The sequence below is a fragment of the Streptomyces sp. SA15 genome (assembly GCF_002291145.1).
Taxonomy (GTDB): Bacteria; Actinomycetota; Actinomycetes; order Streptomycetales; family Streptomycetaceae; genus Streptomyces.
The window spans coordinates 1-41,876 of sequence record NZ_NTGE01000172.1 but is presented as its reverse complement, the minus strand read 5'-3'; the positions used below and the strand labels follow the sequence as shown (position 1 = coordinate 41,876).

Genomic DNA, 41,876 nt, shown 5'->3' with positions numbered 1-41,876 from the left:
CCCCGGCCTCGTCGCCGGTGAGGCGCAGCCCGGCGGCCGTGTCGGCGACCGCGCGGAGCGCGAGGGCGGCCAGCCGGACCGTGACGTCCGCAGGCGTGCCCGCGTCGTCGGTGAGTGCCGCGACCGTGGACCGCATCCGCCGTACGGCCTCCTCCGAATCGCCCCGCAGTGCCGCCGCGTCGGTGAGCACGATGCCCGCGACGAGCGTGCCCATCCAGTCGAACGGCCCCTCCAGCAACGCCTGAGCACGGTCCGCGGCATCGAGGTCGCCCCGTGCGAGCGCCACGTACAACGCGGGGCCGGCCGTGTACGCCCCGGCCGCGGGCAGCACCTCGGCATCCGAGGCCGCCGCACGCACGCACTCGTCCCAGCGACCCAGCGTGTACAGCACCAGCAGCCGGAGGTAGCGCATCTCCAGCGGATACGGCGAGGACAGCAGCCCCGCACGGCGGGCACGGTCCAGCCCCTCGGTCAGCCACGGCAGGCACGCGTCCAGGTCACCGGACTCGAAGCAGCCGATGGCGAGGTTGAACAGCGCGCGCAGCTCCACGGGCGCGTTACCCGAACGCCGCGCGAGCTCCCGGGCCTCCCGCAGCCGCTCCTGCCCCTCCGCGGTACGGCGGCCGTCCCCTTCGAGGGTGGCCAGCGAGATCAGCAGATCCGCCCGTGCGTCGGTGACGTCCAGCTCTTCGGCGACGCTCAGGGCCTGCCGGGCGACTTTGAGCGCGGTCTCGCTCTCCCCGACCTGACGTGCCGCCAGGACGTGCGTGGCCGCCGCCCACACCCAGGTGCGCGACGGGGGTTGGGCGGGGATCATGGCGAGCGCCTCGCTGCTGTAGGCGAACGCGGCCGTCAGGCTGTCGACGCTCAGCAGGTTCCCGGCGAGTGTGTACCGCACCCGGGCGGCGAGTTCGGAGTCCGCGTCCTGGCCGACGCCCGCGAGAGCGGCACGGGTGAGGGAGACCGCCCGGTGCGCCTGTCCGGCGTGCGCGGCGGCCGCCGAGGCGCGCAGCGTGAGCGTCACCCGGTCGACGCCCTCTCCCGCGGGCCGGGCGGACGGCTCGACCGCCGACCACAGGTCCAGTACAGCTTCGAGATGCCGCAGCTCCTCGGCGGGCGCGCCGACGCGCTGGGCGTGGTCCGCGGCCTCCAGCGAGGCGGCGAGCGCCTCGGGCAGGTCATGGCTCTCCCGGGAGTGGTGGGCCCGCTCCGCCGCGCTCCCGGGCCGACGGCCCCGCCCGGCGAGCAGGCGGGCCAACGCGCCGTGCAGCCGGGCCCGTTCACCGGGCAGCAGGTCGGCGTACACCGCCTCGCGGGCCAGGGCGTGCCGGAAGGCGTAGGTGTCCCCGTCGCCGGGGACGAGGAGCTGCCGTCCCACGGCCTCGCGCAGCGCCGACTCCAACTCGTCCTCCGGGAGCCCTACGGCGTCCCGCAGCAGGTCGTGCTCGACGCGGCGCCCGGCGACCGCGGCCGTACGCAGCACCTGCTGGGCGGTGTCGGACAGCTGCTCGAAGCGGATGAGCAGGACGTCCGCGAGGCCGCTGGGCACGCCCCCGGCGTCCGTCTCCGTGGCCGCGACCAACTCCTCCGCGTAGAAGGCGTTGCCCTCGGCGCGCTCGACGATCCGCCGGACGGTGGTGTCCGGCAGCGGACGGTCTCCCAGGGTTGGCAGAGCCCGCACCAGCCGGGCGACCTCGGCGTCGGCCATGGGCCGCAGCTCCAGCCGCTCCACGGCCGGCAGCCGCACCAGCTCGGCCAGCAGCGGACGCAAGGGGTGCCGGCGGTGCAGGTCGTCCGCGCGGTAGGAGGCGAGCACCGCCAGCCGGTGCGTGGGCGCACCGCCCGCCGGCCGTTGGAGGACGCCGCGGCTGAGCAGGAACCGCAGCAGGTCCCGGGACGACTGGTCGGCCCAGTGCAGGTCCTCCAGGACGAGCAGCAGGGGAGCGACGTCCGCGAGGTCGGCCAGCAGCCCGGCCATGCCCTCGAACAGCCGCAGCCGCCCGCCCGAGTCTCGCACGGCGTCCGTGCCGCCGCCCAGCAGCCGGTCCACCACCGGATGCGCGGCGAGGGCGTGCGCGAACCGCCCGTCGGAGGAGAGCACGCCCAGGACTTCCGTGAACGGCAGATACGGCAGCCCGACGTCACCGAGATCGACGCAGTGCCCGGTGAGCACCGTCATCCCGGCCTCGGAGGCCCGCCCGGCGACCTCGTCCAGCATCCGCGTCTTGCCGACACCGGCGTCCCCGGCGACCAGCACGGCCCGCGCCTCACCCCTGCGGGCACGCTCCAGCACACCGGCGAGGCGGGCGAGTTCGTCCTCCCGGCCGATGAGCGGAGTGGTGTTCGAGATCGGCGGCACGGAATCCATCCTGGCAGGGGACACTGACAGCGCCCGGAAAGTCCCGAGCTCTTGGGTCCTCAGGACCGCAACACCCGAGCCCAATCAGCCGGCACCCGCCCCGCAGGCCCCGGCGCCGGCTGCTCCGCCGGATGGCTCACCGGCGGCGCCATGTCCGGCCCCGACTCGTACAGCTCATCCGTCTCGTAGTTCCAGAACCAGTTCTCGCCGGGCTCGTAACTCTGTACGAAGGGATGCCCGGTGTCCCGGTAATGCCCCGTCGCATGCTTCGCAGGAGAACTGTCACAACAGCCGACGTGCCCGCACTGCGCGCACCGCCGCAGATGGAACCACCACCCGCCGGCCGCGTCGCACCCCACACAGCCGTCCCCGCTCGGCGGAACACCCGGATCGATTCCCCTGATGCCGGTCATACGGACTCCTCGGAAGATATGTCGGACTCCGCGGCCGTGAGCGGAAGGAGGACCTGGAACCGCGTGTCGCCCGGTTCGGACTCGACCTGCAGGGTGCCGTGATGCTTGTTGACGACGATCCGCCAGGAGATGTCCAGGCCCAGACCCGTGCCCTCGCCCACCGGCTTGGTGGTGAAGAACGGGTCGAAGATGCGGCCGCGGATCTCCTTCGGGACGCCGGGACCGGTGTCCCGGAACTCCACCAGCAGCCGGTCGTGGTCCAGGGCCGTCCGCACGGTCAACGTCCCTTCACCGCCTGCGCCGTTGATGGCATGCACCGCGTTGTCGATCAGGTTGGTCCACACCTGGTTGAGCTCCGCCGGGTACGCCGGGATCTTCGGGACCGTACGGTCGTACTCCTTGACGACCTTGATCCGCTGACCGATCTTGCCCGAGAGCATCAGCAGGGTGCTGTCGAGGAGTTCATGGACGTCGGCGACCTGGTAGGGCGCGCGGTCGAGCTGCGAGTACTGCTTGGCGGCGTCGACCAGATGGGAGATCCGGGTGGTGGAATCATCGATCTCGTCCATCAACAGTTCCGTCTCGACCGTGTAGTTGAGCCACCCGATCGCGCTCGGCAGGAGATCCTCGTCCACGGCGGCGGCGACGTGGTCCAGCCAGTCGATGTCGAGCCCGGCCTGTACGAAGGTGGGGGCGATCCGCCAGCCCTCGGGAATGTCATGGTCGTCGAGCCAGTCGGTGAGCGCGTCCTCGCGGTCCGAGGCTTCCAGGGGGCTCAACACGGGTGCCTTGGCGGCGCGTTCGGCGGTGCGTTCCTGGATGTCGATGAGGTTCGCCAGGGTCTCCGGCGAGAACGAGCTCGTGGAGATCACCCGCAGCTTGTGCCGCATCTTGCCCACGCGTTCGCGCAAGCTGGCGGTGGCTCGCACGGCAGCCGCCGCTGGGTTGTTGAGCTCGTGCGTGAGACCGGCCGACAACGAGCCCAGCGCCAGCAGCCGTTCCCGCTGCCCGATGGCCCGCTGCGTGCTCTTCGTACCGAAGAACAGCCCCTCCAGCAGATGCACCGCCATCGGGAACCACTCCTGCATGAAGCCGGCGAAGGTGTCCGCGGGCAGCACGAAGAAGCGCGTCGGTTCCGTGACGCGCATCGAGTTGTTGTACACCTGGGGCACCCGGTCCCCCAGATACGCCTGCATGGACCCCGAGTACACCCCGCGCTGGGAAGTCCGGCTGACCTCCACGTCGTCGCCGCCGACCCGGCGCGACAGCACGACCGTGCCCTCGATCATGACGTAGAAGCAGGTGGCGGGCTCACCCTCGGTGTAGACGGGACCGGGCTCGAACTTCTCCACCCGCCCCTCGCCGCACAGCCGCCCCAGCTGCTCGGGGGACAGCTTCTCGAACAGGAACAGCGACCCGATCTCCTGCGGGCTGCAGGGCATGAGCCGCCCGCTCACGACTGCTCCAGATACCGGTGGACGAGCATCACGGCCATGGCTCCCTCTCCGACGGCGGACGCGACCCGCTTCGCGGACTCGGCGCGCGCGTCGCCCGCGACGAACACGCCCGGAATGTTGGTCTCCAGGTGGTACGGCGGCCGGTCCAGCTCCCAGTCCGCCGGCGGCCGCCCGTCGGGGGTCAGGTCGGGCCCGGCCAGGATGAAACCGCGCTCGTCGCGCAGCACCGTGCCGTCCAGCCAGTCGGTGAGCGGGGCCGCGCCGATGAACACGAACATCCACTGTGCGTCGACGAGTTCGCTCTTCCCGCTCTCCACGTCGCGCAGCGTCAGCTGTTCCAGACGGTCAAAGCCGTGTACGGCGTCGACGAGCGTGCCGCAGCGCACCGAGATGTTCGGCGTCTGATCGATCTGCTGGATCAGGTAGTGCGACATCGACGCCGACAGGGACGGCCCGCGCACCAGCAGCGTCACCGACTTGGCGCCCCTGGCCAGGTACATCGCCGCCTGCCCGGCGGAGTTGGCGCCGCCCACGATGTACACGTCGTGGCCCTGGCAGGAGGCCGCCTCGGTCAGCGCCGAGCCGTAGAAGACCCCGCAGCCGGTCAGGTCGGTCGTCCCCGGCGCGTCGAGCTGCCGGTACGACACGCCGGTCGCCAGGATCACGCTGTGCGCGGCGATGGCCGAACCGTCCGAGAACCTTACGACCCGCGCGGCCCCGTTGATCTCCAGTCCCGACACCTCGCGCGCGGTGAGGATCTCGGCGCCGAACTTCGTCGCCTGGCGCCGGGCCCGGTCGGTGAGCTGGGCCCCCGACACGCCGTCGGGGAACCCGAGGTAGTTCTCGATGCGGGAGCTCTGCCCGGCCTGCCCGCCGGTCGCCGACCGTTCCACGAGCACGGTCCGCAGCCCCTCGGAGGCCCCGTACACGGCCGCGCCGAGCCCGGCGGGGCCGCCGCCGATGACGACGAGGTCGTAGAAGTCGGCCGCGGGCGTCGTGGCCAGCCCCACGTGCGCGGCCAGCTCGGGCGCCTCCGGCTCGACCAGCGGCGTGCCGTCCGGCGTGATGACCAGCGGCAGCCGCTGTGCATCCTGCCCGGCCGCCGCCAGCAGCCGCTGCCCCTCGGGTTCGTCCGCCGAGTACCAGCGGTACGGGACCTGGTTGCGGGCCAGGAACTCCCGTACGTCCGACGAACGTGCCGACCAGCGGTGTCCGACCACCTTGGTGGCGGGCACCGGCCGGTAGTCGCTGCACCGCCATGCCTGAAGCAGGTCGTCCAGGACCGGGTAGAGCTTCTCCTCGGGCGGATCCCACGGTTTGAGGAGGTAGTGGTCGAGGTCGACGACGTTGATCGCGTCTATCGCAGCGTTGGTGTCCGCGTACGCGGTCAGCAGCACCCGCCGTGCCCCCGGATACACGTCCAGGGCCTGTTCCAGGAACTCGATGCCGTTCATCTGCGGCATCCGGTAGTCCGCCAGGATCACGGCCACGAGATCACCGCGCAGCTTCAGCTCGCGCAGCGCCTCGAGGGCCGACTCGCCGGACTCCGCGCGCACGATCCGGTACGACTCGCCGTAGCGCCGCCGCAGGTCCCGGGCGACGGCGCGGGAGACTCCCGGGTCGTCGTCCACCGTCAAGATGACGGTCCGCGTCGCGTCCGCGGCCTGTGCCATACGTCTCCCACCCCGAGGTCGGACTCACGACACGGCGTACCCCGTAGCCACTGCCACCGAGCCGCCGCGCCGGTTCCCGCCCATCGTATGTTCGATCGTCCCGCTGTGCTCAGGCATGCCGCGACCGGTACATGGGAGCCCGCCCGCCGTCAGCCGAGGCGCTCGCCCAGCACGCAGAACTCGTTGCCCTCGGGATCCGCCAGCGTCACCCACCGCTGCTCGCCCTGGCCGACGTCCGCGTGCCGGGCGCCGAGGGCGAGGAGGCGGGCCACCTCCGCCGCCTGGTCGTCGGGCCGGAAGTCGAGGTGGAGACGGTTCTTGACGGTCTTCCCCTCCGGCACCGGCACGAAGAGCAGGCCGGGCATCCGGTCCTTCTCGGGCCGGATCTCGTACTCCTCGGCGGAGTCGTTGAGCACCACCCACCCCAGCGCCTCGGCCCACCAGCGCCCCAGGGTCACCGGATCGGCCGCGTCCACGACAACCTGCTCCCATTCCAAAGCCATGCCGGCAGCGTAGTGAAGACTGGGGAAGACTGAGTCCGAGTCACATGACCGCGACACAGGGAGGCCGGCAGCATGACGCGCCCGATCACGGCAGGGATCGACGGAACCGAGGAGAGCCTGGCCGCGCTGGCCTGGGCGGCCCGGGAGGCGGTCCGGCGGGGGCTGGCGTTGCGGGTGGTGCACGCCTGGCGGTTCCAGCCGCACGAGGCGATCGAGGCGGCCGGCCCGGACGTCCAGGCCGGGTGGGCGCGGGAGGTGCTGGCCTCGGCCGCGGGGACCGTGACCGAGCGGCATCCGGAGCTGGAGGTGTCCACCGACGTGGTGGAGGGCGGCAGCGTGGACGCGCTGGTCGCCGCGGCGGCGGACGCCGAGATGCTGGTCCTCGGCTCGCGCGGGCACGGCCGGGTCGTCGGTTTTCTGCTCGGCTCCGTCGGCCAGCAGGTGATCGTCGAGGCGACGCGCCCGGTCGTCCTGGTGCGCGCCGGTGATGAACCCTCCGGTGAGGCGGCCGGGCGGGAGATCGTCGTGGGCCAGCAGGGCGACCCGGAGGACAGCGCCGGGGCACTGCGGTTCGCGTTCGAGACGGCGGCGGCGCGCGGTGCCATGGTGCGCGCGGTACGGGCCTGGACCCTGCCGCCGGTCTTCGCCTACAGCCCCGGCTCGCTCAGGCTGCTCGATGAGGCCGGCGGTCTTGAGCCGTACGAGAAGAAGGCGCTGACGGCGGCGCTGCAGCCGTGGCGGGACCGCTTCCCCGACGTGCCGGTCGTCGAGCACGTGGAGATGGGCAGCGCCGGGCAGGTGCTGCTGTCGGTGGCCTCGGGTGCCCAGCTGATGGTCGTCGGCCGCCGCGCCCACCGTACGGCCGTCGGCGCCCGCATCGGCTCGGTCGCCCATGGCGTCCTGCACCACGCGGGCTGCCCGGTGGCCGTGGTGCCGCACGCCTGAGTCAGTCGGCGGCGGGGCTGGGCTGGAGCGTCTCGCGTGCCTTGGGGAGGATGTTCTTGATGTAGTCCTCCACCGCCGTGTCCAGCCCTATGTCGTGCTGCGCGCGCTCCGACAGGTACCAGCGGTGTTCCAGCAGCTCGTGGTAGATCTCCGCCGGGTCCATCGAGCCGCGCATCTCGATGGGCACGGCCCGCACCGTGGGCCGGAAGACGTCCCGCACCCAGCGGTGGGCGAGCACCTCCGGGCGGGCCGCGAGGGGGTCGCCCGGGGCGTAGTCGTCCTGGGTGGCCATCCAGCTCTCCAGGTCGTTCAGCAGCCGCCGCGCCTGGTTCTCCTCGGTGTCCAGACCGGTCAGCCGCAGGAGCTGGCGCTGGTGGTGGCCCGCGTCCACGACCTTGGGCACGAAGGTGACCGTGTCTCCGTTGGAGGAGTGCTCGATCTGCATCTCGGCCACGTCGAAACCGAGCTCGTTCAGGCGGCGGATCCGGCGCTCTATGTAGTGGTACTTGCCCGCCGGGTAGACAGATGTGCGGGTCAACTCCTGCCACAGGCCCCCGTAGCGCGCGCAGATCTCCATGCCGAACTCGATCGGGTCCACGGAGGGGTGCAGCGCCCCGGACGCCTCCAGGTCGAGCAGCTCGCCGCTGATGTTGACCCGGGCGAGGTCGAGGTCGTAGTCGCGCTGCCCGGCGCTGAGCTGCGGGTGCAGGTCGCCGGTTTCCGCGTCCACCAGGTACGCGGCGTACGCGCCCGCGTCCCGGCGGAACAGCGTGTTGGACAGCGAGCAGTCGCCCCAGGCGAACCCGGCGAGATGCAGCCGCACCAGCAGCACGGCCAGCGCGTCCATCAGCCGGTGCATGGTCGCCGGTCTCATCGTCGTCTCGAACATCGACCGGTACGGCATCGAGCCGCCCAGATGCCGGGTGACCAGAACCGACTCCAGCGGGGCGTCGTCGACGTCGGTACGCCCGGTGACCACCGCCAGTGGGTCTACCGCGGGGATGCCGATCCGGTCCAGGTCGCGCAGCAGCTCGTACTCGCGCAGCGCCGGACGCTCGGCGAGCTCCTTGACGGCGATCACCTCGTCGCCGGCGCGGGCGTACCGCACGACGTGCCGGGAGATACCGCGCGGCAGCGGTACCAGGTACTCCTCGGGCCACTCCTCCAGGGGGAGGTGCCACGGCAGTTCGAGCAGGAGCGCGGGATGCTCCGGGTTGGTCGCGCTGATCTGCAGTGCCATGGGTCGCGTGTCCTTCTTCGCCGGTGATCGTCACCTCACCTTAAAGCGCGCGCTCCCGTGCCTGAAGTGCCGCTTCACGGACCGGACCGAGGTGCGCGGGCCCGTGACCGGGGAGAAGGAGATCGCCGTCCAGGGCGGCGAGTATCTCCAGCGAGGCCACGGCACGGGACCGCTCGTGGTGGAACATGTTGGGCAGCAGCTGCGGCCCCTTCGCCCGCGAGGTGGGGTGACCGCTCACCAGGGCGTCGCCGGAGATCACCACGCCCCTGCCCGGGAGGTGGTAGGCGGCGTGCCCGTCGGTGTGGCCGGGCGTCGGCACCGGGACGGGCCGGCCGGGCAGACGAGTGGGCCCGCCGCCGGGAACGGCTGCGGAGAGGCGACCGGGACATGGGCGGTGCCGCCCGAACGGATCGCGTGCACGGCCCACGGCAGCACACCGGGCCGCCAGCCGTTCTTCAGAACCGTTCCGACGCTGACCTGGTGCAGGAACTCCCGTCTGGCGTGGGCCACTTCCTCCTCGTGCAGGTACACCGGCATGCCGTAGGCGCCGCGCAGGTACTCGGCGGAGCCCAGGTGGTCGTTGTGGGCGTGGGTGATGAGCACGGCCGCGACCGCCTCCGGCGAACGCCCACCTCCGTGAGGGAGGCGAGAAGCTGCTCCCGGTCCCCGGGGTAGCCGGTGTCGACCAGGGTCGCGGCGTCCCCCTCCGTGAGGATCACCCAGTTGGTGTTGCTGCCGTGCACCAGATAGGTGCCGTCGGCGACTTGCCGCACATCTGCCCGCATGATCGTCCCCGTGGTGAGGTCCCCAGCCCGACGGACACGGCAAAGAAGATCATGAGGGAGGCGGAGTCGGCGGGTCCGGTCGCATGCCGAACAGGAAGCGGGTGACCCGTGTCCTGCGCACGGCGTACTCGTACACCACGAGGATCACGGCGAGGGAACAGGCCACGATCACCACGTACTTGACCACGATGGGAGCGGCCCAGCCCACGACTCCGTACGCGAAGGCGACCACGACGGGCTGGTGCAGCACGTACAACGGCAGCGCGGCGACCGCGAGATAGGGCAGCACGCGTGCGGTCGCCTCACTTCCGGGCGACCCGCCCGCACGCGACCCGCCCTCACCTGACCCGGCCTCGCGTGGCTCGCCTTCACGCGCCCCGCCGTCGCGCGGCCGGTCCAGCAGCCCGAGGATCGCCACCACCCAGCACCAGCCCGCCGCCCCGAACAGCGCCCGGGTGAACAGTGCGAAGGTGGTCCTCGCGGTGAACGGATCGTCCTGAGACATGAATCCCGGCGCGGTCGCCGAGAACAGGACGACCCCCAGCACGCCGACGGGAAGCGCGAGTCGGCGCATGGCAGCACGGATCCGGTCGTCCCCGGCCAGAGCGTGGCCGAAGAGGAAGAACAGCAGATAGGCCCAGCGGTTCCAGCCCGCGAAGCTCTCCTCCATGCCCAGCAGCGCGTTGATCAGGGCGAGCGGCAGCGCGGGCAGGAGGAGCAGGGCGGGCCGCCGCCCCACCGCGCCGCCCGCGCGGTCGCCGGCGGACGCGAGGGGAGCGGCGACCGGCGCGAGGAGGAGGCTGAAGACGAGCAGAAGGACGACGAACCACAGGTGGCCGGTCTCGAAGTGGTCCCCTTCGAGGACGAAGGGGAAGTCGCCCGGTTCGGGGTGGACGGTGACGAACCGGGGCCAGAAGCGCCAGTAGGACTCGTTGTAGCCGGGGTCGGCGGCACGCAGACGCAGCCACTGGGGCAGGGGACACAGGACGAGCGTCGCGAAGACCAACGGGACGCCGAGGCGCAGCAGCCGTTCGCGGGCGAAACCGCCCGGCCCGCGACGACGCAGCGAGTACCGGGCGCCGAGACCGGCGACGAGGAACAGCAGGGGCATCGCCCAGACCACACCGAGGCCGGCGACGACGGTCACGGCGTCGGTCGTCCGCGCGTTCTTGACGTAGAAGTCGTCGTCCGGGGAGAAGACCAGGGCGGCGTGGAAGAAGACCAGGCCGAGGACGACGAGGGCACGGAGCACGTCCAGTTCGACGCGTCGGCGAACGGCTGGCGGCTGTCCTGACTCCGCACTCATCGCGGCCTCCCCCCGATGCGCGCCAGTGTGGGGGAGGCCGTGCGGGGAGGACAGGGTTCCGTCAGGAACGGGGCTGCCTCCGGCACCGTCCGCCGGAGGCAGCCCCTCGCGCGCAGCTGGGGCGGCCGCCCGTCCGCCTCAGTGCACGCCGTCAGGGCGGAACTGGATGCTGATCCGCGGTCCCGTGGCCCGCGCGGTCTTCGGTATGGAGTGCTCCCAGGTGCGCTGGCAGGAGCCGCCCATCACGATCAGGTCGCCGTGCCCCAGAGGCCGTCGGACCGTGGCGCCGCCGCCGTGCATCGGACGCAGCAGCAGGTCGCGGGGCGTGCCCACGGACAGGATGGCGACCATCGTGTCCTCCCGGGCGCCCCGACCGATCCGGTCCCCGTGCCAGGCCACGCTGTCCCGGCCGTCGCGGTAGTAGCACAGCCCGGCCGTGGTGAAGGGCTCGCCGAGCTCCTCCGCGTAGTGCGCGGACAGCGCCTCGCGCGCCTGTGTCAGCACCGGATGCGGCAGTGCGTCGTCCGCACCGTAGAACGCCAGCAGCCGAGGTACGTCGACCACGTGGTCGTACATCGTGCGGCGCTCCGCGCGCCACGGCACCTCGGCGGCCAGCTGTTCGAACAGCACGTCCGATCCGCTCAGCCATCCCGGCAGTACGTCGATCCAGGCGCCGAGGGCGAGCTCGGTCCGGCGGATCCCGTCGAGGGGGCCGAGGCTCAACTGGTCGGTCTGGTCGAAGAGGGAGCCCTGGAGGTGCCTGCTCATGAATCCAGCGTACTCCTTATTCGAAAACTTGTTCCCACTCTGTTTTCCGCCGATCTTCCGTCGGCCGAGACCTTTCGATACATCGATGCATCGGATACATTCGCGTATCGAACGGAGGCAGGACATGGCGGTGGAGCAGACGACACGGCGCGTGACCAGGCGCCGCGTCCGCACGCGGGCCAACCTCCTGGACGCCGCCTTCGCGGTCTTCGCCGCCAAGGGCTTCGGTCGCGTCTCGATCGAAGAGGTCTGCGAGGCGGCCGGCTACAGCAGGGGCGCCTTCTACTCGAACTTCGACAGCCTGGACGAGCTGTTCTTCGCCCTCTACCGGCAGCGGGCCGACCTGATCGCGGACCAGGTGTCCGGAGCGCTCGCCCTCGACGGGCCGGACCTCGATGTGCCCGCGGCCGTCGACCGCGTCACCGAGGTACTCCTCCTCGACCGGGACTGGCTCCTGGTCAAGACGGACTTCCTGGTGCACGCCGCCCGCGAACCGGACGTGGCGCAGACCCTGCTGGAGCACCGGGCACGCCTGCGGCGGGCGATCGCCGAGCGGCTCGCCCGGGCGCGGGGACACACGGAACTGCCCGCCGTGCTCGGCGACATCGACGGTGCCGCGCACGCCGTGGTCGCCGCGTACGACGGAGTCACCACCCAACTGCTGCTGGACAGGGACGTCGAGCACGCTCGCGCCTGGCTGGGGCAACTGCTCACCGCGCTGCTCACCGACGGCAGCGACACCACCGTATGAGGAAAAGGACGGTCGCCATGGATGCCGACGTCATCGTCGTCGGAGCGGGCCTCGCGGGCCTGGTCGCCGCGCACGAACTGACCAGCAGGGGCCGCAGGGTCGCGCTGGTGGACCAGGAGAACGCCGCCAACCTCGGCGGCCAGGCGTTCTGGTCCTTCGGCGGACTGTTCCTCGTCGACTCGCCGGAACAGCGGCGCCTCGGCATCAAGGACTCCTTCGACCTCGCCTGGAGCGACTGGCAGGGCGGCGCGCGGTTCGACCGTGTGGCCGACGAGGACTCCTGGGCGGTGCGCTGGGCGCGCGCCTACGTCGAGTTCGCGGCGGGGGAGAAGCGGTCCTGGCTCGAGGGCCACGGCATCAAGTTCCTGCCCACCGTCGGCTGGGCCGAGCGCGGCGACCTGACGGCCCACGGCCACGGCAACTCCGTGCCCCGCTTCCACATCGCCTGGGGCACCGGCACCGGGGTGGTGGAGCCGTTCGTCGCGTACGCCAAGCAGGCCGCCCGCGATGGGCTGCTGACCTTCTACCACCGCCACCAGGTGGACGAGCTGGTCATGGAGGAGGGCGCGGCGCGCGGGATACGCGGCACGGTCCTGGCCGAGGACAACTCACCGCGCGGTGTCGCCTCCAACCGCGACCGCGTCGGCGACTTCCACCTCACCGCCCAGGCCGTCGTCGTCACCACCGGAGGCATCGGCGCCAACCACGAGATCGTCCGCCGCTACTGGCCGGAGCGTCTCGGCACCCCGCCGGCCGAGATGGTCACCGGTGTCCCCGCCTACGTCGACGGCCGGATGCTCGACATCAGCGCGGGCGCCGGCGTCCGCCTGGTCAACCGCGACCGCATGTGGCACTACACCGAGGGCCTGCAGAACTGGGACCCGATCTGGCCGGGCCATGGCATCCGCATCCTGCCCGGACCGTCCTCGATGTGGTTCGACGCGCTCGGCCGCCGCCTGCCCGAGCCGTGCCTGCCCGGCTACGACACCCTCAGCACCCTCGAGTATCTGCGCACCACCGAGGACATCGCCGGCTACGACCACTCCTGGTTCATCCTCACCCAGAAGATCATCGAGAAGGAGTTCGCGCTGTCGGGCTCCGAGCAGAATCCCGACATCACGGCCAAGGACCGCGCGGGCTTCCTGAAGGAACGAATCCTCGGCAAGGGCGCGCCGGGACCGGTCGACGCGTTCCTGCGCAAGGGCGCGGACTTCGTGACCGCCCCGAACCTGGAGCAACTCGTCGAGAAGATGAACGGGTTGACGAGCAAGGCGCTCCTCGACGCGGCCGAGATCCGGCGCCAGATCCAGGCTCGCGACCTCCAGATCGCCAATGCCTACAGCAAGGACGCCCAGGTGCAGGGCATCCGCAACGCCCGCCGCTACATCGGCGACCGCCTCGGCCGGGTCGCCACCCCGCACCGCATCCTCGACCCGGCGGCCGGGCCCCTGATCGGCGTCAAGCTGCACACCCTGACCCGCAAGACCCTCGGCGGCATCCAGACCGACCTCGACTCCCGCGCCCTCGGCACCGACGGGCAGCCCCTCGACGGCCTGTACGCGGCCGGCGAGGTCGCCGGTTTCGGCGGCGGAGGCGTGCACGGCTACAACGCGCTGGAGGGCACCTTCCTCGGCGGCTGCCTCTTCTCCGGCCGGGCGGCGGGACGAGCCGCCGCTCACCAGACCGCCTGACTCCGGCTGTCGGCCCGTCTCCTCACGTCCGCAGGAGACGGGCCAGCACCGCCGCGTGACTCTCTTCGGGGTCCTTGGCCGCGGTCAACAGGGTCACGGCACCCTTGCCCATCAACTCGCGTACATGGTCGAGGAGTCCGGCTGCCTCGGGAGCGGCCAGCTCCGCCTCGTAGCGGCGAGTGAACTCCTCGTAGGACCCCTCGCCCGCGTGGTACCAGCGGCGCAACTCGGTCGACGGCGTGAGGGCCTTGGGCCACTCGTCGACCCGCGCCGCGTCCTTCGACAGACCGCGTGGCCACAGGCGGTCGACCAGGACACGTACGCCGTCGTCCGGCTCGGGCGGTTCGTAGACGCGACGAACGCGAACGCTCACGGGCTGGCCTTTCTCGGGAGGGCGGTGCCGGGAGCGTACCCCCGTGGTCCGGGGACGACGGGCGACGCGACGCGGCTTGACCTGATTGGGGGGCGATGTACAGGGCAGGCGGCCGAACAAACCCTGGAACCTGACGAGTTCCTCACAACTGTCGGTCAAGGTCGATCCATGATCACACGCAGCCCCCGTGCCGCGCTGCTGGCCGCGACCCTGCTGCTCACCGGATGCGGCGGCGGCGAGGCGGCGACCCCGGACCACGGCGCCGAGGCCACCCCGGCGACGGTCAGTGCACCCACGCCCTCGTCCGAGATCACCGTCCAGGCCGTGCCGCGGCAACTGCCCGGCCTGGGGCCCAAGACGTGGGCGAAGGTGCCCTCCCGCTCCCGGCAGGCCGTCTTGGTGACCGGCCGGGGCAGGGACTCGCCGCTGTCCACGGTCGTCCTGTACGAGCGCACCGCGGCCGGCTGGCAAGCCGGCGACAGCTGGCCCGCGCACAACGCGCTCAAGGGCTGGACCGACCACCACCGGGCCGGTGACCTCCGCTCACCCATCGGCGTCCACACCCTCACGGACGCCGGCGGGCTGCTCCGCGACCCCGGAACCCGGCTGCCGTACGACCGGTCCACCGGATTCACCGCGCCCGGCACGGGATTCGAGGGGGAGCCGCTGGCCGGCTCCTTCGACTACGTCATCGCCATCAACTACAACCGCGAACCGGGCACTTCACCGCTGGACTGGACCCGCCCCCTCGGTGCGGGGCGCGGCGGCGGCATCTGGCTGCACGTCGACCACGGCGGCCCCACGCAGGGCTGCGTCAGCATCGCCGAGGAGCACATGAAGGAGCTGCTGCTGACCCTCGACCCGGAACGACACCCCGTCGTCGTCATGGGCGACGTCGAGTCCCTGGCCCGTTGAGAGCCTGTGTCACATTCCCGGCCCGACCGGGGATGTGACACAGGCTTTGAGGGCGCTGATGCCCCCGAACCGCTTAGGATCCGCCGCGTGTGCGCACATGTGCTGGTCGCCGAGGACGACGAGATGCAGGCCGAACTCATTCGCCGCTCCCTGCTCGCGGAGGGCCACACGGCCACCGTGGTCCACGACGGCCGGGCCGCCCTCGACGCGGCCCACCGGCTCCGGCCGGACCTCGTCGTACTGGACCTGATGCTTCCGGTGATCGACGGCTTCGGGGTGTGCCGGGTGTTGCGCCGGGACGACGACATCCCCGTCCTGATGCTCACCGCCCGCACGGCCGAGGACGACGTACTGCTGGGCCTGGAACTGGGCGCCGACGACTACATGACCAAGCCCTACAGCCCGCGCGAGCTGATGGCCCGTATCCGCACGGTCCTGCGGCGCAGCGGGCGCGCGGTCGCCGACCGGCGGGACGATGCCGTCGTACGGGCCGGGGGTGTCACGGTCGATCCCGTACGGCACGAGGTGCGGTGTGACTCAGAGCCCGTGGAGTGCACGCCGGCCGAGTTCGAGATTCTCCTCGCCATGGCCGCCGAACCGGAACGGGTGTTCTCCCGGCGGCAGTTGCTGGAGGTCACCCGCGGCACCGACCGGGCCTCCACTGAACGGGCCGTCGACGTCCACGTCATGAACCTGCGCCGGAAGATAGAGGCCGATCCGCGCCGCCCGGCCCGGCTGCTGACCGTCTTCGGTGTCGGCTACAAGCTCAGCGGCGCCGGCGGATGAGCGGCCGCATACCACTGCGCAAGCGCCTGTTGGTCCGGCTGCTGATCGCCTCGGGCCTCATCGCCGTGTGCTCCGTGGCGGCGACGGCCTGGCTGGCAGTGGAGACCACCACCCGCGCCCTGCGCGAGGAGCAGGGTCAGGTGCTCGCCGAGGACATGGACGTCCTCGCCCGGCTCAGCGCCTACGCCGCCACCCACCCCGACTGGCGGGGAGTCCAGGCCATGGTGCGGCAGCTGTCCGCGAAGACCGGCCGGCGCATCGCCCTGACCACCACCGACCGCAGGACGATCGCCGACTCCGCACGGCCCGGCACTTCGTTGCCCCCGCGGGCCGCCGCCACCGTCGACCCGCTGGGCACCGACACCTACAGCGAGCGCGGGGCGCAGCGCGGCGGCATCGACCCGCGGGTGGTGGGGCCGTACCGGCTGACGGCGGGCGAGCGCACCGGGCTGACGAAGCTGGCCGAGGCGCGGCGGGTCTGTTTCGCCCGCTACGGCATCGAGACCACGGTCGTGCGGACGCCCAGCGGTCGCCCGGTGCTCAAGGAGGAGGACGGCACGCTCGCGGGCGGCTATGTGCCGGACGAGTGCGCCGACGGGCTGCTCAACACGCCGACCCCGACCGAGAAGAAGGCGCTGGACGCGCTGTCGGAGCGGGCCCGCGACTGTCTGGACCGGCAGGGCCTGGACTTCCGGTCGCCGTTGTTCGTCATGGTCGACGTCACCGACCAGAGCCTGCGCACCCGATACGTCATGGGCAAGTTCCTGAAGCAGCCGGACGCCGACGCCGGCCGGCGTGCCCAGGCCTGCCTCGACGACGCCCGGCGCGCCCAGCTCGACCCGTATGTGGCACCGGTGGCCCAGCTGTTCCTGGGCGGCGGGGACACCGCCGCCGTGCGGTTCGACATGTCCCCGGCCAACAAGGCGAAGGTCGTCGGCACCGCCGGGCTGGTCCTCGCCGTCACGGTCGCCGTGACCGCCGTGATCGCGACCCGGCTGGTACGGCCCCTGCGCGCGCTGACCGCGGCCGCCCAGCAGCCGCCGGAACGGCATGTGCGCGTGCCCGTGACCACCCGGGACGAGACCGGCATCCTGGCCGCGGCCTTCAACGAACTGACCGAGCGCCGCGAACGCCTGGAGGCCCAGCGCAAGGCGATGGTCAGCGACATCGCCCACGAACTGCGCAGCCCGCTCACCAATATCCGCGGCTGGCTGGAAGTCACCCGCGACGGAGTCGTCGACCCGGATCCCGCCCTGCTCGCCTCGCTGCACGACGAGGCCCTGGTCCTGCAGCGCGTGATCGACGACCTGCGCGACCTCGCCGACGCCGACGCCGGCACCCTCCGCCTGCACCCTGAGCCCGTCCGCTGCGACGAACTCCTCGACCAGGTCGCCGCCGCCCACCGCGTTGCCGCCGACACGGCCCAAGTCGCCCTGCGCACCGCGGTGGAGGGCAAGCCCTGGCTGGACGCCGACCCGGTCCGGCTGCGGCAGGCGCTGGGCAACCTGGTCTCCAACGCGCTGCGCCACACACCCGCCGGCGGCACCGTCACCCTGGCCGCGCGCCACGACGGCCACGACGTCGTCCTGGAGGTCGCCGACACCGGCACAGGGATCGCGCCCGAGGACCTGCCGCACGTCTTCGACCGCTTCTGGCGCGCGGAGAAGTCCCGCAGCCGCCGCACCGGCGGCAGCGGCCTGGGCCTGCCCATCGTCCGGCACCTGATCGCCGCGCACGGCGGTACGGCCGAAGCGACGAGCGAGCCCGGCAAAGGGAGCGTCTTCACGCTGCGACTGCCCGGGGCCCCGGCACGGTAGCGGTCCGTCCGATTCCGCTCGGCTCGTACGGGTACCCCGTCTCGCGCGAGGCGAAGAGGGAGGCGGAGAGGAGGCCGCGACATGAGCGCATCGGACGACCTGCCGGTCGTGGACACACTCGCCGAACTGACCGGCCTGGTCGAACGGCACCAGGGCCTGTACGTCCGCTGGTCGCGTGGCCCCGGCGCCGACCTCGCCGACGTGTCCAGCACCGACGACCTCACGGGCGCCCCGATGCCGGGACTGTCCGCCAACCCGCTCGACCTCGAGGAGTGGTGGCAGGGCCGGCCCGTGCAGGTGTGGGTGGCCCGCCGCCTGTACGACTACTCCCATCTGCCGCACGAGAAAGGGGCAGACGTCCGCCCCTGGGTCCTCAAGGGCCGGGAGACGGGCCGCGGACCGGACAACGAGCCGTTGGTCGCGGACGTCCGCCCCCTGTGCTGGATCGACGCCCGGACGATCGACGAGGCGCGCGCGGAAGTGGACCGGCAGGAGAACGCGTGGGGCCCACTGCGCCGCACCGGCAGCTGAAGCGGGCCCGGCATCGTGCGGCAAGCGGCCCGACGTCACGCGACGCCGGGCCCTCGCCTCATCCCCGCCTCATCCCTCGCCTCACCCCGAGCGCCGCCGGGCGCCCGCGCGCCGCTTCAGCGCACGGCGTTCGTTCTCGCTCGTGCCGCCCCACACGCCGAGGGTCTGCCCGGTGTCGAGCGCCCACTGCAGGCACTCCTCCCGGACGGGACAGCGCCGGCACACGGCCTTGGCCCGCTCCGTCTGCACCAGCGCCGGTCCGGTGGTGCCGATCGGGAAGAAGAGATCGGGGTCCTCGTGGCGGCACGCGGCGTGGTCTCGCCAGTTGTCCATGAAATGTCACCTGCGATCGAAGTCGTACGTGCCCTCGGGGATGCCTTACTCGCTTCCGGGTCACCTGTCGATGCTTGGGTGAAACTGCCGCGTTCCGGGGGCCGGACGGGAATCGGCCAGGGCGCGGTCACTGTTCCTGGACAGCGCGGAGGCCCGACTGGAGGCGGTCAACGAATAGCGCGACGCTTCGAGTCCGACCGGAGGCTGTCGACGGTCAGCGCAAGGCCTCGGAGGCCGCCGTCACGACCGCCTCGGCCACCGCGGCCAGCGCGGGGGAGTCGAGCTTCCACTGCTGCCAGTACAGCGGGACGTCGACCGTGCGGTCCGGTGCCAGGGGAACGAGGCGGCCCTCGCGCAGCAGCCCGTCCGCCTGCACCTCCGGCACCAGGCCCCAGCCCAGCCCCGCCGTCACGGCCTCGACGAAGCCCTCCGAGGTGGGGACGAAGTGCCGTACAGCACTCGCCGCGCCCCGGCCCCCGCGAAGCCGGCGCACGAAGGTGTCCTGGAGGTCGTCGCTCCGGTCGAAGGCCACCACCGGCGCGTTCGCGAGCGCGTCCCGCGGCGGTTCGCCGAGATACCTCTCGGCGAACGCCGGGCTCGCCGCCGCGACGTAGCGCATCCGGCCCAGCGCACGCACGGAACAGCCCGCCACGGGATCCGGCGACGAGGTCACCGCGGCCATCACCAGGCCCTCCCGCAGCAGCGCCGCCGTGCGGGTCTCGTCCTCGCGGCGCAGCTCGAAACAGAGCCGCGGTTCCTCGGGAACGCGCATGAGCGCCTCCAGGAACCAGGTCGACAGGGAGTCCGCGTTCACCGCGATCGACACCCGGGTCGGCTCCCCTCCGCCGCTCATGCCGAGCTCGACGCGCGCGTCCCGCTCCAGCCGGGCCAGCTGCCGGGCGAACCGCACGACGACCTCGCCGGATGCGGTCGGCCGCACCGGCTTCGTACGCACCAGCAACACGCGTCCCGTGCGCTGCTCCAGGGCCTTCACCCGCTGACTGACCGCGGACGGCGTGACATGCAGGGCGGCGGCCGCCGCGTCGAACGTGCCCTCGTCCACCACCGCGAGCAGCGTCCGCACCTGGTCGAGCGGGAGCTCCGTCATCATCACGTCACCGTCACAGCGGCTAATGCTACGTAAGAATCTTTAGCTGTACTACCTGTGATCGTTTCCCTACCGTCGACGTCATGTCCGCCTCCCTGACCGCCGCTGCCGCCGGATTCGGCACCGGCCTCTCGCTCATCGTCGCCATCGGCGCCCAGAACGCCTTCGTCCTGCGCCAGGGCATCCGCCGCCACGCGGTCCTCGCCGTGGTCGGCATCTGCGCGCTGTCCGACGCCCTGCTCATCACCCTCGGCGTCGCCGGTGTCGGCGCCGTGGTGGTCGCGTGGCCGGGGGCGCTGACCGCGATCGGCTGGATCGGCGGGGCGTTCCTGCTCGGCTACGGCGCTCTCGCCGCCCGCCGGGTGATCAGACCGGCCGGCGCCCTGCGCGCCGACGGCGAGGCGGAGGGCTCACGTCGGCGAGCCGTGCTCACCTGCCTGGCGATGACCTGGCTCAACCCGCACGTCTACCTCGACACCGTGTTCCTGCTCGGCACCGTCGCCGCCGACCGCGGCCCGCTGCGCTGGACGTTCGGCCTCGGCGCCGTCCTGGCCAGCCTGTGCTGGTTCGCCGCGCTGGGCTTCGGCGCCCGGCTGCTCAGCCGCTTCCTCGCCAGGCCGGCCGCCTGGCGGGTCCTGGACGGACTGGTCGCCGCGATGATGATCGCCCTCGGGGGCATGCTGATCGCCGGAACCTGAGGATGCGGATCCCGAACGCTCGGCCGGTGCTGCGATAGTGATCCCCGGTCCGAAAGATGTAACGAGCAACCAGGAAGCCCGTGGACACCAGCGAGAGCGGCACCGAACCACAGCCGGCCGCGGCGGACGAGGCGAAGCAGACCCGGCGCGGATGGCGCCGTTGGGCCATGGACACCCGCCCCCTGCGCATCCCGGCCTATCGCCGACTATGGTCCTCCACGATCGTCACGGCCGTCGGCAGCCAGCTCACCGCCGTCGCCGTGCCCAAGCAGATCTACGACATCACCGGCTCCTCGGCCTGGGTCGGCGCCGCGAGCCTCGCCGGCCTGCTGCCGCTGATCGTGTTCGCGCTGTGGGGCGGGGCGATCGCCGACAGCATGGACCGCCGCAAGCTGCTGCTGATCACCAACAGCGGCATCGCGGTCACCTCCGTCCTGTTCTGGCTCCAGGCCGTCGCCGGGCTCGCCTCGGTCGCGGTGCTGATGGTCCTGCTCGCCGTGCAGCAGGCGTTCTGGGGACTGAACGCCCCGGCCCGCAACGCCTCCATCGCCCGCCTGGTCCCCAAAGAGCAACTGGCCGCCGCGAGCGCCCTCGGCTCGACCGTCCTGCAGACCGGCCAGGTGGTCGGACCGCTGCTGGCCGGCGTCCTCATCCCGGTCATCGGACTGCCCGAGCTGTACCTCATCGACGCCCTCGCGCTGTGCGTCACCGTATGGGCGGTCCACCGGCTGCCCTCGCTGCCGCCCCTCGCGACCACGGGGACGCGACGGGCCGGCTTGCGGGAGATCGCGGAGGGCTTCCGCTACATCGCGGCGCACAAGGTGCTGCTGCTGTCCTTCCTCGCGGACATCATCGCCATGGTCTTCGGCATGCCCCGCGCCCTGTTTCCGCAGCTGGCGTCCCAGACCTACGCCCCGTACGGCGAAGGGCTCGCGCTCGGCCTGCTGTTCGCGGCGATCCCCATCGGCGCGGTGGTCGGCGGGCTGTTCTCCGGCACGTTCTCCCGGGCCCGTCGGCACGGCTGGATGGTCATAGGCGCGGTGGTCGCCTGGGGCGCGGCCATCGCCGGCTTCGGACTGAGCGGCAGCCTGTGGCTCGCGGTGGTGTTCCTGGCCGCGGCCGGGATGGCGGACATGGTCTCGATGGTCTTCCGCGGGGCGATCCTGCTGTCCGCCGCCACCGACGAGATGCGCGGCCGCATGCAGGGCGTCTTCACCGTCGTCGTCGCGGGCGGCCCCCGCCTCGCCGACGTACTGCACGGCACCGCCGGCTCGGTCTTCGGCGCGCGTACGGCGGTCGCGGGCGGCGGACTCCTGGTCGTGGCCGTCATGCTGAGCCTGGCCTTCGCGGTGCCGGCGCTGCGCCGCTACCGCGTCTGAGACCGCCGCCCGGCGCGACTTCTAGAGGGCGCCCCGCCGGTGCATCGTGTACTGCTCCATCAGCTTGCCCCGGGTCGTTTCCAGCCGGTGCGCGAGGATCTCGGCCACGCTGCGGACCAGGATCACCCCGAGCTGTGGATCCTTCTCGCACAGCCGCAGCACCGAGGCCGCGTCGAACTCGTAGGCGCGCACCGGGCTGAAGGCCTCCGCGCCGAAGTCCCATTGGTACGGCGGGAACAGCCACGACCAGCCGAGCAGATCCCCCGAGCCGAGGCTGGCGACGGTGACACGCTGATGGGACGTCACCTGCTGGGTCAGGGAGACCGCTCCCGAGCGGATGACCCAGAAGCGGTCGGCTTTCCCTCCCGCCTCGAAAATGCGGGCGTCCTCGGGGAAGGAGACCTCTCGGGCGAGGTTCATCAGGCTCCGGCGCTGAGGCGGCGGAAGGGCGGTCAGCAGTTTGATCGCTTTGGTCATGACACAGGGCTCCTCGCCGGCGACGGGTTCCGGTGTTATCCCTGTGCCCATTTCAGCGGCTGACGGAGCCCCGGGCACCTCGGCGAACCGACGAATTCAGCGGAGCACCGGCCGGGCATGCCATGCCTCCGGCGCCGAGGGCATTAAAAAGCCCTGGCTGGACGGGGGAGACCAGCCAGGGCCGTTAGCGGTGGCGCGCGGGGGACGGGATGCGGTCGACCCCGTGGCCACGTATGAATGAACCGTAAACCATCTAGGGGGAATGTGCGTAGCCGAATCCAGGTCACGTGACCCGTTTCACTCTATGGCTACTTGATCTTCAATCGGTGGTCACCCGGAGTCCCGCGTGACCACCCTGATCGTCTTCAGTGCGGGGTCACTGGCATCGGGGACGTTCATCCCGGCATCCAGACCGGTGCGCAGGTACCGCAGCACGGGCTCCGTCAGCCGCTCACCGGGGAGGACGGCCGGGATCCCGGGCGGATACGGCGTGATCATCTCCGCCGCGATCCGCCCGGCAGCTTCGGACACCGGCACGCTCTCGGCCGGTCCGAAGAACGCGTCCCGGGGCAGGCGGGCCTGGACCATCCGCAACTCGGACGGCAACGGCACCTCCACCCGCGGCCCCGGGCGCAGTTCCGGCGCTGCCCGGGCCAGGTCCTTGAGCGCGGCGAGCAGTTCCGCGGCCGTCTCGTGGTCGTCGGCGTGGGTGATCTGCGCGCCGATACGGCGATGGTCGGTGAGATGGCAGTCGATGCTTTTGTGCTCCCGCAGCCAGTCGGCCGCCCGGTACCCCGTGATGCCGAGTGCCTCGATGTCGATGACGCCCGGCAGCGGGTCCAGGTCGTCGGCCAGTCCCGGGCCGCAGAAGTCGTCCCGGTCGTCGACATGCATCCCGTCGATCTTCTCGATGGCCGCCCGGACCTCCGCGGCGAGATCCAGCGCGGCGCCCATCAGCTCCTTGCCGTGCAGGGCCATCTGCCGGCGCCAGCCGTCCAGCCCGGCGTACAGCAGCACCGACGGACTCGTGGTGCCCAGCAGATCGGCGCGCATCCCCAGCAGCGCCGGCGTGACCAGATCACCCTGAAGATGGAAGACCGAACCCTGCTCCAGACCGCTGCCCATCTTGTGGATGCTGGTCACGCAGATGTCGGCGCCGGCGTCCATCGCCCAGGACGGCAGATCGGGGTGGAAGGGCAGATGGGCGCCCCAGGCCTCGTCCACGATCAGCGGGACCGAGCGGCGGTGGCACACCTCGGCCACCGCCCGCAGGTCCGCGCAGGCGCCGTACGGCGTGGGGCTGGTGATCAGGGCGCCCTTCGCGTCGGGTTGGGCGTCGAAGGCCTGCTCGAACTCCCCGGCGGACGGCGGATGCGCGAGCCGTCGCTCGGCGTCCCAGCGCGGCTCGATCCAGACGGGCTCGATGCCGGACAGGATCAGCCCCGACACGACGGACTTGTGGGCGTCCCGTCCGATGAGCAGCTTCTCGTGCGGGCTCGCCACGGCCAGCATCGCCGCCTTGACGGACAGGGAACTGCCGCACGTGCTGAAGAAGGTGTGCTCGGCGTGCACGGCATCGGCCATCAGTTCCTGGGCACGCTGCAGTACCCGGCCCCGGGAGAGCCGGTCGTCCAGGCCGCCCGACGCCAGCACGTCTCCGAGGAAGACCGCGTCGCCGAGCACCTCCCGCACCGCGGGGTCGGCACCCCGGGCCTGCTTGTGACCCGGCGGCGCGAACGACAACCGCCCCCGGCGGCGGTAGTCGGCCAGGGCTTCCAGAACCGGTGCTCGGGTGTGATCGACAGCCATGGAACCCGGGTTCCCGGCCCCGACCGCGGCAATCAGGCCGCCGTCGCGGGCCGGACCTCATACGTGATCACTCACGCCTCGTCGTCGTGCTTGCCCGGGGTCAGAATCTCGTCCAGCACCCTCAGCACACTCTCGTAGGCCAGGCTCCGTACGGCCGCGTCCCGCGCCCCGTCCGGGTCGGCCTGTCGCAGGTTGTCGCGGCGCGTCCGCCAGGCCCGCTCCTCCTCTTCCGCGCAGGCCCGGGCGCGCTGGATGCGTCGCAGCAGTTCGTCTGAGTCCACCACATCGGTCATGGAAACCGCGTACCCGCTGAACGCGCCGCGATGGCCCGACTCCTGTCCGGGACATGAGGTTTGGCAGGCCAGGGAGAGGTCAGCCGAAGAGTAGATATCTGCGAAAAGCCCGCGCAGCGGGGGCACGACCGCTGCGGCGGGCGGAACAGCCGCTGTGTCCGCGAGCGCCCGCGCCCGGACATGGCCCGCAGACGCGTCGGCTCCGGCTTCTGTTGTCAGCGATCAGGGAGTTCAGGGATGTGCGAGGAGCACAGGACCGAATCCGCCCTCGAACCGACCCCAGCCCACCGGCGCGGGCAGCCGCGACCACGCAAGCCGGCCGAGGCACGCAGGGTCGTGGAGCGGGCCGTGACGGAACGCTGTCGCGCCACCCACACCCCGTGCGATGCCGAGGCGCTCTCCGACGCCCTGCTCGTCGCCTCGGAGCTCACCACCAACGCGATCCTGCACGGCGGCGGCATCACGGACTTCCGGGTCGACGTCGTGGGGGGCGGGGTGCGCGTGTCGGTCAGCGACCGCAGCGACGAACTGCCGGTGAGCATCGCGCCGGTCGACGAGCACGGGCGGCGCCGGGTCGGCGGGCGCGGCTGGCCCATCGTCTGCCGGCTGGCCCACGACGTACGCGTGACCGGCCTGCCCGCGGGCGGGAAGTGCATCACCGCCGTGGTGCCCCTGTCCGTGCCCGTGTCCTGAAAATTCGATCCGCACACATCCTCGATCCGCAAACATTTGAGAACCGCAGTTTGTACAAACGGGGGCAGGGCAGACACAGTTTCGTGCTTCGGACCGGAGGCGCGCCAGCGGGAGCTGTGTGGCTGCTCCGGGGCCCACCGGGCGATCCGGGCAGCGACCTCCCGCGGTAATTCCCTGAAACCACCGTTCAGGAGCGATTCCGCATGCGCATCGATATGTCGACAAGCCGTCCCGGCACGCCCACCCAGACCAACGCTGCCACCCGGCGCAAGCACGACGACGCCCCCGACACCACCGCCCTCTTCACCCGTCTGGCCGCACTGCAGGACGGCCCCGAACGCGACGCCGTCCGTGACGAACTCGTCGCGGCCTGGCTGCCCATGGCCCACCGGATCGCCGGCCGGTTCCGCGACCGCGGGGAGTCGCTCGAGGACCTGCGGCAGGTGGCGGCACTGGGACTGGTCAAGGCGATCGACCGGTTCGAGCCCGAGCGAGGCGCCTTCGAGAGCTACGCCGTGCCCACCATCACCGGAGAGGTCAAGCGGCACTTCCGGGACCGGATGTGGGCGCTGAGGGTGCCCCGCAGGGTGCAGGAGCTGCGCAACAAGGTACGGCTGGCGCGACGGGAGTTGACCCAGAACCCCGGCAGCCCCGAACCCACGGCCGCCGACATCGCCGCCCACACCGGGCTGACCGAGGACGAGGTCGCCGCCGGCATGGAGGCCCTCGAGAGCTTCAGCACCCTGTCGCTGGACGCCGAGCTGTCGGCCGGTGACGAAGGCTACAGCCTCGTGGACACCCTGGGTTCCTCGGACGCCTCGTACGACGTCGTCGTCGACCGGGAGTCCGCCAAGGAAGGCCTGCGCCGACTGCCCGAGCGTGAACGCGCCATCCTCTACATGCGCTTCTTCGAGGACATGACCCAAAGCCGCATCGCCGACCAGCTCGGCATCTCCCAGATGCACGTCTCCCGCCTCATCAGCCGCAGCTGCGCCCGCGTGCGCGACGAGGTACTGGGGCAGCGCTCCGTCCGCGGCACCGACCGCGGACGGACGGCGGCCTGAGCGACGGCGCACGCCGTGGCCACCCGTGAACGGTGACGGCCCGGCTGCCGGTCGCTGGGGCCTGTCCGGCGGATCACGCCGAAGACGCGGGCATCCGGATCGCAGGAAGTCGACATGAACACGGGTGCCATGGCGCGGCCCGGCCGGACCCGGGTCGAGCCGGAGGGGCGCGGCCGGTGTCGAGAGGGCATGGGGGTCCCCCGCGCGAGCGAACCCGAGCGTGGGGGAGCGCGGAGGCCCGAAGGGCTGAGCACGGTCGGCCTCTCGACACCGGGTTGGAGCGCACCGGAGGCGAGCCCGACAGGGCGAAGGGACTGGATGACATCCTTCGCTCGTTCGCCGACACCCCGCTGGGACCGTGGCTGCCGGCCTGCGTCGCGGCCGGGCTGCTGCGCTGTTCGGACTGCTCTCGTTCGCGATGGCCCGCCGGCGTCGCGTCTGAGAAGCGCCACACGGGGAACACGGACCGGATGAACGAACCTCAGCTTCCGCCCGACGGCCGGCCCGTGGACGTCTATCTCGGCCTGCTGCGGATTCGCATGGACACCGAGGACTATGAGCTCCTGCTCAGTGTGGTGGAACCGGTCCTGCGCGCGATCGAGGAGGAACGCCTGCCCGCGTTCGACTTCGCTCTGGACGAGTCGCACGCCGAAGGGCTGCCCCAGGAGATCCGCGACGAGGCAGCCCTGGTCATCGCCACCGCTGTCACGGGCAGGCTGGACAACGAGGTGATCGAGCTGCACATCGACGAAACCGGCCCGGTCCGGGTGGTCACCGACGCGGTCACCGCCTCCGACCCGGTGCGCCTCGGCGAGATCGCCGACTACATCCGCGAACGCCAGCGGATGAACGACGAACTGCGCGGCATCGCCGAGGTGAGCGGCCTGCCCACGGATCTGTGACCGGCCGCGCGCGACCGGTCACCGCCGTGGTGCCGCCACGGCACTACGGCGCCCTGCCGGCCGGCGCCGGACCGCTACCGCCGCGGTGCGGCGACGGGCACGCCCAGCGGCCGGGCGAGGCCCGCCACCGACTCGTCCAGGCGCTGCAGATGCCGCAGCACGCGGTCGGTGATGCGGCCGTACCTGGGCGTGCCGGGGACGTCCGGCTCCAGGAGGGAGGCGATGCTCGAGCCGGTCTCGATCTTCAGGTCGGCCCGCTCGTCGGCGATGTGCGCGGAGATCGCCCCGATGTTGTGCGCGATGCGCCGTCCGGCCCGGCGCAGCCGGGGGTCCGCTGCGATCGAGGGATGGGTGGGCAGGAGTTCGGCGGTCGCGGCCAGCGACCGCGCGTGGTACGCGCAGGTCTCCAGGAGCGCGACGACATAGCGGGCGGTGTCGCGCCGGGCCCGCAGCGGCGTGATCGGGTAGGTGAGCGGCTGGGTAGCGGCCCGTAGGTCGGCGAGTGCCTGGTCCAGGTCGCGCGCCTGGTCGAGCAAGTCGGCCGCGGGCCCGCCGCTGAGCTGGTCCACGGCCCGTTCGGTGACGTCGGTGAGCCGGTCCAGGACGGTGACCAGGAGGTCGTTCGTACGGCGGTCGGTCTGCACCGGAAGCACGAACGCCGCCGCCAGGACCCCGCAGGCCGCGCCGAGCGCCGTCTCCTCCACCCGCAGCAGGAGCACCGAGAGGCTGTAGGTGTGCAGCAGGGTGTAGAGCAGCCCGAGCGCCGCGGTGACGAAGAAGGACATCAGCGTGTACGACAGCGGCGCGGTGTAGAACATCGCGAACACGAACAGCAGCACCAGCGCGAACGCCGTCCAGGTGTGCTGCCCGACCAGTCCCGCCAGCACGATGCCGGCCACCACACCGAGAACCGTGCCCACCAACCGACGGTAGCCCTTGACCAGGATCTCGCCCGTCGAGGCGGTGTTGAGGAACACGATCCAGCAGGTCAGCACCGCCCAGTACCAGCGCTGACTGGACAGGAGCTCGCCGCCGACCATGGCGAGCGACGACCCCACGGCGACCTGCACGGCCGCGCGGGTGGTCGGCCGCCGCAGCCCCGCGAGCTCCTCGCCTTCGTCCTCGCCGGCGTCGATCGAGGCGTCCTCGGCGTCCAGCTCCTCGCGCGAACGGGCCGTCGCAGGCGTGTCGTCCGACTCGTCCTGGGCCCCGCCGAGGGCGATCCGCAGCCCCAGCACCGCGCGGGCGGCCTCGCCCATGCCCCGGAAGACGTCCTGGACGGCGGGTGCGGCGGGCGGCAGGTTCTCCTCGTCGCGGTACTTGAGGAGCCGGTTGCGCACATGGGACAGCGCCGTGCCGATGTCGTCGGTGACGGGCCGCAGCACGAGCAGGTGCAGCGCCTGAAGGTCGCGGCGCAACGTGGCGGACGTCTCGTCGCGGACCGGCAGGTGGCCGCTCGCCGGGGCGGGCGCGCCCGGCAGATGCAGGGTCAGCGTGTCCGCCCGCTCGGCGCTGCGGGCGGTCAGCAGCAACAGGCCCAGCCGCTCGGCGGCGATCTCGGCGTCCGCGATGCGCCGCTGCACCAGCCGGGCCGTGGCCTCGTCGGCGGTGCCCTCCTCCAGCCGGCCGTGGATCATCATCGCCGTCTCGTGCAGACGCGCGGTGCCCTCGCGTACGGCGTCCAGGGCCTTGTCGACCTCGTCCGGCCCGGCGTCGAGCAGGTCGAGCTGTGCGCCGACCAGTTGGGCCAGCCGGGCCCGGAAGGCCTCCCGCAACCGCTCAAGGACGTGCGCCGGAGTCTCGGGCACGAGCGCGAAACGCGCCAGCGCGCTGCTCAGGAAGGCGACGCCGATCGCGCCGTACAGCTCGGGCAGGCCGGAGACGGTGGCGCCGACGAACAGGGACAGGAAGTAGACCTGGAACCCGATCAGCCCCAGCGCGGTGCCACGGTCGCCGAACCTGCGGCCGTAGACCGCGCAGAAGATGAGGGCGACGAAGAAGAGGTCACCGGCCACCACACGCGAGCTGAGCAGCGCGCCCAGCGACACGGACGCCAGCGCCACCGGCAGACCCAGTGCGAGCGTCACGGCCTGCTGTCCGCGCTGCTTCTCCCGGATGGCGAAGGTGGCGACCATCGCCGCCATCGCCCCCGTCACCAGATGTGTGACGTCGGCCCCCACCAGGGCGAGCACGGCGAGCGTGAGGGCGATGGCCCCCACCGTCCGCAGACCGGCGGCCAGCCGCAGCAGCCCGGGGTCGGACGCCGCGACACCGTCTCGCAACCGTGCCCGGACCGTCCGCCCCGCTGCCCTCACTCCGCCGCACTCACTCCCGTGTCACGTCATGATCTCCGTCATCAGCATGGCACGGAGAGCATGGCGCGGAGCTCGCGGGGCGGCGTCACTGCTCCTGTCGCGCGGAGCCCTCGACATGGGCCCGCACCTGTTCCGGCGTCAGATACGAATCCGTGTACTCGAAGTCCTTCAGCTTGGCGGGCTTGCGGGCCTGGAAGCCGGTGCGGACGAAATCGTCGCCGGCCACGGCGTTGAGCACCCAGTTCGTCATCACCCGCGTCTTGGCGACGTTGGTGCGCAGCGCCGACCAGTGGTAGCCGCGGGCGACGGCCTGGGCGGGCAGACCGCGCAGTTCGATGCCGAGCGGCTTGGACACGGCGTCGGTGCCGCCGAGGTCGACGACCAGGCCGAGGTCCTTGTGGACGTACGGCCGCATCGACTGGCCCCGCAGCGTGGCGATGACGTTGTCGGCGACGTGCCTGCCCTGCCGCATCGCGTGCTGTGCGGTGGGCGGGCAGACGGCGCCCTCCTCGTCCTTGGCCTGGTCGGGCACCGCGGCGGCGTCGCCGAGCGCGAACACGCCGTCGTGGCCCGGCAGGTCCATCTCGGCGTTGACCGCGAGCCGCCCGCGGACCGTCTCCGCGCCGAGCGTGGCGATGAGCGGGCTCGCGACCACACCCGCGGTCCAGATCAGGGTGCGGGTGGGGATCACCCGCCCGTCGGTGAAGGTGACCTCCTCCGGGCCCGCCTTGGCGATGGAGACACCCAGCGAGATGTCGATGCCGCGCCGGCGCAGGATCTCCGTGGCGCTGCGGCCCAGCTTCTCGCCCAGTTCCGGCATCAGTTTCGGGGCGATGTCGATCAGATGCCACTTGATCAGACCCGGGTCGAGCCGCGGGTAGCGCTTGACGGCGGCGTGCGTCAGGCGCTGCAGGCACGCGGCGGTCTCCGTGCCCGCGTAACCGCCGCCCACCACCACGAACTGCAGCCGGGAAGCGCGCTCCGCCGGATCCTGGCTGGCGTCGGCCAGGTCGAGCTGGGAGATGACGTGGTCGCGGATGTAGGCGGCCTCGGCCAGCGTCTTCATACCGAAGGCGTGCTCGGTGAGGCCGGGGATGTCGAAGGTGCGGGTGATGCTGCCGGGGGCCAGCACGATGTAGTCGTACGGCTCGTCGACGATCCGGCCGGTGATGGTGCGGATGACGCAGACCTTGGCCTTGAGGTCCACGCCGATCGCGCCGCCCGGAATGATCCGGGTGCGGTACTTCTTGCTGCGGCGCAGGGAGACGGCGATCGACTGCGGCGTCAGCACGCCGGAGGCGACCTGGGGCAGCAGGGGAAGGTAGAGCTGGTAGGCGAACGGCGTCACCAGGGTGACGTCGGCTTCGTCCGGGGAGAGTTTCCGTTCCAGACGGCGGACGCACTCCACGCCGGCGAAGCCTGCGCCAACCACCAGGATCCTGGGTCGTGTCACGGTGTTCATCCCTTTCTGCGGCTCCAGGCGGTCTGCCTCGAACGCCGTTCGCCTGCCCGCGGATCGCTGATTCGCACCTCATCGATCCCACCGTGCTGTCAGCCGTTCCGCCAGCTGGGCACGGCAGGCAGCCGAACGCTGTCGATCACCACCATGCCCGGTCGGTGGCCGAAACGCACCGGTGAGGGAGGGAAGAAGAGAAAGCATTTTCCATGGGACGGCCTCAGCTGGAACTCCGTCGTGCTGTCGACGTCCAAGTAGCCTGCCACCCTGATCAGGGCCACGTCCTCGCGCGGCACGGTGACCTCGACGGACAGCGGCTTCTGGGCAAGGGACACGGGTACCTCCAACAAGTGCTGACGGCGGAGCGGGTAACCCCCGCAGCCGGAGGCCATGCCACCGCTTCCGGTCCGAGACATGCCGAATGCGTGTGCGGGAGAGGGGTATTTGGTGCTGTGAACCCCTCGGGCGGAAGGAGCAGGGTGGCCGTTGACAGAATCTGGTCGTACGCGCCCGACAGCGGACACGTCGAGGGACAGGACCTGACGGGCTTCACCGTCGTCGCCGGCGACGGCACCCTCGGACGGGTGGACCGGGAGGCAGACCCGGGCGGCATGCGGCACCTGGTCATCGACACCGGCGTCTGGCTGTTCGGCACGAGCGTCCTCGTCCCCGTGGGCGTCGTCACCGGCATCGACCCACGGGCCCGGAGGATCACGCTGGCCTGCACCGGGGCGGCAGTGAAGGCGGCGCCCCGCTTCCGGACCGACAGCGAGACCAGGGACCCCGCGTACCTGGCGGCCGTCGGTGACTACTACCACCGGCTCCAGCCCACGCCTGGCGCGTGACCGAAAGCCGTCCCGGACTCACCGGGGCGGCATCACGAAGCAGGAATACGAGGGAGGGAAGCAGGAATACGAGGGAGGAGAGAGAACGCCCTCACCAGGGCAGAAACACATGGACGTCCTTGCCGTGGTCGTCCGTGACCACGCTGACCTGGTCGCCCAGCGCGTGGATCAGGTGCCAGCCGATGCCTCCGCCGCCGTGCTGCGGATCGAAGGGACGTGGTGCGGGCGGCGTGGTGCTGGTGTCGTGCAGCGTCACGTGTACACCGTCGAAGGTCCGGCGCATCCGCAGGGCGAAGGGGCCGGGCGCGTACTGGACGGCGTTGGCGGCCAGCTCCGTGACGACCAGCAGGATGTCGTCCCAGTACTCGGGGGCCGCCGGCGGCGCGGAGCGTGCGAGGTCATGGAGGAACTCCTCCGCGGCGAGACGCGCACCCGTCACGTTCTGCGGCTCGCCCGCAAAACTGGTGCTGCGGCTCGGGATCGCCTCGGAAGCCAGTGTCTCGTCCCCACGCGGCTCGATCGTCATGTCGCCTCTCCGGCCCGGTGTCAGTGGGGCCGCCGTCCTCTCTCGCGCTCGCTGCCGTCTCCTGCCGTCTCTCGCGTCGCCACTGTTGCGTGTTCCCGGGGGCGCGGAGCCTACGCGTTCTTCGCACACCGGGTCGGTGCCCCCCTCACCGGAAGACGTTGTCCGCGTCGTCCCAGCTCGACAGCTCGTCCGGCACGCGCTGCCGCCCGCCGCGCGAGCGTGCCTGGTACATCGCGTCGATCTCGAAGGCGTACGTCTTGACGATGAGGTCCCGGCGCAGCTTCATCGAGGGCGTCAGTAACCCGCTGGCGAGGTCGAACGGCTCCGGCAGCACGCGGAAGACCCGGATGGACTCCTGGCGCGAGACGGCACTGTTGGCCGCCGCCACGGCCCGCGCGATCTCCTCCCGCAGCGCGTTCTCCTCCCGGGCCTCCCGGCTCGGCGTGTCGCTCTGCAGCGCCAGGGCCGCCCGCCAGTGCGCGAGGAACTCCGGGTCCAAGGTGAGCAGCGCGCCCACGCACGGCCGGTTGTCGCCGACGACCACAGCCTGGTGGATGAGCGGGTGCACCCGCAGCCGGTGCTCTAGGACGGCCGGGGCGACGCTCTTGCCGCTGCTGGTGATGATGATGTCCTTCTTGCGGCCGGTGATCGTGAGATAGCCCTCGGTGTCGAGCCGCCCGATGTCCCCGGTGGCCAGCCAGCCGCCGTGCAGCGCGGTCCGTGTCGCGCTGTCGTCGCCCACGTAGCCCTGGAACACCGACGGCCCGCGCACCAGGATCTCCCCGTCGTCGGCCACCCGGATGTCCGTGCCCGGCAGGGCCCGCCCGACGGTCCCGGACTTCTCCCGGCCCAGTGGCTGCATGGTGACCCCGCCGCAGGTCTCCGTCAGCCCGTATCCGTCGTTGACGTAGATGCCGATGCCCTCGTAGAAGAGGGACAGCTCACGGTTGAGCGGGGAGCCGCCGGACGTCGCGCGGCGCACCCGGCCGCCGAGCGCACCCCGCAGTCTGCGGTACACCGTCCGCTCGTACAGGGCGTGTTGCAGCCGCAGGTCGAAACCGGGACCCGGCCCCTCGCCCAGCCGCTGTCGTTCGCAGGCCGCGGCGAAGTCCCGCGCGGTCTCGGCGGCCCGCTCGAACAGCGCGCCGCGGCCCGACTGCTGTGCCGTACGCAGGAAATTCTTGTAGATCTTCTCGAACATCGACGGGACGCCCCAGAAGTAGGTCGGCCTAAGGGAGCGCAGCGCCGACGTCAGCGCCTCCTCGCCCAGGTCGGGCTCGTGGCCCATGAGCAGACCGCCGCGCAGGCACATGCTCTGGATCATCAGGCCGTACACGTGCGAGAAGGGCAGGAAGGCGAGGGCGGCCCCCTGCTCTCCGGGCGGCGCGGCCGTCTGGCCCCAGCCCGCGAGCAGGGTGTCGCAGGGGCTCGCCAGGCCGCGGTGGCTCAGCGCGCAGCCCAGGGGACGGCCCGTCGTGCCGGAGGTGTAGGCGACGACCGCGGTGGAGTCCGGCAGGACGATACGGCGCAGCGAGTCGACCGTGGCGAGCGGGATGAACTCGCCCCGCGCCGCCAGTTGCTCCAGCGCCCCCGCGTCCAGCTGCCAGACGTGCCGCAGCCGGGGCAGGCTCGCGCACACGGAGCCGACCGTCATCACCGCCTGCTCGTCCTCGACCACCACGGCCACGCAGCCGGCGTCCCTGAGGATCCACTCGACCTGGTCGCGCGAGGAGGTCGGATAGACCGGGACGACCTCGGCGCCGACCGCCCACAGCGCATAGCTGAGGACCGTCCACTCGTACCGGGTGCGTGCCATGATCGCCACGCGATGGCCGGGTGCGATGCCGGACGCGATCAGCCCCTTGGCCAGGTCCACCACCTGATCCCGCAGTTCCACGGCCGTGACCTCCTCCCACGTGGTCGAGGAGGAGTCGGGGCGGCGCGCCAGCAGCGGCAGGGTGGGGTTGAGGTCCGCCGTCTCGAAGACGCTGTCGGCGAGCCCGCCGGTCAGGGGCGAGACGGCCGGGGGAGCGACGGCGAGATTGCGCATGCGCTGCTCCTGATGTGTACGGGGTGTGACTCCGCCGACGAGCACGGTTACCTTGCGGTGGTCGAATCTAGTGGAGGTGACGGCGCGCGGTACGAGGAACGGAGAACTGGCACATGCCCGATGATCTCGGCGGGTTCGGGGGACTCGGACCGTATGAGTCACATCAACCCTGATCCCGAACCCGAGCGCAGCACCGGTCTGGAGCCGGGCGGCGGCGTGCCGCCCGGGGAGACCCCGCCGGCCGAGAGCAGTCTGCCCGAGGCGGGCCCGAGGGAGACGCACAATCCCCCCAAGGGCTGGGCCAAGGCACCACTGACCATGATCCTCGTCATGGTCGTCCTCATCGCGGCGTTCTTCCTGGTGTACGCCGTCGTCCTCATCGTGTGAGGGATTCGTGTGAGAGCCGTCCGGGACGTACGCCTCCTCACGTCTGCGTGAGGCGCACGCACTCGGTGACCACGTCCCGCAGGCTTCCGGTGCGCCGCATCAGCTCGCGCTGCACCCGGGCGCCGTTGCCGTGCCGCAGCAGCTCGGCGCAGCCGGCTCGGGCGCGGTCGAGGTCGCCGCTGTCGGCAAGGGCGTCCCCGACATGGTCCAGCAGCGCCCGCACGACCGTCTCCGCGGGCATACGGCGCATGGTCGCGGGGTGCAGCAGCTCCTCGGTCAACCCCGAGCGGGCGGCGCGCCAGGCCGCCAGCCGGAGCAGGCTCACGCTGTGCTCCAGCGGCCCCCGGCCCTCCCGCCACTCGCGTGCGGCGGTCTCGACGAGGCCGCGGGCGAGGGCGGCGAGGAGAACGGCGGTGTCGGCGTGCAGACAGACGTCCGCGACGCGGATCTCGACCGTCGGATACCGCCGGGACAGCCGGGCGTCGAAGTAGATCATCCCCTTGTCGAGAATCACGCCCGTGGCGACCATGTCCGCGACCCGCCGGTGATAGCGCTCCGCCGAACGGAAGGGCTCGGTCGGACCGGCCGACGGCCACCGCTGCCACACCCGGCTGCGGTAACTGCTGTAGCGGGTGTCCTTGCCCTGCCAGAACGGGGAGTTGGCGCTGAGCGCGGACAGCACCGACAGCCAGGGCTGGATGCGGTCGACGACGGCGACGGCCTCCTCGTCCGACTCCACGGACACATGGACATGGCACCCCAGCACCATCTGCTCCTGGGTCGCGATCCCGTACTGCTCCGCCATCCACTGGTAGCGCCGCCCCATACCGACGGAGGGACTCACCGGCATCGGCGAGGTGGCCAGCGCGGCGACGGCACAGCCGCTCTCCCCGGCGTGCCGGGCGGCCTCCTTGCGGCAGCGGACGATCTCCGCGCGCAGCTCCTCCATGCCCGACTGCGGATGCGTCGCGAACTCGAGCATCTGGTTGTGCAGCTCCTTCTCGAAGAGGTCGTGATCGGCCTCGTCCACCGCCGCCCGCGCGAGCACTGCGGCGGACAGCGCCTGCGGTTCGCCGGTCTCCGGGTCGACCAGGAGGAGTTCCTCCTCCACTCCGACGGTGCGCACGTGATACTGCCCTTCTGTGGCCCCTGCGGCGACGACGAGGATTGCTCCGTCGTACGACCCCGACTGCCCCTCTCGGCCGTTCGGACACCTCCCGGGGCCCGCCGGAGAGGCCCTAGTCGGGCGGCGTCAGCCACACCGTGGCGAGTGGCGGCAGCGTGAGCCGGACGGCTCCGTCCTCCGGCTTGATGGGACCGGGGTTGGTGACGTCGCTGCCGCCGTACCGCCCGGCGTCGGTGTTGAGGGTCTCCTGCCAGGCGGGGATGTCGTCGGGAACCCACAGGCGGTAGTCGTGCCGGACGACGGGGGAGAAGTTGGAGACGGCCAGCAGGGGAGTGCCGTCGGCGCCGAAGCGCAGGAACGCGAAGACGTTGTCGTCGGCGGCGTCGCCGATCACCCACTGGAAGCCGGAGGGGTCGGTGTCGCGCTGCCAGAGGGCGGGGGTCGCACGGTAGACGGTGTTCAGGTCCCGCACCAGGTCCTGGACGCCCCGGTGGTCGCCCGCGGCGCAGTAGCCGGGGTCGAGCAGCCACCACTCGGGCCCCTGCGCCTCGGACCACTCGCCGCCCTGGGCGAACTCCTGGCCCATGAAGAGGAGTTGCTTGCCGGGGTGGGCCCACATGAAGCCCAGGTACGCGCGGTGGTTGGCGCGTCGCTGCCACCAGTCGCCGGGCATCTTGGACACGAGGGCCTGCTTGCCGTGGACGACCTCGTCGTGGGAGATGGGCAGGACGTAGTTCTCGCTGTAGGCGTACACCATCGAGAAGGTCATCTCGTTGTGGTGGTACTTGCGGTGAACGGGCTCGTGGCTGATGTAGCCGAGCGAGTCGTGCATCCAGCCCATGTTCCACTTCAGCCCGAACCCCAGACCGCCGCTGTCGGTGGGCCGGGTCACCCCGTCCCAGGCCGTGGACTCCTCGGCGATCGTCACCACACCCGGCGCCCGCCGGTACACGGTCGCGTTCATCTCCTGGAGGAAGGCCACCGCGGCCAGGTCCTCGCGCCCCCCGAACACGTTCGGCGTCCACTGCCCCGAGTCGCGCGAGTAGTCGAGGTAGAGCATCGAGGCGACCGCGTCCACGCGCAGCCCGTCGATGTGGAACTCCTCGCACCAGTACACGGCGTTGGCCACCAGGAAGTTGCGCACCTCGACACGCCCGAAGTCGAACTCGTACGTCCCCCAGTCCGGATGCTCCGCCCGCCGGTCGTCTCCCGGCTCGTACAGCGGGTCCCCGTCGAACCGGGCCAGCGCCCAGTCGTCCTTCGGGAAGTGCGCCGGCACCCAGTCCATGATCACGCCGATGCCCGCCCGGTGCAGGGCGTCCACCAGGTACTTGAAGTCGTCGGGGGCGCCCAGCCGCGCGGTCGGCGCGTAGTAGGACGTGACCTGGTAACCCCAGGAGCCGCCGAAGGGATGCTCGGCGACCGGCATCAGCTCGACATGGGTGAAGCCCAGGTCCTTCACGTACCGCGGCAGCACCTCGGCGAGCTGACGGTAGGTCAAGCCGGGCTGCCAGGACGGCAGGTGGACCTCGTACACCGAGAACGGGGCCTCGTGCACCGGCACGTCCCCGCGCCGGGACATCCACTCCTCGTCGCCCCACTCGTACTGGGAGGAGGTCACGATGGACGCCGTGTCGGGCGGCTCCTCGGCGCGGCGTGCCATCGGGTCGGCCTTGAGGAACCGGCCGCCGTAGCGCGAGGTGATCTCGAACTTGTACCGCGCGCCCTCGCCGATGCCCGGCAGGAACAGCTCCCACACACCGGACGCGCCGAGAGAGCGCATCGGGAACGCCTGCCCGTCCCAGAAGGTGAAGTCCCCGGCGACCCGCACTCCTTGGGCGTTCGGCGCCCACACGGTGAAGCGGGTTCCGGTCACGCCCTGGTGGGTCATCGGCTCCGCGCCCAGCGCCTTCCACAGCTGCTCGTGCCGCCCCTCGCGGATGAGATGCAGGTCGATGTCACCGAGGGCGGGCAGGAAGCGGTACGGGTCGTGCACCTCCTGCTCGCCGTCGGCGTACGCCACCAGCAGCGTGTAGGCGGGGATCGCGTCGAGCGGCAGCACGCCGGAGAAGAGACCGTCCCCCTCCGAGGCGAGCCGGCCGCGCTCGCCGTCGATCACGACGCTCACCGAGCGGGCGAACGGGCGCAGCGCACGGAAGACGATCCCGCCGGGCACCGGATGGGCGCCGAGCAGCGCGTGCGGGTCGTGATGGGCCCCCGACAGCAGGCGTCCACGGTCTGCGGGGTGCAGGGCGGGCGCCGCGGTGCAGTGGGCCGGTCCGGACGGCTCGGGCAGTGAAGTGTCGCGCAGGGCCACGGTTCAGACTCCTCTCACGGCGAGACGTTCGATCGCCGCCATGGGTACGGGGAGCCAGTTCGGGCGGTGCCTGGCCTCGTACAGGACTTCGTACACCGCCCGATCGGTCTCGTACGCACGCAGGAGACCGTGTTTCTTGCGGGGGTCCCATCCGGCGCGGGCGGCGTAGCCCGCGCAGAAGGCCTCCCGGCAGCGGCGCGCCCACTGCGGGCGCCAGGGGCGGCGCTGCCGGGCCGCGTAGTCGAAGGAACGCAGCATGCCGGCGATGTCCCGTACCGGGGACTGGGCGGTGCATCGCTCGGCGAGCGGACGGGACGGCTCGCCCTCGAAGTCGATGACGAACCACTCGCGTCCCGCCCGCAGCACCTGTCCCAGATGCAGGTCGCCGTGAATGCGCTGGGCGGGCGGCCCGGCATCACAGGTGGCGAGCGCGCCGAAGGCACCCCGCAGACCGGGGACGAACGGCTTGAGCGCCGGCACGCAGTGCGCGGCGGCGTCCAGCCGCTCGGTCATCGCCGCCGCCGTACGGCCGTTCTCGCCGTGGGTGCCGGCGGGGAAGGCCGTGGCCAGCGCGAGGTGCACCTCCGCCATGGCCTGCCCCAGCTCGCGGGCCTGCGCGGTGAAGTCGTCACCGATGCCGAGCGCGCGCAGCGCCAGCGTCCAGCCGTCGGACGCGTCGCGCAGGTACGGCTGCAGCACGCCGAGCGTCGCGTCGTGCGGATGCGTGGTGCTGAACCAGGCCACCGGGGCGGGGACCCGGCGGCAGCCCTGCTCGGCCAGCGCGCGCGGCACCTCGAGGTCGGGGTTGACGCCGGGCTGGATGCGCCGGAAGACCTTCAGGATGAACTCGTCGCCGTACACCAGCGAGGAGTTGGACTGCTCGGCGTCCAGCAGCCGCGGCGGCAGCCCGGCCGGCACCGGCACGGACGGCTCGCACTCGAAACGCAGGGGGCCGACCGAGCCCGGGTGCCGAAGCCGCTCGAGGAGCAGCTGCGCCGACCGGGGGTCGTGCAGCGCGTCGTACACCGTCATCCCGGCCAGCGGGCCCTCTTCCGGCCTGCCGATGAGCGCACGGCCGATACGCGGCGACAGGTGCTCCCGCACGCCGAGCAGCAGCTGGTAGCAGTCACCGGCCGGGGTGGTCCAGCAGGGGGCCGGCACTCCCGCGTGACCCGTGTGCACCAGCAGGTGCAGACAGCCGGGGTACAGCTCGGTCATCGACAGCAGTCCGAGCTCTGTGACGGGCCGGTCCTTGCCGGCGAACCAGCGCTGCCGGGGCAGCCACTCGCGCAGCAATCCACCGAGGGAGGCCATGGGATCGGCGACGATCGTGGGTCTGCGGCCAAGAGATGCGGTCTTCGGCATGGTGACGCGTCCTTTCGTCGGCACACGATCAAAGTCGTCGACCGATGCGGGATGCGACTCGGGAGAGCCGGAACCAGTAGAAGCCGTGACCGCCGAGCGTCAGCAGATACGGCAGTTCGCCGATGGCCGGGAACCGGACCCCGCCGAACAGCTCGACCGGATGGCGGCCGTCGAACTCACGCAGATCGAGCTCCGTCGGCTGCGCGAACCGGGCGAAGTTGTTCACGCACAGGACGAGGTCGTCCTCGTACTCCCGCAGGAAGGCCAGCACCGCCGGATTGGAGGACTGGAGCTCGGTGAACGAGCCGAGGCCGAAGGCCGGGTTCTGCTTGCGGATCTCGATCATGCGGCGGGTCCAGTGCAGCAGCGAGGAGGGCGACGCCATGGACGCCTCGACGTTGGTGACCTGGTGCCCGTAGACCGGGTCCATGATCGTGGGGAGGTAGAGGCGCCCGGGGTCGCACGACGAGAAGCCCGCGTTGCGGTCCGGGGTCCACTGCATGGGGGTGCGTACGGCGTCCCGGTCGCCGAGCCAGATATTGTCGCCCATGCCGATCTCGTCGCCGTAGTAGAGGATCGGCGAGCCCGGCAGGGACAGCAGCAGGGCGGTGAACAGCTCGATCGTGTCGCGGTCGTTGTCGAGGAGGGGCGCCAGGCGGCGGCGGATGCCGATGTTGGCGCGCATGCGGGGGTCCTTGGCGTATTCCGCCCACATGTAGTCGCGTTCCTCGTCGGTGACCATTTCGAGCGTGAGCTCGTCGTGGTTGCGCAGGAAGATGCCCCACTGGCACTTCGAGGGAATGGCGGGGGTTTTGGCGAGGATTTCCGAGACGGGATACCGGGATTCCCTGCGCACGGCCATGAAGATGCGCGGCATGACCGGGAAATGGAAGGCCATGTGGCATTCGTCGCCGCCACTCGGGTAGTCACCGAAGTAGTCGACGACGTCCTCCGGCCACTGGTTCGCCTCCGCCAGCAGCACCGTGTCCGGATACATCGCGTCGATCTCGCGGCGGACCCGCTTCAGGAAATCGTGCGTGGCGGGCAGGTTCTCGCAGTTGGTTCCCTCCTCCGCGTACAGATAGGGCACGGCATCGAGCCGGAAGCCGTCGATGCCGAGGTCCAGCCAGAAGCGCAGGGCGGCCAGGATCTCCTCCTGCACCGCCGGGCTCTCGTAATTGAGGTCCGGTTGGTGGGAGAAGAAGCGGTGGAAGTAGTACTGCCCCCGGATCGGGTCGAAGGTCCAGTTGGAGACCTCGGTGTCGACGAAGATGATCCGCGCGTCCTGGTACTGCTTGTCGTCGTCGGCCCACATGTAGAAGTCGCCGTACGGTCCGTCGGGGTTCTTGCGGGATTCCTGGAACCACGGGTGCTGGTCGCTGGTGTGGTTCATGACGAAGTCGATGATCACGCGCATGCCGCGCTGGTGGGCGGCGTCCACGAATTCCACGAAGTCGGCGAGGTCACCGAATTCGGGCAGTACGGCGGTGTAGTCGGAGACGTCGTAACCGCCGTCCCTCAGGGGTGACTTGAAGAAGGGCGGCAGCCACAGGCAGTCGACCCCCAGCCACTGCAGGTAGTCCAGTTTGGCGGTCAGGCCCTTGAGGTCGCCGACGCCGTCACCGTTGCTGTCCTGGAAGGAGCGGACGAGGACCTCGTAGAAGACCGCGCGTTTGAACCACTCGGGGTCCCGGTCCTTGGCGGGGGTGTCCTCGAAGGTGTCGTGGACGGGCTCGTTGACGGTCATGACGCGGTGGACCCTCCGATCTGCGGCGCGGCGGACGACCGCTGGACGCGGAACACGTGCGCGGGTGCCCGACCGGGCTCCAGCCGCACATAGTTGTTCCTGCCCCAGCGGTAGGTCTCGCCCGCCAGTTCGTCGTGCACGGACAGGGACTCGTGCCATTCCAGGCCGAGGTGCGGCATGTCCAACGAGACGGTGGCCTCCTGGGCGCGGTGAGGATCGAGATTGACGACCACCAGCACGGTGTCCTCGCCGGTGCGCTTGCTGTACGCGATCAGGGCGTCGTTGTCGGTGTGGTGGAAGTGGATGTTTCTGAGCCGTTGGAGAGCGGGGTGGCGGCGCCTGATCGTGTTCAGCCGGGTGATGAGGGGGGTGAGGGTGCGGCCTTCGCGTTCGGCTGTTTCCCAGTCGCGGTGTTTGATCTGGTACTTCTCCGAGTCGAGGTACTCCTCGCTGCCCTGTCGCAGCGGGGTGTTCTCGCACAGTTCGTAGCCGCTGTAGATGCCCCAGGTGGGGGAGAGGGTGGCGGCCAGGACCGCGCGTGTCTCAAAGGCGGGCCGGCCGCCGTGCTGGAGGTAGGCGTGCAGGATGTCGGGGGTGTTGGCGAAGAAGTTCGGCCGCATGTAGGCGGCCGCCTCCCCGGACAGTTCGGTGAGGTACTCGGTCAGTTCCTGCT

At 71.4% G+C, this 41,876-nt stretch carries 38 protein-coding genes and 2 pseudogenes; 15 read left to right on the top strand and 25 right to left on the bottom strand.

What is annotated here, in order from left to right; genetic code table 11:
• From CLM62_RS38295 to CLM62_RS38275, 5 genes are all read right to left on the bottom strand, one after another.
• The coding region (locus CLM62_RS38295; RefSeq protein ID WP_373559226.1) for an AAA family ATPase at window positions 1–2,359 on the bottom strand (2,359 nt) is incomplete at its 3' end.
• A gap of 59 nt (window positions 2,360–2,418) precedes the next feature.
• Window positions 2,419–2,772 (bottom strand): UBP-type zinc finger domain-containing protein, encoded by a 354-nt coding sequence (locus tag CLM62_RS38290; protein ID WP_095754499.1) that lies wholly within the window; start codon window positions 2,770–2,772, stop codon window positions 2,419–2,421.
• On the bottom strand, window positions 2,769–4,229 hold the full coding sequence (locus CLM62_RS38285) for an ATP-binding protein (RefSeq protein WP_095754498.1): 1,461 nt from the start codon (window positions 4,227–4,229) through the stop codon (window positions 2,769–2,771). The genes CLM62_RS38290 and CLM62_RS38285 overlap by 4 nt, the downstream gene beginning before the upstream one ends.
• Window positions 4,226–5,902 (bottom strand): FAD-dependent oxidoreductase, encoded by a 1,677-nt coding sequence (locus CLM62_RS38280; RefSeq protein ID WP_095754497.1) that lies wholly within the window; start codon window positions 5,900–5,902, stop codon window positions 4,226–4,228. Before CLM62_RS38280 ends, CLM62_RS38285 begins: the two co-directional genes overlap by 4 nt.
• Before the next feature lie 149 nt (window positions 5,903–6,051).
• Window positions 6,052–6,405, bottom strand: a complete 354-nt coding sequence (locus CLM62_RS38275; RefSeq protein ID WP_095754496.1) for a VOC family protein — start codon at window positions 6,403–6,405, stop codon at window positions 6,052–6,054.
• Between the two features lie 72 nt (window positions 6,406–6,477).
• On the opposite strand from CLM62_RS38275, the gene CLM62_RS38270 reads away from it, so the two are divergent.
• Window positions 6,478–7,350 (top strand): universal stress protein, encoded by an 873-nt coding sequence (locus CLM62_RS38270; protein WP_095754495.1) that lies wholly within the window; start codon window positions 6,478–6,480, stop codon window positions 7,348–7,350.
• Window position 7,351: 1 nt separating this feature from the next.
• Here CLM62_RS38270 and CLM62_RS38265 read toward each other — a convergent pair whose 3' ends face one another.
• From CLM62_RS38265 to CLM62_RS38250, 4 genes and pseudogenes are all read right to left on the bottom strand, one after another.
• A complete protein-coding gene (locus tag CLM62_RS38265; protein WP_095754494.1) occupies window positions 7,352–8,590 on the bottom strand; it encodes a DUF4032 domain-containing protein in 1,239 nt (412 codons plus the stop codon).
• Window positions 8,591–8,630: 40 nt separating this feature from the next.
• Window positions 8,631–9,375: pseudogene (locus CLM62_RS38260) on the bottom strand (MBL fold metallo-hydrolase).
• A gap of 49 nt (window positions 9,376–9,424) precedes the next feature.
• Window positions 9,425–10,681 carry an acyltransferase gene (locus tag CLM62_RS38255; RefSeq protein ID WP_095754493.1) on the bottom strand — a complete coding sequence of 419 codons (1,257 nt, stop codon included), beginning with the start codon at window positions 10,679–10,681 and terminating at the stop codon, window positions 9,425–9,427.
• A gap of 138 nt (window positions 10,682–10,819) precedes the next feature.
• The gene (locus CLM62_RS38250) at window positions 10,820–11,449 is read right to left on the bottom strand and encodes an alpha-ketoglutarate-dependent dioxygenase AlkB (RefSeq protein WP_095754492.1); all 630 of its coding nucleotides are present in this window, start codon (window positions 11,447–11,449) and stop codon (window positions 10,820–10,822) included.
• 124 nt (window positions 11,450–11,573) lie between these two features.
• On the opposite strand from CLM62_RS38250, the gene CLM62_RS38245 reads away from it, so the two are divergent.
• On the top strand, window positions 11,574–12,200 hold the full coding sequence (locus tag CLM62_RS38245) for a TetR/AcrR family transcriptional regulator (RefSeq protein WP_095754491.1): 627 nt from the start codon (window positions 11,574–11,576) through the stop codon (window positions 12,198–12,200).
• A gap of 17 nt (window positions 12,201–12,217) precedes the next feature.
• Window positions 12,218–13,891, top strand: a complete 1,674-nt coding sequence (locus tag CLM62_RS38240; protein WP_095754490.1) for an FAD-binding dehydrogenase — start codon at window positions 12,218–12,220, stop codon at window positions 13,889–13,891.
• Between the two features lie 22 nt (window positions 13,892–13,913).
• Here CLM62_RS38240 and CLM62_RS38235 read toward each other — a convergent pair whose 3' ends face one another.
• Complete coding sequence (locus CLM62_RS38235) at window positions 13,914–14,264, bottom strand: DUF488 domain-containing protein (protein ID WP_095754489.1); 351 nt, start codon at window positions 14,262–14,264, stop codon at window positions 13,914–13,916.
• A gap of 168 nt (window positions 14,265–14,432) precedes the next feature.
• On the opposite strand from CLM62_RS38235, the gene CLM62_RS38230 reads away from it, so the two are divergent.
• The 4 genes from CLM62_RS38230 (at window position 14,433) to CLM62_RS38215 (ending at window position 18,313) form a co-directional block, all read left to right on the top strand.
• Window positions 14,433–15,179 (top strand): hypothetical protein, encoded by a 747-nt coding sequence (locus tag CLM62_RS38230; protein ID WP_095754488.1) that lies wholly within the window; start codon window positions 14,433–14,435, stop codon window positions 15,177–15,179.
• Window positions 15,180–15,266: 87 nt separating this feature from the next.
• A complete protein-coding gene (locus CLM62_RS38225) occupies window positions 15,267–15,965 on the top strand; it encodes a response regulator transcription factor (RefSeq protein WP_095754487.1) in 699 nt (232 codons plus the stop codon).
• A complete protein-coding gene (locus CLM62_RS38220) occupies window positions 15,962–17,782 on the top strand; it encodes a cell wall metabolism sensor histidine kinase WalK (protein ID WP_095754486.1) in 1,821 nt (606 codons plus the stop codon). Before CLM62_RS38225 ends, CLM62_RS38220 begins: the two co-directional genes overlap by 4 nt.
• 81 nt (window positions 17,783–17,863) lie before the next feature.
• The gene (locus tag CLM62_RS38215) at window positions 17,864–18,313 is read left to right on the top strand and encodes a DUF6098 family protein (RefSeq protein ID WP_095754485.1); all 450 of its coding nucleotides are present in this window, start codon (window positions 17,864–17,866) and stop codon (window positions 18,311–18,313) included.
• A gap of 81 nt (window positions 18,314–18,394) precedes the next feature.
• Here CLM62_RS38215 and CLM62_RS38210 read toward each other — a convergent pair whose 3' ends face one another.
• Both CLM62_RS38210 and CLM62_RS38205 read right to left on the bottom strand, forming a co-directional pair.
• Window positions 18,395–18,646, bottom strand: a complete 252-nt coding sequence (locus CLM62_RS38210) for a WhiB family transcriptional regulator (RefSeq protein ID WP_095754484.1) — start codon at window positions 18,644–18,646, stop codon at window positions 18,395–18,397.
• Window positions 18,647–18,860: 214 nt separating this feature from the next.
• A complete protein-coding gene (locus CLM62_RS38205) occupies window positions 18,861–19,757 on the bottom strand; it encodes a LysR family transcriptional regulator ArgP (RefSeq protein ID WP_095754483.1) in 897 nt (298 codons plus the stop codon).
• An 80-nt stretch (window positions 19,758–19,837) separates the two neighbouring features.
• On the opposite strand from CLM62_RS38205, the gene CLM62_RS38200 reads away from it, so the two are divergent.
• Window positions 19,838–20,452: a LysE/ArgO family amino acid transporter gene (locus CLM62_RS38200; protein ID WP_095754482.1), complete on the top strand. Its 615-nt coding sequence runs from the start codon at window positions 19,838–19,840 to the stop codon at window positions 20,450–20,452.
• A gap of 80 nt (window positions 20,453–20,532) precedes the next feature.
• Window positions 20,533–21,831, top strand: a complete 1,299-nt coding sequence (locus CLM62_RS38195) for an MFS transporter (protein WP_095754481.1) — start codon at window positions 20,533–20,535, stop codon at window positions 21,829–21,831.
• 21 nt (window positions 21,832–21,852) lie between these two features.
• On the opposite strand, the gene CLM62_RS38190 is transcribed toward CLM62_RS38195, so the two are convergent.
• The 3 genes from CLM62_RS38190 to CLM62_RS38180 form a co-directional block, all read right to left on the bottom strand.
• The gene (locus CLM62_RS38190) at window positions 21,853–22,308 is read right to left on the bottom strand and encodes a cyclic nucleotide-binding domain-containing protein (protein ID WP_095754480.1); all 456 of its coding nucleotides are present in this window, start codon (window positions 22,306–22,308) and stop codon (window positions 21,853–21,855) included.
• 330 nt (window positions 22,309–22,638) lie between these two features.
• On the bottom strand, window positions 22,639–24,117 hold the full coding sequence (locus tag CLM62_RS38185; protein ID WP_095754479.1) for an aminotransferase class I/II-fold pyridoxal phosphate-dependent enzyme: 1,479 nt from the start codon (window positions 24,115–24,117) through the stop codon (window positions 22,639–22,641).
• 71 nt (window positions 24,118–24,188) lie between these two features.
• Window positions 24,189–24,410 (bottom strand): hypothetical protein, encoded by a 222-nt coding sequence (locus tag CLM62_RS38180; protein WP_095754478.1) that lies wholly within the window; start codon window positions 24,408–24,410, stop codon window positions 24,189–24,191.
• A 237-nt stretch (window positions 24,411–24,647) separates the two neighbouring features.
• Between CLM62_RS38180 and CLM62_RS38175 the strand changes: the two genes are divergently transcribed.
• The 4 genes and pseudogenes from CLM62_RS38175 (at window position 24,648) to CLM62_RS38160 (ending at window position 27,069) form a co-directional block, all read left to right on the top strand.
• Complete coding sequence (locus tag CLM62_RS38175) at window positions 24,648–25,103, top strand: ATP-binding protein (protein ID WP_095754477.1); 456 nt, start codon at window positions 24,648–24,650, stop codon at window positions 25,101–25,103.
• Window positions 25,104–25,306: 203 nt separating this feature from the next.
• Entirely contained in the window at window positions 25,307–26,167 is an 861-nt protein-coding gene (locus tag CLM62_RS38170) for a SigB/SigF/SigG family RNA polymerase sigma factor (protein WP_095754476.1), read from the top strand.
• A gap of 293 nt (window positions 26,168–26,460) precedes the next feature.
• A pseudogene (locus tag CLM62_RS52320) lies at window positions 26,461–26,609 on the top strand (DUF1206 domain-containing protein); the annotation flags it as partial.
• Between the two features lie 28 nt (window positions 26,610–26,637).
• Entirely contained in the window at window positions 26,638–27,069 is a 432-nt protein-coding gene (locus tag CLM62_RS38160) for a hypothetical protein (RefSeq protein WP_095754475.1), read from the top strand.
• Between the two features lie 74 nt (window positions 27,070–27,143).
• On the opposite strand, the gene CLM62_RS38155 is transcribed toward CLM62_RS38160, so the two are convergent.
• From CLM62_RS38155 to CLM62_RS53295, 3 genes are all read right to left on the bottom strand, one after another.
• A complete protein-coding gene (locus CLM62_RS38155; protein ID WP_095754474.1) occupies window positions 27,144–29,384 on the bottom strand; it encodes an FUSC family protein in 2,241 nt (746 codons plus the stop codon).
• 85 nt (window positions 29,385–29,469) lie between these two features.
• On the bottom strand, window positions 29,470–30,846 hold the full coding sequence (locus CLM62_RS38150) for an NAD(P)/FAD-dependent oxidoreductase (RefSeq protein ID WP_095754473.1): 1,377 nt from the start codon (window positions 30,844–30,846) through the stop codon (window positions 29,470–29,472).
• An 89-nt stretch (window positions 30,847–30,935) separates the two neighbouring features.
• A complete protein-coding gene (locus CLM62_RS53295; RefSeq protein ID WP_373559225.1) occupies window positions 30,936–31,175 on the bottom strand; it encodes a hypothetical protein in 240 nt (79 codons plus the stop codon).
• A 144-nt stretch (window positions 31,176–31,319) separates the two neighbouring features.
• On the opposite strand from CLM62_RS53295, the gene CLM62_RS38140 reads away from it, so the two are divergent.
• A complete protein-coding gene (locus CLM62_RS38140) occupies window positions 31,320–31,685 on the top strand; it encodes a PRC-barrel domain-containing protein (protein WP_095754472.1) in 366 nt (121 codons plus the stop codon).
• 91 nt (window positions 31,686–31,776) lie between these two features.
• On the opposite strand, the gene CLM62_RS38135 is transcribed toward CLM62_RS38140, so the two are convergent.
• Window positions 31,777–32,211, bottom strand: a complete 435-nt coding sequence (locus CLM62_RS38135) for an ATP-binding protein (protein WP_095754471.1) — start codon at window positions 32,209–32,211, stop codon at window positions 31,777–31,779.
• Between the two features lie 145 nt (window positions 32,212–32,356).
• Window positions 32,357–34,261: a long-chain fatty acid--CoA ligase gene (locus CLM62_RS38130; protein WP_095754470.1), complete on the bottom strand. Its 1,905-nt coding sequence runs from the start codon at window positions 34,259–34,261 to the stop codon at window positions 32,357–32,359.
• A gap of 153 nt (window positions 34,262–34,414) precedes the next feature.
• Between CLM62_RS38130 and CLM62_RS38125 the strand changes: the two genes are divergently transcribed.
• Window positions 34,415–34,648, top strand: a complete 234-nt coding sequence (locus CLM62_RS38125; protein ID WP_095754500.1) for a DUF6480 family protein — start codon at window positions 34,415–34,417, stop codon at window positions 34,646–34,648.
• 37 nt (window positions 34,649–34,685) lie between these two features.
• On the opposite strand, the gene CLM62_RS38120 is transcribed toward CLM62_RS38125, so the two are convergent.
• From CLM62_RS38120 to CLM62_RS38100, 5 genes are all read right to left on the bottom strand, one after another.
• Window positions 34,686–35,774 carry a glutamate--cysteine ligase gene (locus CLM62_RS38120; protein ID WP_095754469.1) on the bottom strand — a complete coding sequence of 363 codons (1,089 nt, stop codon included), beginning with the start codon at window positions 35,772–35,774 and terminating at the stop codon, window positions 34,686–34,688.
• A 112-nt stretch (window positions 35,775–35,886) separates the two neighbouring features.
• Window positions 35,887–38,091, bottom strand: coding sequence for a 1,4-alpha-glucan branching enzyme (glgB, locus tag CLM62_RS38115; protein WP_095754468.1), 2,205 nt, complete (start codon window positions 38,089–38,091; stop codon window positions 35,887–35,889).
• 3 nt (window positions 38,092–38,094) lie between these two features.
• The gene (locus CLM62_RS38110) at window positions 38,095–39,456 is read right to left on the bottom strand and encodes a maltokinase (RefSeq protein WP_095754467.1); all 1,362 of its coding nucleotides are present in this window, start codon (window positions 39,454–39,456) and stop codon (window positions 38,095–38,097) included.
• A gap of 28 nt (window positions 39,457–39,484) precedes the next feature.
• Entirely contained in the window at window positions 39,485–41,203 is a 1,719-nt protein-coding gene (treS, locus tag CLM62_RS38105; protein ID WP_095754466.1) for a maltose alpha-D-glucosyltransferase, read from the bottom strand.
• The coding region (locus CLM62_RS38100; RefSeq protein ID WP_143659219.1) for an alpha-glucosidase C-terminal domain-containing protein at window positions 41,200–41,876 on the bottom strand (677 nt) is incomplete at its 5' end. The genes treS and CLM62_RS38100, both read right to left, overlap by 4 nt.

Bases quoted from the DNA above. Each gene is read 5' to 3' on its own strand.
- CLM62_RS38290 (WP_095754499.1), bottom strand. From the start codon at position 2,772: ATGACCGGCATCAGGGGAATCGATCCGGGTGTTCCGCCGAGCGGGGAC.
- CLM62_RS38280 (WP_095754497.1), bottom strand. From the start codon at position 5,902: ATGGCACAGGCCGCGGACGCGACGCGGACCGTCATCTTGACGGTGGAC.
- CLM62_RS38275 (WP_095754496.1), bottom strand. From the start codon at position 6,405: ATGGCTTTGGAATGGGAGCAGGTTGTCGTGGACGCGGCCGATCCGGTG.
- CLM62_RS38270 (WP_095754495.1), top strand. From the start codon at position 6,478: ATGACGCGCCCGATCACGGCAGGGATCGACGGAACCGAGGAGAGCCTG.
- CLM62_RS38265 (WP_095754494.1), bottom strand. From the start codon at position 8,590: ATGGCACTGCAGATCAGCGCGACCAACCCGGAGCATCCCGCGCTCCTG.
- CLM62_RS38255 (WP_095754493.1), bottom strand. From the start codon at position 10,681: ATGAGTGCGGAGTCAGGACAGCCGCCAGCCGTTCGCCGACGCGTCGAA.
- CLM62_RS38250 (WP_095754492.1), bottom strand. From the start codon at position 11,449: ATGAGCAGGCACCTCCAGGGCTCCCTCTTCGACCAGACCGACCAGTTG.
- CLM62_RS38245 (WP_095754491.1), top strand. From the start codon at position 11,574: ATGGCGGTGGAGCAGACGACACGGCGCGTGACCAGGCGCCGCGTCCGC.
- CLM62_RS38240 (WP_095754490.1), top strand. From the start codon at position 12,218: ATGGATGCCGACGTCATCGTCGTCGGAGCGGGCCTCGCGGGCCTGGTC.
- CLM62_RS38230 (WP_095754488.1), top strand. From the start codon at position 14,433: ATGATCACACGCAGCCCCCGTGCCGCGCTGCTGGCCGCGACCCTGCTG.
- CLM62_RS38220 (WP_095754486.1), top strand. From the start codon at position 15,962: ATGAGCGGCCGCATACCACTGCGCAAGCGCCTGTTGGTCCGGCTGCTG.
- CLM62_RS38215 (WP_095754485.1), top strand. From the start codon at position 17,864: ATGAGCGCATCGGACGACCTGCCGGTCGTGGACACACTCGCCGAACTG.
- CLM62_RS38210 (WP_095754484.1), bottom strand. From the start codon at position 18,646: ATGGACAACTGGCGAGACCACGCCGCGTGCCGCCACGAGGACCCCGAT.
- CLM62_RS38205 (WP_095754483.1), bottom strand. From the start codon at position 19,757: ATGATGACGGAGCTCCCGCTCGACCAGGTGCGGACGCTGCTCGCGGTG.
- CLM62_RS38200 (WP_095754482.1), top strand. From the start codon at position 19,838: ATGTCCGCCTCCCTGACCGCCGCTGCCGCCGGATTCGGCACCGGCCTC.
- CLM62_RS38190 (WP_095754480.1), bottom strand. From the start codon at position 22,308: ATGACCAAAGCGATCAAACTGCTGACCGCCCTTCCGCCGCCTCAGCGC.
- CLM62_RS38185 (WP_095754479.1), bottom strand. From the start codon at position 24,117: ATGGCTGTCGATCACACCCGAGCACCGGTTCTGGAAGCCCTGGCCGAC.
- CLM62_RS38180 (WP_095754478.1), bottom strand. From the start codon at position 24,410: ATGACCGATGTGGTGGACTCAGACGAACTGCTGCGACGCATCCAGCGC.
- CLM62_RS38175 (WP_095754477.1), top strand. From the start codon at position 24,648: ATGTGCGAGGAGCACAGGACCGAATCCGCCCTCGAACCGACCCCAGCC.
- CLM62_RS38170 (WP_095754476.1), top strand. From the start codon at position 25,307: ATGCGCATCGATATGTCGACAAGCCGTCCCGGCACGCCCACCCAGACC.
- CLM62_RS38160 (WP_095754475.1), top strand. From the start codon at position 26,638: ATGAACGAACCTCAGCTTCCGCCCGACGGCCGGCCCGTGGACGTCTAT.
- CLM62_RS38150 (WP_095754473.1), bottom strand. From the start codon at position 30,846: ATGAACACCGTGACACGACCCAGGATCCTGGTGGTTGGCGCAGGCTTC.
- CLM62_RS38135 (WP_095754471.1), bottom strand. From the start codon at position 32,211: ATGACGATCGAGCCGCGTGGGGACGAGACACTGGCTTCCGAGGCGATC.
- CLM62_RS38130 (WP_095754470.1), bottom strand. From the start codon at position 34,261: ATGCGCAATCTCGCCGTCGCTCCCCCGGCCGTCTCGCCCCTGACCGGC.
- CLM62_RS38125 (WP_095754500.1), top strand. From the start codon at position 34,415: ATGAGTCACATCAACCCTGATCCCGAACCCGAGCGCAGCACCGGTCTG.
- CLM62_RS38110 (WP_095754467.1), bottom strand. From the start codon at position 39,456: ATGCCGAAGACCGCATCTCTTGGCCGCAGACCCACGATCGTCGCCGAT.
- treS (WP_095754466.1), bottom strand. From the start codon at position 41,203: ATGACCGTCAACGAGCCCGTCCACGACACCTTCGAGGACACCCCCGCC.